This is a genomic window from Xanthomonas pisi DSM 18956 (assembly GCF_001010415.1).
GTDB classification, from domain to species: Bacteria; Pseudomonadota; Gammaproteobacteria; order Xanthomonadales; family Xanthomonadaceae; genus Xanthomonas; species Xanthomonas pisi.
Genome location: NZ_JPLE01000072.1, coordinates 1 through 48846, shown reverse-complemented (window position 1 = coordinate 48846; position 48846 = coordinate 1). Strand labels below are relative to the sequence as shown.

Annotated in this window: 43 protein-coding genes and 2 pseudogenes; 24 read left to right on the top strand and 21 right to left on the bottom strand. The window is 65.8% G+C overall.

What is annotated here, in order from left to right:
- The 3 genes from Y887_RS15220 to Y887_RS15210 form a co-directional block, all read right to left on the bottom strand.
- A partial coding sequence (locus tag Y887_RS15220; RefSeq protein ID WP_046965145.1) for a lytic murein transglycosylase occupies positions 1 to 1473 on the bottom strand: 1473 nt, incomplete at its 3' end.
- 313 nt (positions 1474 to 1786) lie between these two features.
- Positions 1787 to 1993, bottom strand: a complete 207-nt coding sequence (locus Y887_RS15215; protein ID WP_039518438.1) for a hypothetical protein — start codon at positions 1991 to 1993, stop codon at positions 1787 to 1789.
- Between the two features lie 264 nt (positions 1994 to 2257).
- Positions 2258 to 3130 carry a LysR family transcriptional regulator gene (locus Y887_RS15210; RefSeq protein ID WP_046965144.1) on the bottom strand — a complete coding sequence of 291 codons (873 nt, stop codon included), beginning with the start codon at positions 3128 to 3130 and terminating at the stop codon, positions 2258 to 2260.
- A 23-nt stretch (positions 3131 to 3153) separates the two neighbouring features.
- Between Y887_RS15210 and Y887_RS15205 the strand changes: the two genes are divergently transcribed.
- The gene (locus tag Y887_RS15205) at positions 3154 to 3984 is read left to right on the top strand and encodes an SDR family NAD(P)-dependent oxidoreductase (protein ID WP_248827423.1); all 831 of its coding nucleotides are present in this window, start codon (positions 3154 to 3156) and stop codon (positions 3982 to 3984) included.
- Positions 3985 to 4156: 172 nt separating this feature from the next.
- On the opposite strand, the gene Y887_RS15200 is transcribed toward Y887_RS15205, so the two are convergent.
- On the bottom strand, positions 4157 to 4546 hold the full coding sequence (locus Y887_RS15200; protein WP_046965142.1) for a YchJ family protein: 390 nt from the start codon (positions 4544 to 4546) through the stop codon (positions 4157 to 4159).
- 121 nt (positions 4547 to 4667) lie between these two features.
- Here Y887_RS15200 and Y887_RS15195 point away from each other — a divergent pair, with 121 nt between their 5' ends.
- Entirely contained in the window at positions 4668 to 5441 is a 774-nt protein-coding gene (locus Y887_RS15195; protein WP_181113305.1) for a sulfite exporter TauE/SafE family protein, read from the top strand.
- A gap of 90 nt (positions 5442 to 5531) precedes the next feature.
- Here Y887_RS15195 and Y887_RS15190 read toward each other — a convergent pair whose 3' ends face one another.
- The 5 genes and pseudogenes from Y887_RS15190 to folE all read right to left on the bottom strand — a co-directional run bounded on the left by Y887_RS15190 (position 5532) and on the right by folE (position 14947).
- Positions 5532 to 7592 (bottom strand): TonB-dependent siderophore receptor, encoded by a 2061-nt coding sequence (locus Y887_RS15190; RefSeq protein WP_046965149.1) that lies wholly within the window; start codon positions 7590 to 7592, stop codon positions 5532 to 5534.
- Positions 7593 to 8380: 788 nt separating this feature from the next.
- A pseudogene (locus Y887_RS15185) lies at positions 8381 to 11780 on the bottom strand (ATP-binding protein); the annotation flags it as partial.
- 387 nt (positions 11781 to 12167) lie between these two features.
- The gene (locus Y887_RS15180; protein WP_039518266.1) at positions 12168 to 12869 is read right to left on the bottom strand and encodes a DUF4194 domain-containing protein; all 702 of its coding nucleotides are present in this window, start codon (positions 12867 to 12869) and stop codon (positions 12168 to 12170) included.
- Positions 12856 to 14325 carry a DUF3375 domain-containing protein gene (locus tag Y887_RS15175; protein ID WP_046965139.1) on the bottom strand — a complete coding sequence of 490 codons (1470 nt, stop codon included), beginning with the start codon at positions 14323 to 14325 and terminating at the stop codon, positions 12856 to 12858. Before Y887_RS15175 ends, Y887_RS15180 begins: the two co-directional genes overlap by 14 nt.
- A gap of 19 nt (positions 14326 to 14344) precedes the next feature.
- Positions 14345 to 14947, bottom strand: coding sequence for a GTP cyclohydrolase I FolE (gene folE / locus Y887_RS15170; protein ID WP_046965138.1), 603 nt, complete (start codon positions 14945 to 14947; stop codon positions 14345 to 14347).
- Positions 14948 to 15077: 130 nt separating this feature from the next.
- Here folE and Y887_RS15165 point away from each other — a divergent pair, with 130 nt between their 5' ends.
- The 5 genes from Y887_RS15165 to Y887_RS15145 all read left to right on the top strand — a co-directional run bounded on the left by Y887_RS15165 (position 15078) and on the right by Y887_RS15145 (position 20417).
- The gene (locus Y887_RS15165) at positions 15078 to 15533 is read left to right on the top strand and encodes a MarR family winged helix-turn-helix transcriptional regulator (RefSeq protein ID WP_046965137.1); all 456 of its coding nucleotides are present in this window, start codon (positions 15078 to 15080) and stop codon (positions 15531 to 15533) included.
- A gap of 102 nt (positions 15534 to 15635) precedes the next feature.
- Positions 15636 to 15854: a DUF1656 domain-containing protein gene (locus Y887_RS15160; protein WP_074052590.1), complete on the top strand. Its 219-nt coding sequence runs from the start codon at positions 15636 to 15638 to the stop codon at positions 15852 to 15854.
- Positions 15851 to 16774, top strand: a complete 924-nt coding sequence (locus Y887_RS15155) for an efflux RND transporter periplasmic adaptor subunit (protein WP_046965148.1) — start codon at positions 15851 to 15853, stop codon at positions 16772 to 16774. Before Y887_RS15160 ends, Y887_RS15155 begins: the two co-directional genes overlap by 4 nt.
- Entirely contained in the window at positions 16771 to 18231 is a 1461-nt protein-coding gene (locus Y887_RS15150; RefSeq protein WP_046965136.1) for an efflux transporter outer membrane subunit, read from the top strand. The genes Y887_RS15155 and Y887_RS15150 overlap by 4 nt, the downstream gene beginning before the upstream one ends.
- On the top strand, positions 18228 to 20417 hold the full coding sequence (locus Y887_RS15145) for an FUSC family protein (protein WP_046965135.1): 2190 nt from the start codon (positions 18228 to 18230) through the stop codon (positions 20415 to 20417). Before Y887_RS15150 ends, Y887_RS15145 begins: the two co-directional genes overlap by 4 nt.
- Before the next feature lie 99 nt (positions 20418 to 20516).
- Here the strand turns inward: Y887_RS15145 and Y887_RS15140 are convergent, their stop codons facing one another.
- Positions 20517 to 21878, bottom strand: coding sequence for an MFS transporter (locus Y887_RS15140; protein ID WP_046965134.1), 1362 nt, complete (start codon positions 21876 to 21878; stop codon positions 20517 to 20519).
- A 113-nt stretch (positions 21879 to 21991) separates the two neighbouring features.
- Positions 21992 to 22543, bottom strand: a complete 552-nt coding sequence (locus Y887_RS15135; RefSeq protein WP_046965133.1) for a YdeI/OmpD-associated family protein — start codon at positions 22541 to 22543, stop codon at positions 21992 to 21994.
- A gap of 189 nt (positions 22544 to 22732) precedes the next feature.
- On the opposite strand from Y887_RS15135, the gene Y887_RS15130 reads away from it, so the two are divergent.
- Together Y887_RS15130 and Y887_RS15125 are read left to right on the top strand one after the other, a co-directional pair.
- Positions 22733 to 23281 carry an RNA 2'-phosphotransferase gene (locus tag Y887_RS15130; RefSeq protein WP_046965132.1) on the top strand — a complete coding sequence of 183 codons (549 nt, stop codon included), beginning with the start codon at positions 22733 to 22735 and terminating at the stop codon, positions 23279 to 23281.
- A 169-nt stretch (positions 23282 to 23450) separates the two neighbouring features.
- Positions 23451 to 24716 carry a phospholipase D-like domain-containing protein gene (locus Y887_RS15125; protein WP_046965131.1) on the top strand — a complete coding sequence of 422 codons (1266 nt, stop codon included), beginning with the start codon at positions 23451 to 23453 and terminating at the stop codon, positions 24714 to 24716.
- Between the two features lie 24 nt (positions 24717 to 24740).
- On the opposite strand, the gene Y887_RS15120 is transcribed toward Y887_RS15125, so the two are convergent.
- Positions 24741 to 25265 carry a CcdC protein domain-containing protein gene (locus Y887_RS15120; protein ID WP_046965130.1) on the bottom strand — a complete coding sequence of 175 codons (525 nt, stop codon included), beginning with the start codon at positions 25263 to 25265 and terminating at the stop codon, positions 24741 to 24743.
- Positions 25266 to 25511: 246 nt separating this feature from the next.
- Between Y887_RS15120 and Y887_RS15115 the strand changes: the two genes are divergently transcribed.
- On the top strand, positions 25512 to 25718 hold the full coding sequence (locus tag Y887_RS15115; RefSeq protein ID WP_046965129.1) for a hypothetical protein: 207 nt from the start codon (positions 25512 to 25514) through the stop codon (positions 25716 to 25718).
- Complete coding sequence (locus Y887_RS15110; protein WP_046965128.1) at positions 25705 to 26817, top strand: type II toxin-antitoxin system RelE/ParE family toxin; 1113 nt, start codon at positions 25705 to 25707, stop codon at positions 26815 to 26817. The genes Y887_RS15115 and Y887_RS15110 overlap by 14 nt, the downstream gene beginning before the upstream one ends.
- 455 nt (positions 26818 to 27272) lie before the next feature.
- Here Y887_RS15110 and Y887_RS15100 read toward each other — a convergent pair whose 3' ends face one another.
- Positions 27273 to 27833, bottom strand: a complete 561-nt coding sequence (locus tag Y887_RS15100) for a hypothetical protein (protein WP_084726062.1) — start codon at positions 27831 to 27833, stop codon at positions 27273 to 27275.
- Between the two features lie 321 nt (positions 27834 to 28154).
- Between Y887_RS15100 and Y887_RS21375 the strand changes: the two genes are divergently transcribed.
- The gene (locus Y887_RS21375; protein ID WP_248827422.1) at positions 28155 to 28658 is read left to right on the top strand and encodes a DUF6393 family protein; all 504 of its coding nucleotides are present in this window, start codon (positions 28155 to 28157) and stop codon (positions 28656 to 28658) included.
- A gap of 85 nt (positions 28659 to 28743) precedes the next feature.
- On the opposite strand, the gene Y887_RS20395 is transcribed toward Y887_RS21375, so the two are convergent.
- A complete protein-coding gene (locus Y887_RS20395; RefSeq protein ID WP_157004332.1) occupies positions 28744 to 28917 on the bottom strand; it encodes a hypothetical protein in 174 nt (57 codons plus the stop codon).
- A gap of 337 nt (positions 28918 to 29254) precedes the next feature.
- Between Y887_RS20395 and Y887_RS15085 the strand changes: the two genes are divergently transcribed.
- On the top strand, positions 29255 to 30232 hold the full coding sequence (locus tag Y887_RS15085) for a pepsin/retropepsin-like aspartic protease family protein (protein WP_146093441.1): 978 nt from the start codon (positions 29255 to 29257) through the stop codon (positions 30230 to 30232).
- 277 nt (positions 30233 to 30509) lie between these two features.
- Positions 30510 to 32117 (top strand): alpha/beta hydrolase, encoded by a 1608-nt coding sequence (locus Y887_RS15080; protein ID WP_046965124.1) that lies wholly within the window; start codon positions 30510 to 30512, stop codon positions 32115 to 32117.
- Positions 32118 to 32386: 269 nt separating this feature from the next.
- Here Y887_RS15080 and Y887_RS15075 read toward each other — a convergent pair whose 3' ends face one another.
- Entirely contained in the window at positions 32387 to 32788 is a 402-nt protein-coding gene (locus tag Y887_RS15075) for an antitoxin Xre/MbcA/ParS toxin-binding domain-containing protein (RefSeq protein ID WP_046965123.1), read from the bottom strand.
- 233 nt (positions 32789 to 33021) lie between these two features.
- Here Y887_RS15075 and Y887_RS15070 point away from each other — a divergent pair, with 233 nt between their 5' ends.
- On the top strand, positions 33022 to 33453 hold the full coding sequence (locus tag Y887_RS15070; protein WP_181113314.1) for a hypothetical protein: 432 nt from the start codon (positions 33022 to 33024) through the stop codon (positions 33451 to 33453).
- Positions 33454 to 33498: 45 nt separating this feature from the next.
- On the opposite strand, the gene Y887_RS15065 is transcribed toward Y887_RS15070, so the two are convergent.
- Complete coding sequence (locus Y887_RS15065) at positions 33499 to 34173, bottom strand: DUF2306 domain-containing protein (protein WP_046965121.1); 675 nt, start codon at positions 34171 to 34173, stop codon at positions 33499 to 33501.
- A gap of 116 nt (positions 34174 to 34289) precedes the next feature.
- A complete protein-coding gene (locus Y887_RS15060; RefSeq protein WP_046965120.1) occupies positions 34290 to 34604 on the bottom strand; it encodes a hypothetical protein in 315 nt (104 codons plus the stop codon).
- Positions 34605 to 34715: 111 nt separating this feature from the next.
- On the opposite strand from Y887_RS15060, the gene Y887_RS19300 reads away from it, so the two are divergent.
- A complete protein-coding gene (locus tag Y887_RS19300; protein ID WP_042595378.1) occupies positions 34716 to 34961 on the top strand; it encodes a helix-turn-helix domain-containing protein in 246 nt (81 codons plus the stop codon).
- Here Y887_RS19300 and Y887_RS15055 read toward each other — a convergent pair.
- Positions 34933 to 35883, bottom strand: a complete 951-nt coding sequence (locus Y887_RS15055) for a pseudouridine synthase (protein ID WP_046965119.1) — start codon at positions 35881 to 35883, stop codon at positions 34933 to 34935. The two genes, Y887_RS19300 and Y887_RS15055, sit on opposite strands and share 29 nt — an antisense overlap.
- 175 nt (positions 35884 to 36058) lie before the next feature.
- Between Y887_RS15055 and Y887_RS15050 the strand changes: the two genes are divergently transcribed.
- The 8 genes and pseudogenes from Y887_RS15050 (at position 36059) to Y887_RS15020 (ending at position 44800) form a co-directional block, all read left to right on the top strand.
- Complete coding sequence (locus Y887_RS15050) at positions 36059 to 37468, top strand: alpha/beta hydrolase (protein ID WP_046965118.1); 1410 nt, start codon at positions 36059 to 36061, stop codon at positions 37466 to 37468.
- 356 nt (positions 37469 to 37824) lie between these two features.
- On the top strand, positions 37825 to 38316 hold the full coding sequence (locus tag Y887_RS19295) for a hypothetical protein (protein WP_084726058.1): 492 nt from the start codon (positions 37825 to 37827) through the stop codon (positions 38314 to 38316).
- A 1259-nt stretch (positions 38317 to 39575) separates the two neighbouring features.
- A pseudogene (locus Y887_RS21475) lies at positions 39576 to 39965 on the top strand (XVIPCD domain-containing protein); the annotation flags it as partial.
- A gap of 234 nt (positions 39966 to 40199) precedes the next feature.
- Positions 40200 to 41036, top strand: coding sequence for a restriction endonuclease (locus Y887_RS15035; protein ID WP_046965115.1), 837 nt, complete (start codon positions 40200 to 40202; stop codon positions 41034 to 41036).
- 127 nt (positions 41037 to 41163) lie between these two features.
- Positions 41164 to 43140 (top strand): DUF262 domain-containing protein, encoded by a 1977-nt coding sequence (locus Y887_RS19285; protein WP_084726057.1) that lies wholly within the window; start codon positions 41164 to 41166, stop codon positions 43138 to 43140.
- Positions 43141 to 43323: 183 nt separating this feature from the next.
- Positions 43324 to 43659 carry a lipoprotein gene (locus Y887_RS15030; RefSeq protein ID WP_046965114.1) on the top strand — a complete coding sequence of 112 codons (336 nt, stop codon included), beginning with the start codon at positions 43324 to 43326 and terminating at the stop codon, positions 43657 to 43659.
- 581 nt (positions 43660 to 44240) lie between these two features.
- The gene (locus tag Y887_RS15025; RefSeq protein WP_046965113.1) at positions 44241 to 44495 is read left to right on the top strand and encodes a type II TA system antitoxin, ParD family; all 255 of its coding nucleotides are present in this window, start codon (positions 44241 to 44243) and stop codon (positions 44493 to 44495) included.
- Positions 44495 to 44800: a type II toxin-antitoxin system RelE/ParE family toxin gene (locus Y887_RS15020; RefSeq protein ID WP_046965112.1), complete on the top strand. Its 306-nt coding sequence runs from the start codon at positions 44495 to 44497 to the stop codon at positions 44798 to 44800. Before Y887_RS15025 ends, Y887_RS15020 begins: the two co-directional genes overlap by 1 nt.
- Positions 44801 to 44835: 35 nt before the next feature.
- Here Y887_RS15020 and Y887_RS15015 read toward each other — a convergent pair whose 3' ends face one another.
- From Y887_RS15015 to recD, 3 genes are read right to left on the bottom strand one after another with little or no spacing between them, the layout of a single operon-like run.
- On the bottom strand, positions 44836 to 45126 hold the full coding sequence (locus Y887_RS15015) for a HigA family addiction module antitoxin (RefSeq protein WP_046965111.1): 291 nt from the start codon (positions 45124 to 45126) through the stop codon (positions 44836 to 44838).
- A gap of 48 nt (positions 45127 to 45174) precedes the next feature.
- Positions 45175 to 46233, bottom strand: a complete 1059-nt coding sequence (locus Y887_RS15010) for a virulence RhuM family protein (RefSeq protein WP_181113308.1) — start codon at positions 46231 to 46233, stop codon at positions 45175 to 45177.
- Between the two features lie 24 nt (positions 46234 to 46257).
- Complete coding sequence (recD, locus tag Y887_RS15005; protein WP_046965110.1) at positions 46258 to 48678, bottom strand: exodeoxyribonuclease V subunit alpha; 2421 nt, start codon at positions 48676 to 48678, stop codon at positions 46258 to 46260.
- Between the last annotated feature and the right edge of the window lie 168 nt (positions 48679 to 48846).

Sequence of the window (48846 nt, the reverse complement as noted above, 5' to 3'; positions counted from 1 at the left end):
GGGCGGCTGCTTGGCGAGCGGCGACAGCCACATCACGTCCTGGCCGCCTTTGGGCACGAACGACAGCAACTGGCCGCCGAACAGGCTGATGGCGGCGGTGGAGAACGGGGTGTCGATCAGCAGCGACGGGAAACCGTGGAAGTCGCCTGTGCTCAGGCCGGTGGTGTCGGACATGGGGGATGCCTTGTGGACGATGGGAGATTGGGCGAATGCGGGATAGGCGGCCGGCAGCTTGAAGGCGGTGCCGCGCACGGCGGCCATGCCGGTGAGCGGCGACGCGGCGCGCAGGGCGGCGAGGATGCGCTGGCCGGGGCGGCCATCGGCCGGCTGCAGGCCCAGCCGGGTCTGCTCGACCTGGATGGCACGGCGGGTGGCGCTGCCGACCATGCCGTCGGCTTCGCCGATCTGGTAGCCGCGGGCCAGCAGCAGCTGTTGCAGGTCGCGGCGTTCCGGGCGGCCCAGGCCGGGGTCGTCGGTCGGCCAGGCGGCGAGCAGGCCGGGGCCGCCGCGCAGGCGGTCGGCCAGCAACGCGATCGACAACGCGTAGCTTTCGGCGGCGTTGTAGGCGTAGATCGCGTCGTAGTTGCGGAACACCAGAAACGCCGGGCCGGTGGCGCCGGCCGGCAGCAGTAGCGCGGCAGGCGTCTCGGCGGGCAACCCGGTCGGGGCGAGCGGCTTGCCGTCGCTACCGAGCAGGCCGGCGGCCTGCCAGGCCTGCAACGGTTGGCGGCGGGTGCGGCCGGCCTTGCTGGCGTCGAAACCGCGCGGCAGGGTGACTTCCATGCCCCACGGGCGGGCCCGCTCCCAGCCGGCCTTGACCAGATAGTTGGCGGTGGAGGCCAGCGCATCGGGGATGCTGGCGACCAGATCGCGGCGGCCGTCGCCGTCGCCGTCCACTGCGATGCGCGCGTAGGTCGAGGGCATGAACTGGGTTTGCCCGAAGGCACCGGCCCAGGAGCCGGTCAGGCCATCCGGCGACAGGTCGCCGCGTTGCAACAGGCTGAGCAAGGCCAGGAACTCGCCGCGGAAGAACGGCTGGCGACGGCCTTCGCACGACAGCGTGGCCAGCGACACCAGCAGCGGGCGCTTGCCGGTGACGCGGCCGTAGTCGCTCTCCACGCCCCAGACCGCCACGATGGTGGCCGGGTCGACGCCGGTCTGCTCGGACAGGCGGGCGAGCAAGTCGCGGTGGGTGACCAGCATGGCCTGGCCGTCGGTGACGCGCTGGCTGTCGACCAGGCTGGCCAGGTAATCCCAGATGGGCGTGGTGAACTCCGGCTGTGCGTCCAGCAGCGGCAAGACACTGGGATCGGGCGCCAGGCCGGCGGTAAAGCGCTGAAAACCGGCGGCGTCCACGCCCTTGGCGGCAGCCTGAGTCTGCAGGCCGGCCAGGCAGCGGTCGAAGGCCGGATCGGCGCAGGCGACCAGCGGCGCCAGCGCCAACAGCGCAGGCAGGACGCGCCGGGTCGGCATCACGGCGCGATGGCCGGCGTGTGGACGGAGGTCATGCGGTGGAGCTCCTGCGGCAGGCCGAGCCGCCGAGGATAGCCAACCTGGCTGGTTGCAGGCGTGCAGGTCGTGATGTTGCGACGGCATCGTGCGCTGCGCTGGTCGGCAGCGACACGCAGAGGTGACTGTGCGGTGCGCACGCTTTTCAGCGCGATGGGCACGGCGCAGAGGTCGTGTGGCGCGAGTCAGAGAATGATGTCGCGTGCCGATGGAGTGGCATCGATCAGGCCTGCCTGGCGAAGACGCCGCGGCAACCCAGCGGCGTCGATCGCCGCGCCTAGCTGCCGTCGCCGGTGATGCCGGTCAGCAGCGACAACGCCGGGCTGGAGGGGCTGGTGTCGGACATACGTCGGGCGCGCGCCCTGCGCGGGGCGTCGTGGCGGGGGCCGAACCAGATCAGTGCCGTGGCCAGGCACGCCGGCAGCACGATCGCGAACACCACGATGGCCACAAGCACCCACTGCCAGAGATTGAAGGTTGCCATCATCGTGTCCGCCCCGCGGCGAGCTCCGCCGAGGCGGCAAGCTTCCGGGATCGGCTGCGAACGTGGCGTCGAGAAAGCACGGCCGTGCCTGCCGTTCGTCGGAACGAACGGGGTGCCGGCTATCGCGTTAGATCACGCGGGCGATAGAGACAGCCCGCGTGATTGCAGCAGCAACGCGGCGCATTGATCGCCCCGAACGCTCGCCGCACCAGCCAGGCTCCGGCAACGCGCGTTGCCACAGGGTCCGTCTGACGCCCGGCGGCTTCAGGCAAACCGCTCCAGCAGGAAATCGACGAAGCTGCGTACCGTGACCGAGCGCCAGCGGGTTTGGGGATAAAGCACGCTTAGTGGACGGTGCAGCTCCCGGTCCTGAAACAGCCGCACCAGCCGGCCCGCTTCCACGTCGGCACGCAACAGGAACGCCGGCTGCAGCACGATGCCCAGGCCCTGCAAGGCCGCCAGATGCAAGGCCGGGCCGCTGGTGAGATGCAACTGCGCGCGCGACAGCGGGCCGATTCGCTCGCCGGTGTAGTCCTGCCACTGGCCGAGCGCCCTGGCATCCATCCCCAGGCATTGGTGCCCGGCCAGCTCGGCAAGCCGTTGCGGGGTACCGTTGCGGTGCAGATAGGCCGGCGTCGCGCAGCACCACAGGCGATAGGGCTGCAGCGCGCGCGCCACCAGCGAGGACTCGCCCAGCGCCCCGATGCGGACGGCTACATCGATGCCCTCGTCGACCAGATCCTGCAGCCGATCGCTGAGCTGCAGATCCAGGCTCACCTGGGGATGGCGCTGCAGATACTCGCCAAGCACCGGCGTGAGCCCATAGGTTCCGAACGACACCGGCGCGGCGACCCGCAGCGGCCCGGCCGGTTCCAGGCGCTGACCGTCGGCCTGCACCTGTGTATCGGCGACAAGCTCAAGAATCTCCCGGCAACGCCCGTAGTAGGCCTCGCCAAACGCGGTCAATCGCTGCCGTCGCGTGGTCCGCACCAGCAACTGCAGACCGAGGCGTTGCTCCAGGGCGCGCAGGTGGTTGCCAGCCATGGTCGGGGAAATGCCATGCGCTTGCGCCGCCGCGGCGAGGCTGCCGCCGTCCACCACGCGGACGAACACCTGCATGCTGTCCAGCAGATCCATTCAACACTCCTGGTTTCCAATCAATGCAGGATAACGGCGTTTATCGCGGCTCGATAACGGATCAGGCTGGGCACTCACTCAGACGGACGTTGTCGATGGATCTGCAATTGCGTGAACACACGGCACTGGTGACCGGCGCCAGCACCGGAATCGGCGCCGGCATCGCCCGCGTGCTGGCGGCCGAGGGGGTACAGCTGGCGATCACCGCGCGCCGCGCCGACAGGCTGGAGCAGCTGGCCAGCGACATCGCGGCACGGGGTCACCCGCGCCCGCTGGTGATCCCCGGCGACATCACCAGCGCGACCGAGATCACGCGCATCGCCCGGGATGCCAGCCAGGCGCTGGGCCGGATCGAGATCCTGGTCAATACCGCCGGTGGCGCACGCCCTTTTACGGTGGAGGCCAGCGATGCGGACTGGGACGAAGCCTTCGCGTTCAACTTCGGCAGTGCCCGGCGCATGGCCCAGGCCCTGCTGCCCGGCATGCGCCACCGGCGCTGGGGCAGGATCATCAACTTCAGCGGCAGCATGGAGCCCCGCGAGGTCAACGGCGCCGGCGCGGCGAAGGCAGCGCTGCAGTCCTGGGCCAAGGGAATGGCCTCGCAGCTGGCGGCCGAGGGCATCACGGTCAATACCATCGCACCGGGACGCATCAACTCCGAACAAGTGCTGGACAAGCTCCATCCCACGCCGGAAGCGCGCCAGGCCTTCATCGCGCGCCATGTGCCGATCGGCTACTTCGGCGAACCCGACGACATCGCTCATCTGGTCGCCTATCTGGCCTCGCCACTTGCACGCTATCTGACCGGTGAGGTGATTGCCGTGGACGGCGGCCTGCACGCCTTCGCCCACTAGTACGACCGACTACCGACGTTACCGAGGGCCGGTGGCGGCCCGGCAGGCCGATATCGGCCGCAGCGTCCAGGGCCGCGGCCGCAGCGGCGCGGTGCCGGCACGCAGGTGCCGACGAGCGTTAGACCCTGCCGCGTCCCGGTGGTGTCCCGGCAGCGACAGTGCCGGGCCGTGCTCAGCGCGCGTCGAGGTAGTACCAGCGGCCGTCTTCGCGCACGAAGCGGCTGTGTTCGGTCATGCGCACCGCGCTGCCGCCGCCGATGCGGTAGCGGGCCAGGAACGCCACTTCGGCGGTGTCGGTACCGGTCTGGATGGCGCGTTGCACGGTCAGGCCGAGCCAGGTGGTGCGGCCGCCCTCGTCCAGCGACAGCTCGGGTGGGCGCGTGGACGGATGCCAGCTGGCGAGCAGGTACGCCACATCGCGGCGGACGTAGGCGCTGTAGCGCGCACGCATCAGGGTTTCGGCATCGGGCGCGGCGGCGCCGGCGTGGTAGTGCCCGCAGCACTGCGCGTAGGTGGCGGCGCGGCCGCAGGGACAGGGATCGGTGTGTGTGGAGGTTGGCATTTGGGGATTGTGCTGGATGGGATTTGGGATTTGGGATTGGGAGGCAGGAGGCAGGAGGCAGGAGGCAGGAGGCGGGTTTCTACGGGTTTATGCTGTCGCCCCCGTCGTGCGGAGCACCGCCTTGCTGGAGTTGATTCCTACCGAATTGCCGTGGCTGTTGTGCATCGCCTTCGTTGCCGGGTTGGTGGATGCGGCGGTTGGTGGTGGTGGGTTGATCCAGTTGCCGGGCTTGTTTGCCACGCTGCCGCAGCAGCCGCCGTCGCTGATCCTGGGGACCAACAAGTTCAGCGCGATGTTCGGCACCGGTGCGTCGGCGTGGCGGTATGCGCGCACTGTGCGCTTTCCGTGGCGGCCGGTGCTGTACGCGACGGTGGCGGCGTTTACGTTTTCGTTTCTGGGTGCGACGGCGGTCAGCCTGATGCCCAAGCAGGCGGTGCGGCCGCTGATCCTGGTGTTGCTGATCGCGATGCTGATCTACACGCTGATCAAGAAGGACTTCGGTGCGCTGCATCGTCCGCGCCAGATCGGTCGACGCGAGTTGATCACGGCCTTAGCGATGGGCGCGGCAATCGGGTTCTACGACGGGTTCTTCGGGCCCGGTACCGGCAGTTTCCTGATCTTCCTGTTCATCCGCTTTTTCGGACTGGACTTTCTGCGCGCCTCGGCCGCAGCCAAGGTGGTGAACCTGGCCACCAACCTGGCAGCGCTGTCGTTTTTTCTGCCCAGCGGCCAGGTGATGCTGGCGCTGGGCATTCCGATGGCAATGGCGAACGTGGCCGGCGCTGTGGCGGGCACGCGGATGGCGCTGCGCGGTGGCACGCCGCTGATCCGCACGTTGTTCCTGGTGCTGGTGATCGTGCTGATCAGCAAGATGGGCTGGGATCTGCTGCACTGAGGCCGCATGCAAAAACGAGAGGCGTTTTTTCGCTATGTAAGGCAATACTGCATCCGCGCGTCATCGGCCACGGCAAAGCGGCAATCGTGTTTAGAACTCCAGACTCAACGTGGCCGACAAGGTGCGCGGTGCGCCCGGATAGTTGGTGGTCTGCGTCACCGGTTGCTCGATGTAGAAACGGTTGGCGACATTGCGCAGCATCAGCGCCAGTTGATAGCGGCCGCCGAAACGGTAGGCCGCCGAGGCATCGAAGCGCGTGTAGCCGGCAATGCGATAGCTGTTGGCGAGATCTCCTTCGCGCTCGCCCACATGCACCGCGCCGGCGCCCAGGGTCAGGCCGTACAGCGGCCCGCTGGCGACGTGATAGGTGCTCCACAGACTGGCGCTGACCCGCGGCACGCCGCGCAGGCGGTTGCCGACCGGGATGACGGTGTCGCGGGTGACCTGCGCATCCAGATAGCCGGCGCCCAGGATCAGCCGCCAGTTCCGGGTGAGCTCACCGGTGATGTCCAACTCGACGCCGCGCACGCGCTGCTGGCCGGTGACCAGCACGAAGCCGCTGTTGTCCGGATCGCTGGTGGCGACGTTGTCCTTGGTGATCTGGAACGCGGCGGCGGTGGCGAGCACGCGGTTGTCGAACAGCGCGCTTTTCAGGCCGAGCTCGTACTGGCGGCCGGTCTCCGGCGGTGCGCTGCCGCCGGCAAACAGCGTGGCGCTGCGCGGCCGGAACGACGTGGAGGTATTGGCGTACAGCGACAGCTGCGGCGCGGCCTTCCACACCACCCCGATGCGCGGCGAGGCGCGTCGGCCGTCTTCGCGGGTGCGCGCGCCGTTGTCGATGGTGGTCTGCTGCACGTCGTCCCAACGCACACCGGCCAGCACGTCCCAACGCTCGCCGATGCTGATCTGGTCCTGCACATACAGCGCGGCATAGCGCGCATCGACATCGATCGCGCGGGCCGGCACATAGGTGCCCGGCAACGCGCCCTGCACCGGGTTGCGCACGCTGATGCGGGCCAGCGGTGCGCGCGCTTCGTCGGTGTGGCGATGCGCATCGACGTATTCGGCGCCGGCCAGCACCTGATGACGCAGCGGGCCGGTGGCAAAACGCGCCAGCGCTTCGGTCTGCGACGTCGTTGCGCGCACCTGCTGGTCCTGGCGCACGGCGCGGCGCTGCAGGAAGGCGCGGTCGGCGCTGAAACCAGTGAAGTCGGCCACGTCGCGACCGCTGTCGCCGTTCTGGTGATTGAGGATCTGGCGCAGCGTCAGCCAATCGTTTGCCTCATATTCGATGCGCCCGCGTGCGGTGCGCGAAGTACCGTGATTGCGCGACCACGGCTCGCCGAAACTGCGCTCCGCCGGGCCGCGCACCACCCCGTCGATGGCAACCAGACCGCGGTCGCCCGGGCTGGTCTGGCGGGTGTAATCCAGATCCAGATCGGCACGCAGCTGCGCATTGGGGCGCCACGCCAGCGAGGGCGAGAAGAACACGCGGTCGCCATCGGCCTGCGCATTGCGAAAGCTGCCGGTCTGCTGCCCGGCGGCGCTGACGCGGGCAGACAGGGTCGGGCTCAGCGGGCCGGTGACGCTGGACTGCACGCGGCGCAGGCCGTGTTCGGCCAGCTGCAGCGACGCATTGCCTCCGAACACCGCATCCGGGCGCAGCGTGACCAGATTGATCACCCCGCCGGGTTCGCCGCGTCCGTACAGCACCGCGGCCGGGCCCTTGAGCACTTCCACCTGGGCGACATTGGCTAGGTCGCGCACGGTCTCGGTGAAATTCTGCGCCGGGTTGAGCAGGATGCCGTCGACCGCGTACGAGGACGCGTCGAAGCCGCGGATGACGAAGGTTTCCGAGCGGTTGCCCTGGGTGCCGCCGGGCTGCACGTTGGAGACATTGGCCACCACATCCACCAGCCGGGTGAGCTGCTGCTCGTCGATGACCGAGCGCGGCACCACCTGGATCGCCTGCGGAATGCGCTCCACCGGGGTCTGCGTGCGGGTGGCGCCGGCGGCTTTTTCCGGCCGGTACAGGGCACGCCGCTCGCTCACCACGATGGCATCGAGCAGGCTGGCTTCCTGGGCAGCGGCCGGCATGGCGGCAAACAGGGACACGAACAACAGATGGCGAGGCGCAGGCAGTGGGGTCATCGGGATCTTCAGCGGGACGATGCGCACTGGCGGGCACATCTGGGCCGATAATGATAACGATTCTTATCTAGGCATGTTGCCTTGCCCTGCCCCCACCCTGCGATGCCTGCGACCGCAGCGCGGCGACGCAGGCATCCAGGTGTCGCGCGCTCAGCGCTTTGCGCGCGGCTTGCCTGCAGACCCGCGCGTCGAGGCGGTACGCGCCTTGGCCACTGACGCAGGCTTGGCCGCGCCACGCGCCGCGGTTGCCTTGGTTGCGGCTGCACCACGTAGCGATGCGGTGGCGCGTAGGCTCGCCACCGTCGGCTTGTCGGCAGGCTTTTTCGGTGCTGCAGCTGTAGTCGCGGCGTTCTTTGGCTTGGCAATCGGCTTGACGGAGGCGGTACGCCCGGATGGCGTCCGGGTGTTTGCCGGCGTCCTGGCGGATTTGGTCGGCGTTGCCGGATTGCGTGCTGTGCCCGCTGCAGGCGATGCACGCCTGGCCGAGGCAGGTTTGGCGGATGCGGCCCTGCCCGCTGCGGTCTTCGCTGATTCCGACTTGCCTGATCCCGCACCTGCGCTGGCAGCGGCTGTTTTTGATGGCTTCGGCGCGGTTTGAACAGCCTGCGCCGATGCAGACGCAACCTTGCCGGCACCCCTGCTCGCCTTGGCCGTCGCCTCGTCCTGTGCAGGGTCGCGTTGAGGTGCCGCACCCTCAGCGCCAGAGACAGCACCGGTGCTGTCCGCACGCGTCCGGGCCTGCGCCCAATCCGGTGCAGCCTCGCGCTGCGTCACGCTCGCAGGCTGCTCCGCAATTGCAGGACCCGCCTCGTCCGCACGCGAGCGCTCGGGCAACTTGAGTCGCTGCGCCTGCTCGTCGTATTCGATCAGCAGCACGCCGGAGTTGTGCCGGCCGCTGATTTCCACAAAGCAGGCACCGCCGATGAACGGCTCCAGCGTCATCACCGATTTCAGCGGCGTGGCCACCACCATCTGGAAACCGAAATTCTCGAAGATGTTCATTGCCAGCGCGGTGAACTCGTTGTCGGCCTTGTCGAAGGCTTCGTCCAGCACCACCGCGCAGTAGCGCGGCAGCTCGCCGTCTTCGCCGCCGAGCTGATAGCGCAATGCCGCGGCCAGGCAGGTGGTCGCCAGCTTCTGGCGCTGACCGCCGGATTTGCCGGCGCCGCTGCGGTAGATCTCCACCTGCGCGCGGGTCTGCGCATCCAGCTCGACACCGATGAATTCCACATGCAGGCGCACGTCCAGCACCTGCTCGCGCCAGCGGCGTGCGTCCGGTTCCTGCGCGCCCAGGCGTGCCACCAGTTCGCGCAAGGTGGAAAACTGCGCTTCGGCCAGCGCGCGGTCTTCGGTCTGTTGATGCGACAGCACCGCACGCAACTGTTGCTGGAATTCCTGCACCTCGCCCAGGCGACGGTCGCTGACCTCGATGGTCAGCAGCGTGCCGCGATTGAACGGCACCTGCTCCAGGCTGGCGTTGACCTCGTCCATGCGCTGCTTGATGCCCTTGTGGGCCTCGGCGGTGTGGCGCTGCAGGGCCAGCAGATTGTTCTTGCTCTGGGTCTGCAGCAGATCGAAGAAACGGTGCTCGTGGCGCGGCAGGCCATCGCTCTCCAGCCGATCCAGGCGCGCGAGAAAATCGTCGGCACTGGCCAGGCTCACGGTGAAATCGCCGCTGTCTTCCGGCCATTGCTGGCAGTACTTGCGGAAGCAATCGAGCAGCTGCGCGCTGAGCCGGCTGTCGCGGCCCTGGCTTTCGGCCAGTTGCTCGGCCAGGCCACGCTCGACCACGCGGAAATGCGCCTCCAGGTTGTCCAGCGACAGCGGTGCCAGCGCCGCCAGGCGTTCGCGCAGGCCCTGCAGCTGGGTAGGCGTGAGCGCAGCGGTGCCGGCACGCCCGGCACAGGCGGCGTGCTGCTGTTCGAGCCGGACCCGCTCGCGTGCCAGTTGCGCGCGCTCCAGCCGCACCTCCTCGTAGGTGCGCTTGGCCTGGTCGCGCAAGGTACGTGCGGTCTCGATCGCCTGGCCGAGCGCGCGCAGGCCGCTGTTGCCTTCGCGCAGCTGCTGCAGCTGTTCGTCGATATCGCTCAGGCGCTGCAGCTTGGGGCCGACATCGATCTCGTCCCAGTCGCGCTCCACCAGGGTGTGCGCGGCCAGCTGCCGTTCCTGGTCCTGCTCGCGTTGCTTGCGCAGCGCGGCCACGTCGGCATCGCAACCGGCGATACGCTGGGCAAGCGTCTGCGCTTCGCGCTCGAACACCTTGAGCTTGTCGCGGTTGTCGTGACCCAGCAGCCAGCGCTTGCGGTCGTTGACCGCATGGCGGTCGTCCTTTTCGTAACGGTCGCCGGGATGCTTGACCTGCCCTTCGCGGGTGATGGCGCGGTCGGCATTGCGCAGCGCGGCGGCGTTATCGACGCATTCGTAATCGAAGCGACGCATCAACTCGTTGCGCAACCACTCGGTAAAGGCATGATCGCGCAGCTGCAGCTTGCCCGGCAGTGCACGCGCATCCGGCGTGCGCGCATGCAGCGCATCGTTGCGGCGTACCCGGAAATACACCAGCCGCGTGCCGAGCTGGGTGCGGTTGACCCACTCGCTGACCTGCGCGTAATGGCGGTCGTCCACCAGCAGCGACTGCGCAAAACCGCTCAGCACGCGCTCGATCGCACCGCGCCAGGCTGACTGATCCTCGCGCACCTGCACCAGTTCGCCGACGAACGGCAGCGCTGCTTCGGCAATGCCGGTGTCCTCGCACAGGCGCGCGCGCAAGGCCTGCATCGGTGCCGGCATGCTCGACGGGGCGCGCTTCAACGCATCCAGTTCGGCGCGGATCTCGGCAAAGCGCCGCTCGTCGTCGCGGCGCGCGCCCATGCGCTCGGCGATCGCCTCATCCAGCGCGCTGGCGTCGTGCTTGCCGTTCTCGAGCACGGTCTGCGCGTACGCGATCTGCTCGGCAAAGCCGCTGGCGCCTGCGGCCAGGGCCGTACCGAGCTGGCGGCAAGCCTGTTCGATCTGCACGCGACGCCGCAGGCGTTCGTCGCGCTCGCGCTCGACCCGGGCGCGCTCGCGTTCGAGTTCCTCGATCTGTTCGCCACCGGCGGCGCGTTGTTCGCGTTCCAGCCCGGCGAGTTTCTGTTCGTGATTGTCCAGCGACTCACGCCGCTGGCCTTCTTCGCCGGCCAGCCCGCGGTCCTGGCTGTCGAGTTCGTGCAGGCGCGTCTCCAGCAAGGCCAGACGCTGCTGTTCGCGGTAGCTGTCCACGCCCAGCTGCAGCTCGCGCAACTCGCCGACGCTGTGGCGCAGGGCCATCAGCGCCGCATGGTGCTCGCGTGCCGGGCTCAGCGTTTCCACCTGCCGGCGTGCGGTGACCACTGCATGGTGTGCGCCGTCGAGTTCGGCGAAGTCTTCCACCAGCCGGTCGGCCGCCTCGAACGTGCGCGGCTCGTCCAGCATGAAGCCGCGCAGGAACACATTGAGATCGCCCAGGTTCTTGGCCGACTGGGTCTTGTGCAGCAATCGCAACGCCATTTCGTTGCCGATGCCCAGCACATGCCGGAAGCGCTCTGCGTAGCCGGCAAAGCCGTCGAAATGCGCGATCTCCTCGCCAAGACGCGCCTTGAGCCTGCGCAGATCCAGATCGAAGCCGTCCAGCTCGCTGGCCACATCGAAGCTGCGCGGCGCGACCATGTAATGGCGGCGCACATCGGCCGCGGCATTGCCGCTGCCGGCGATCCAGAACAGGCGAATCAGGCTGACCGCCTCGCCGTGCGCATTGCGGTATTCCAGCACCAGTGCCGACCAGGTGGCGCCCTTGCGCAGGTATTGCGTGGCGATCTCGCCCGACGCGCTGTCCTGCTGATCGGCCCAGGCACCACGCACATACGACACCAGGCTGCGATCGCGCCCGCTGCGCTCGGCCTCGCGTGCGGCGGCGTTGAAGTCGACGATGCTGGGTGGAGTCAGCAGTGCCGACATCGCATCCAGCAAGGTCGACTTGCCCGACCCGGAGCGCCCGACGAACAGGAAGCCCTTCTCGGCGATCGGCACCTCGGTCAAGTCGTTGAACGTGCCCCAGTTGTGCACCTGCAAGCGCCGCATGCGGAACTGCTGCGCGCGCTGCTCGGCAAGCGAATCAGTGAACAGGGACGCGCCCGGCTGCGCCGGCGACAGGTTGGACTGGGAATTCATGGCTTAACTCACCAAAACGGGATGACGGGTAACGCTGAAGACGGATCACATCAGGACTGTTTGTAGCGGGGTGTTGCGTGCTGCTGGGCTGGTGGCGGGGCTGTGGTCTGGGAGTGATTCGGTACGGCCCCTTCGCGGCCGGGGCCGCTCCTACGGGTGCGGTGGTCTGCGTTGACGTGGGGCGGCGGCGGCGGCCGATAAGGAAGCTGGATGCCTTGCTGCAGCCCGTGGAAAAGTGATCGCGTTTGATCGGGCGTGAGAGCCGACATCCGTCGCACAACGCACGACTACACAAACTCCATGCATCCCGGGCGTCATACATCGGGCATCGCGATCGGCCGTCCGCTCATCCGCCCTTCGGGCACCTTCTCCCGAGGGAGAAGGCACTTAGTCGAGCGCAACGTCTCCCTCGCGCAAGCCGCGATACGCCACCACCAGGGCCTGCACGTCTTCGGCCGAGAACAGCAACTTCAGCACCGGCGAGACCTCGTAGCGCTCCTCGCTACCGCGCAGCCGCGACAGCAACTGGTTCTCGCGCATCTTGCCGATCGCCGTCAGCACCCGTCGCGCGAATCCGGCGCGGTCGGTGGACACGTTCTTCTCGTAGACCGACAAGGCCTCCACCAACTGCGCCTCGTCCACCACCGCCCGCTCGCCGCGCGTATCGGCTTCGGCCAGTTGCTGGCGCAGGAACAGCAGCAGCACCGACTCGATAAAGGTCAGCGGGGCGCTGCGCAGCAGGGTCGGCGATTCCAGCTCGGCGGTGTCGGCCTGACGGGTGAAGGCCACCCCGCCCTCGCGGTCCAGCACCAGCTCCAGGAACAGCTCGCACAACACCTGGCGGATCGCCGCCTCGTTGCGCAGCAGCGCAGGCCATAACGCACCGTGGCGTTGCGCGTCGATACTGGGGCCGGCCAGCAGCTGGCACAGCGCGCGCCGCGCGTCGAACGGCAGCGTGCCGGTGTCGCCCAGGAACAGTTCGCCGCGCGGCTGTGCAGGCGATGTCTCCGTCAGCGGCGTGCGGCCGGCATCGGCCGACGCGCCGCTGTCCTCGTCCGCATCCAGGCGGGTGTCCTCAGTCCAGTTCATTGCGTTTCTCCCGGGTGAACCACACCAGCGGAATGCGTGCGCGCCGCAGGGCGCCGTCGCCGCCTTCCCATTGCACCGTTTCCATCTGTCCGTCGATCACCACGCCGTGGCGCGTGCCCAGCGACAGGTAACCGATCACGCTGCCCAGGCCCTGCGCGGCCGGGCGCTGCTGCAGCGCATCGCCGATGGTCAGGCGCGGGCGCTGGCCGAGCAGCTCGTGCAGGTCGCGGCGCAGGCTGCGCACGTCGATCTCCGATTGCGCGACCAGATCGCCCACGCTGTCGAGCGAGATGTCTGCCGCATCGGCGGCCTGCACGCGGCCATCGACCTGGGTCAGGCGCGGGTCGTGCAGGCGCCATTGCGACAGCGACCGCAGGCGGGCAGCGCTCAACGCCTGGGTGTAACCGGTGGCAGCGGTGGCATGCAGGCTGTCGCGCAGCTGCAAGGCCTCGCCCTGCGCCTGCTTGAGCAGTTGATTGAGCCGGCGCTGCTCCAGATAGCCGCGGCTCTGCACGAAACCGCGCAGGCTGCGGGCGAAGTGCTGCATCACCGTGTGCACCTCGCCGCCGCGCTCCAGCAGCGTGCCGGTCAAGCCGCGCAGGAAGGCGCGTTCGCGCCGGTCGAGCTTGCGCGCGAAGCCGCGTGCCAGCAGCGCATCCAGCGCCTGATCGAGCTGGCTGCTTTGCTGGGTGTCGTTGAGCAGGCTCCAGAACGCCTCGAAGGTGCGCCCGGCCTCGCTGTCGGCGATCACGTCCACGCCGTTGAACAGCTGCTCCAGCACATCGCCGCGTGCGCCTTCGTCGTCGATGATGCGTTCGCGGAACTGGCGGTTGAGCTGTTCGAAATCGTCGCGCACGCGATGGAAATCTTCGGCCAGCTCGTCGGAGAGATGGATCAGGTCGCGGGCGCGCTCCAGCGCACGCTTGCCATCGAGCGCGGCCACGCGGCCGGAGGCCACGCGTTCGATCTCGGCATCGATGCGTGCGCGTTCTTCGCGCAGGGCGGCCAGACGCAGCTCCGGATCGACTTCGGTCTGGCCCGCCAGCTGCACCAGCTGCTGGATCACCAGCGACAGGCGGCTTTCGGTGGCGCTGCTGCTGCTCTCGCGCAGGCCGACGATGAAGCGGATGGCCTGGGTGGCCGCGCGCGACAACTCGTATTCTTCTTCGGCCGCGCCCTCGGGCAGGCGGCGTTCCAGCCAGCCCTGCGCCAGCCAATGCGCCAGATAGGCCTGCGCGGTGCGCGGCAGCTCGCGCGAGAGTTCGTCGGCGCGCAGCGCGTCGAGCTGGCGCTGCAGGCGCTCGTGCAACACGGCCGAGGGCAGGCGGCGTTCGCCGTCCAGCAACACCGTCTGCAGCAGGCCGATCAGCTCCGGCGCGTGGTCGGCGGCCAGCAGTTTCCAGACCGGCTGCTCGCGCAATTGGCGATAGCCGGCGATACGTGCCTGGTGCTTCATGGCGACGGCAACGGCTGCCTCAACGCTTGCCGCCCACTTCGATGAACTGCAGGAATTCGGCGCGGGTGCGCGCGTCCTCGCGGAAGCTGCCCAGCATCTTGGAGGTCACCATGCTGACGCCGCGCTTGTGGATGCCACGGGTGGTCATGCACTCGTGCGAGCCTTCCACCACCACGCCGACGCCGCGCGGTTGCAGCACGTCCTGGATGCACTGGGCGATCTGCGCGGTCATCTTTTCCTGCACCTGGAAGCGCCGCGCATAGCTTTCCACCACGCGCGCCAGCTTGCTGATGCCGACCACCTTGCCGCGCGGCAGATAGCCCACGTGCACCTTGCCGATGATCGGCGCCATGTGGTGCTCGCAATGGCTTTCGTAGGAAATGTCGCGCAGCACGATCAGCTCGTCGTAGCCGGCCACTTCCTCGAAGGTGCGTTCCAGGTATTCGCGCGGTTCCTCGCGGTAGCCGCTGAACCAGTCGCCATAGGCTTCGGCGACCCGGCGCGGGGTATCCAGCAGGCCCTCGCGGGCCGGGTCTTCGCCGGCCCAGCGCAGCAGGGTGCGCACGGCGTCTTCGGCCTGGGCCTGGGTGACGGAAGAATCGGGCTGGTCGGACTGGCTCATGCGCAGGTGCACCCAAAGGGGGCGAGCATGGTACCCGAGGACGGGCCGGCGGCCCCAGTGGCGGTTGCGGCCGCTGGGCCGGGTTCGGTGACTATTGATTCATTGTTGAATTGATAGCATCCTAACTATTATGACGAACAGTGTTCTCTCTCCCCGCGCCCAGCTCAGCTCCGGCCTGTTGGTCGCCGCCCGCCAGTGGCAGCGGCTGGCCGACCAGGCGTTTGCCGAATTCGGGCTGTCCAGCGCCTGCACCGGGCCGCTGCTGATGGTCGGCCGCTCCGGCGGCGGCATCCGCCAGGTGGCACTGGCCCAGCAACTGGGCATGGAGGGCCCGTCGCTGGTGCGGCTGCTGGACAAGCTGGCAGCCCAGGGACTGGTCCGGCGCGAGGCCGACAGCAGCGACCGCCGCGCCAACCAGCTGTGGCTCACCGACGCAGGCCAGGCGCTGGTCGGACGCATCGAGATCCGCCTGGATGCGCTGCGCGCCGAGGTGTTTGGCGCACTCAGCGAGGCGCAGGTGCAGACCGTGCTGACCTTGTGGGAGCAGATCGCGCAGGCGCATGCGCGGCTGAGTCAGTCCGACTGAGCCCGCTGTCGGGCGTCGTGTCGCGACGCCGGTTGTGACGTTGCGGATGGCCCGGTGCGCATTGCGCACGGCGCCGGACGTGGTTGTTCCCCATTTCCCAGGATGTGCCCGATGTACGGCGAATTCAGTCTCTACGGTGTGTTCGTTCCCACCTTGCTGGCGTTGATGACGCTGGCCTACCTGCTCAACAGCGCCATCGGCGCGCTGCTGACCCGCGCCGGTGCGTATCGCCATGTCTGGCACCCGGCGCTGTTCAACCTGGCGCTGTACATCGCGCTGCTGGGCGGCCTGTTTTTCCTTACCCGTTGGATGCAATCGTGAAAAAGCTGATCAAGACCGCGGGGCCGGCGCTGCTGACCCTGGCGATGGTGGTGGTGGCCGCACTGGTGCTGCAGCAGTTGTGGCGCTACTACATGGAAGCGCCATGGACGCGCGATGCGCACGTGGGCGCCGATGTGGTGCAGGTGGCGCCGGATGTGTCCGGGCTGGTGGAATCGGTGGCGGTGGCCGACAACCAGGCGGTCAAGCGCGGCCAGCTGCTGTTTGTGGTGGACCGGGCGCGCTATGCGATCGCGCTGGAACAGGCCCGCGCCGCACTGGCCGAGCGCCAGGCCACGCTGAGCCAGCTGCGCCGCGAGATCGCGCGCGACCGCAGCCTGCAGGACCTGGTGGCCGCCGAAGATGCCGAGGTACGCCGCTCCAATGTGCAAAAAGCGCAGGCGGCGGTGGCCACCGCGCAGTCGGCGGTGGACCTGGCCCAGCTCAATCTGGAGCGCACCCAGGTGCGCAGCCCGGCCGACGGGCACGTCAGCGACCGCACCGTGCGCGTGGGCGATTACGTCAGCGCCGGGCGCCCGGTGGTGGCGGTGCTGGATACCGGCTCGTTCCGCGTCGATGGCTATTTCGAAGAAACCCGCCTGCACGGCGTGCATGCCGGCCAGCGCGTGGACGTGCGCCTGATGGGCGAGCCGGTGACCCTGCACGGGCATGTGCAGAGCATCGCTGCCGGTATCGAAGACCGTTATCGCAGCGGTAGCGCCGGCGCGTTGCCCAACGTCACCCCGGCATTCGACTGGGTGCGGCTGGCGCAGCGCATCCCGGTGCGCATCGCGCTGGACGACGTGCCCACGCACGTGCAGCTGATTGCCGGGCGTACCGCCACGGTGACGATCCTGCCCGATGCCACGCAGACGCCGTCCGCTGCCTCGCCTGCGCACGTGCAGGCAAAGGCCGCGCCATGAACCGCTTGCGCCTGCTCGGCCTGAGCGCTGCCGTCACCGTGCTGGCCGCCTGCAGCACGGTCGGCCCCGATTACGCACTGCCCGGTCAATCCGCCTACCGGCGGCCGGCCGCCAATGCCGCGTTCATCGACACCGGCAACGACCAGGTGCAGCCCGGCGCGCCGCTGCCGGCACGCTGGTGGGCGCTGTATCGCGACCCGATGCTCGACCGCCTGGTCGAACAGGCGTTGCGCGACAACGTCGAGTTGAAGGTGGCCAGCGCCAACCTGCGCCGCGCCGCAGCGGTGTACGAACAGGCCATGGATGCCGGCGGCTTCGATTACGAGGTGGAGGCCGGCGTCAGCCGCGCGCAGGTGTCGGCCGAAGCCTTCCTGCAGGAGGAAAAGCTGCCGGTGTTCAACCTGGCCGACGGCAAGTTGGGCGTGTCGTACCAGTTCGACCTGTTCGGCAAGCTGCAACGCGGCGCCGAAGCCGCGCACGCCGACACGCAAGTCGCCCAGGCCGCGATCGATCTGGCCCGGGTCAACGTGGCCGCGCAGGTCGCCGGCAGTTATGTGGAGATCTGCCATGCCAACCATGAGCTGCACGTGGCCGAGCATTCGCTGCAATTGCAGCAGCGCAGCCGCGAGATCACCCAGCGTTTGATCGCCGCCGGACGCGGCACACCGCCCGATCTGGCCCGCGCCACCGCGCAGGTGGCGATGCTGGAAGCGGCGCTGCCGCCGCTGCGCGCGCGCCGCCAGGCCGCCGGCTATCAACTGGCCGCATTGCTCGGCAAGACCCCGGGCGAGCTGCCTGCCGGTGCAGACGGCTGCGAGCACGCGCCGGCCTTGCAGCGACCGATCCCGATCGGCGATGGCCGTGCGCTGCTGGCGCGTCGCCCGGATGTACGCCAGGCCGAGCGGCGGCTGGCCGCAGCCACCGCGCGTATCGGCGTGGCCACCGCCGAGCTGTATCCGGAGATCCGCCTGGGTGGCTCGATCGGCGCCACCGGCCTGCTGGCGGACTTCGGCGAGCCGGCCACGCATGCCTGGTCGTTGGGCCCGCTGATTTCCTGGACGCTGCCCTCCAGCGGCGCGCATGCGCGCGTGCGCGCCACCGAGGCCGGTGCCGATGCCGCGTTGGCGCAGTTCGATCACACCGTGCTGCAGGCGCTGCGCGAGGTGCAGACCACGCTGTCGCGCTATGCGCAGGATCTGGACCGCCTGCATCTGCTGGAGCAGGCGCAGCAACAGGCCGAGCTGGCCTCGTCGCAAAACCGCCGGCTGTATCAGGGCGGGCGCACGCCGTATCTGTCCAGCCTGGATGCCGAGCGCACCCTGGCCACCGCCGACATGACGCTGGCCACCGCGCAGGCGCAGGTGTCGCAGGATCAGATCCAGCTGTTTCTGGCGCTGGGCGGCGGCTGGAACACCGACGCCCGCAGCGACGCCACCGCTGCCACTGCCGCGCGATGAACGCATTGCTGCGCGATCGCCAGGCCTGGCTGTTCTCGGTCAAGACCTTTGCCGCTTCGATCGCGGCGCTGTACGTGGCGCTGGCCGGCAATCTGTCGCGGCCGTACTGGGCGATGGCCACCGTCTACATCGTCTCCCAGCCGCTTCTGGGGCCTACCCGTGCCAAGGGCGTGTACCGCGTGCTCGGCACGCTGCTGGCCGGCGCGGCCACCTTGGTGATGCTGCCGAATCTGGTCGAAACCCCGCTGCTGCTGAGCGCGGCGATGGCGCTGTGGCTGTCGGCCTGCCTGTTCCTGGCGCTGCTCAATCGCGGCCCGCGCGGCTATGCGTTCTTGCTGGCCGGCTACACCACCGCCTTCATCGGTTTTCCTGCGGTGACCGCGCCGGAAGGCATCTTCGACACCGTGGTGGCGCGCAGCGAAGAGATCGTGCTGGGCACGGTGATGGCGGTGCTGTTCGCCTCGCTCGTGTTCCCCGCCTCGGTGCGGCCGATGCTTACCGCACGCATCGGCAACTGGATGCAGGACGCTGCGCAATGGTGCCGGCAGGTGCTGCAGCGTGGCGCCTCGCACGCGCCGCGCAATCGTCTGGCGGCGGACCTGGTGCAGTTCGAGGCCTTGATCGCCTTCGTCCGTCACGACGATCCGCGCCATGCCCCTGCGGCGCCGGCCATGGAGCAACTGCGCGCACGCATGCTGATGCTGTTGCCGGTGCTGTCGTCGATCGCCGATCGGCTGGATGCATTGCAACGCGATGGGTCTGCGCAGTCGCCTGATATCGGCGTGCTGCTGGAGGACGTCGCGGCCTGGGTGGATCAGGACGAGGACGCACGCAGCGATGCGGACGTCGACGCGTTGCGCGCACGCATCGCCGCACTGCGCCCGGTGGTGGATCAGGACATCGCGCATCTGCTGCTGGCGAGCTTGCTGCTGCGTCTGGAAGAATTGCTCGACCTCTGGCAGGACTGCCGCGCGCTGGAGCAGGCCTTGCTGCACGGCACTGCGTTGCCGGCGCTGCAGGCGTCGGCAGCAGGCTCTGCATCCGCAGCATCGGCCGACGTTGCGCGGGCAGACGCCGATGCGCGTTCGCGCAGGCAACCCTCGCTGCTGCAGCGGCGAGGCATGTCGCGGCCGCAGGCCGCTGCAGGCCTACCTGTCAGCGGCGCGCGGCACATCGACTTCGGCATGGCCGCGTTTTCCGCGCTGAGCGCGGGCTTTGCGCTGCTGGCGTACTGCGTGCTGTGGATCGGCATCGGTTGGGAAGGCGGCGGCAACGGCGCAATGATGGCGGCGGTCACGGCCGCCTTCTTTGCCGCGCAGGACGACCCCGCACCGAGCATGCTGTCGTTCCTGACCTGGGCGGTAGTGGCCAGCGTGGTCGCCGGCATTTACCTGTTCGGCGTCTTCCCGGCCATCCACGATTTCCCGATGCTGGTGCTGGTACTGGCGGCGGTCTTCCTGCCGATCGGCGCGTTGCTGCATCGCCCCAAGAGCATGTTGATCGCGCTGCCGCTGGTGGTGAACCTCACCGCCCTGCTCAGCCTGCAGAACACCTACAACGCCAACATCCAGAGCTTCGTCAACGCGGCGGTGGCGATGGTGCTGGGAATCGGATTTGCGGTGGTACTGACGCGGGTGTTCCGCTCGGTCGGCGCCGAATGGAGCGCGCGCCGGCTGGTGCGCCAGGGCTGGCGCACGCTGGCCGATGCCGCCGATGGCCGCGGCGCGCAGGACCGCCACCAGTTCGCTGCGCGCATGCTGGATCTGCTCGGCCTGCTCGCGCCCAGGCTGGCATTGGCGCCGCAGGGCAGCGACCTGGCCTCGGTGGATATGCTCAACGAAGTGCGCGTGGGCTTGAACATCCTGCAGCTGCGCAGTGCGCGGCATGGCTTGCCGCAGCCGAGCGTCGAGGCGGTGGACGCGATCCTGGTCGATGTTGCCAAACATTATCGGCTGCAGATTGCGCACAAACGCCCGTTACCGGGGCCGGAATCTCTGCGTGATCGTCTGGATCTGTCGCTGGCGCGCGTGGGCAAGGTGCCGGCAGGCGCACATCGCGATGAAGCGCTGTTGGGGTTGATCGGGCTGCGTTACAGCGTGTTTGCGCAGACGGCGCCGCAACGCTCTGAAGTATCAAGGATGCAGCTGCCTTTAGCCCCTCTCCCCTCGGGAGAGGGGTTGGGGTGAGGGTACGGGGCGAAGCCCTCGTGTCGTTCCAACTGCACGTGGCTTCGCTCGTACCCTCATCCGCCCTTCGGGCACCTTCTCCCGAAGGGAGAAGGAAGATTAGCGCTTGCGCTGATGCATCGCCGCTTCGTCGTCCAGCCAGTTGCTGCCCTTGTTGGTCAGGAAGAACATGTAGACCACCAACGACACCGCGATCACCGCCGTGGCGTAGATCACGAACTCGCTGACATGGCCGGTCTTCAACGAGGCCTGGTACAGCAGCGGCGCGGTACCGCCAAAGGCGGAGTTCGCCAGCGCATAGCCCAGGCCGACGCCCAGCGCGCGCACATGGGTGGGGAACAGTTCCGCCTTCACCACCGCATTGATCGAGGTGTAGCCGGTCAGGATCACAAAGCCCACGGTGAGGATCGCAAACGCGGTCAACCAGTCGGTCTGCTTGGGCAGCTCCATCACCAGGAACCAGGTGTAGAGCACCCCGCCGATCCCGAAGAACACCAGCAGGCTCTTGCGCCCGACGATGTCCGACAACCAGCCGCCCACCGGCTGCATCAGCATCAGCACCGTCAGCGCGACCAGGTTGATGATGGTGCCGGCCATCACGTCGCCACCGGCGAACGCGGTCTGGATCATCTTCGGGCCGGTCACCGAATAGGTGTAGAACGCGATCGTGCCGCCGGCGGTGATCAAAAAGCACAACAGCAGCGGGCGCCACTGATTGACGAACAGCTCGCGCATCGAACCCGACGCCTTGGCCTTGCCGGTGCGCGAGTCGGCGATGGATTCGGAGCTCAGCGACTCGTCCATGGTCTGGCGCAGCCAGAACACCACCAGCGCACCGATGCCGCCCAGGCCGAACGCCACGCGCCAGCCCCACTCGGACACCTGCGGCGCATCGAAGAAGTGCAGCATCACCAACAAGGTGGTCTGCGCCAGCACGTGGCCGCCGACCAGCGTGACGTAATGGAACGACGACAGGAACCCGCGTCGGCCGGGAATCGCCGCCTCGGACATGTAGGTGGCGCTGGTGCCGTACTCGCCGCCGGTGGCAAAGCCCTGCAGCAGGCGCGCCAGCAGCAGGATGATCGGCGCGGCGATGCCGATCGTGGCCACCGTCGGCGTCACCGCGATGACGAACGAGCACAGCGCCATCATCGACACCGAGATGGTCAACGCCAGGCGGCGGCCGTAACGGTCGGCGAAGCGGCCGAAATACCACGCACCGATCGGGCGCATCAGGAAGGTCATCGCAAAGATCGCCCACACGAACATGGTGGCGTTCTTGTCTTCCTTGGAGAAGAACTGCGATTCGAAATACGTGGCGAACACCGAGTAGACGTAGACGTCGTACCACTCGACCAGGTTGCCGGCCGATCCCTTGAGCGTATTGGACACCGAGCGGCGAAGGCTACCGGGTGCTGCGCCAGAACCGGCGGCGATCGGAGACGATGGGGGTGCGCTCATGCAGTCAGAACCTCATGGATGGGGCAGCCCCGGAGTATAGGTGCGCGCTTGTGTGACGCATGTAAGCATTTCGGCGCATATACAAGCGCAGCTCCAGATGCCGCGCGCCCGCTTCAGCCCGCTTTGCGCGTTGGCGCGGCAAGCGATTTGCTGTACATGCCCGACCGATCGAAACAGCACGCACGTCGCTTGCCGGAGGCAAGCATGTCGCAGGCGGTGGCGATGCGCTTGACCCGCGTCTGGGCCTTCTTCCCCGAGACGATCCAGAAGATCCAGTCGCGCCGCGCCACCGCAGTGATGTCGTCCCAGGTCGTCTGCGCGGCGGGATGCGCGGCAAGTGCGGCGTGCAGATCGTCGGGCACCACCGGCTCGGGTTCTTCTGCGACCGGCGCGATCGCCAACGCAACCTGCGCGCCGGCCGCAACGCCTGCGGCCTGCTGCAATGCGTGTTCGACCTTGAGCCAGTGCCCACCCTGCCCGTCGGGCTGCAAGGTCGCCTGCACGGGATGACCGGCCAGTGTGCCGGCCACGCTGACCATGCCGCGCGTCGGCAGTTGGTTGCTTGCGGTGGCGGGCAGCTGCACAAACAGCCAGGTGGCATCGGCTGGCGCTGCCGGTCGCAGCAGCGTCGCCTTGAAGCCGATGGTAGCGGCTGGCTTGACCATTGCGCGGACGATAGCACCGCGCAGACAGACGCGCAGCGACCATGCGCGCCGCACGCAGACGCCGCACCAGCGCCTTGCACACGCGCGAACAGCAGCACCGATCGCGCCTGCGCGGCGCTCAGGCAACCGCTCCATCGCCACCTGTAAACTGCGGCGTACCGGGCACACGGATCGTCCAGCGCAATCACCATGAGCCAGCACCACACCGAGACCAGCAAATTCCTCAGCTACGTCTTGCGGCATGCACCGGAGTCCATCGGGCTGGTGCTGGATCGCGACGGCTGGGTCGACATCGACGCGTTGGTTGCAGCAGCCAATGCCGACGGCAAGGCACTGGATGCGGCGTTGATCCGCGCGGTGATCTCCAGCAGCGACAAACAGCGTTTTGCGCTGTCTGCCGACGGCCTGCGCATGCGTGCGGTGCAGGGCCATTCGACGGCGAGCGTGGCCCTTGCGCATGTGGCAAAGGCGCCGCCAACGCTGCTGTACCACGGCACCGCCACGCGGTTTCTCGACGCGATCCTGCGCGAAGGCCTGCGCCCGGGCCAACGCCATCATGTGCATCTGTCCGCCGATGCGCAGACCGCCATGGACGTGGGCGCACGCTATGGCACGCCGGTATTGCTGATCGTCCAGGCCGGACAGATGCACGACCAGGGCCTGCCGTTGTTTCAGGCCGACAATGGCGTGTGGCTCACCGACGCGGTACCGGTGGCGTTTCTGACCCGCGCGGGCTGACGCGCGGACGCCGGCAACTGCCGCTGTGCGCAGCGGCGTGTGTCGCAGCACTGCGGCAGTGCCTGGCAACGCAGCGCACGCGCCTGCCTTCACGGCCCCCATGCCGCCCGCCTTGCCAGAATGCCGGCCGCTTGGGGCTGTCGATGGCAGGGGAACCGGAGTTGGATGCATGACATGGATCATCGTGGCCACGGTCGTCGCCACACTGGTGGTGGGGCTGCTGCTGCTCAACTTCGCCACGCCCGAGAAAAAGCTCGAGCACATCCCCAGCCACTGCTACGACGTCGCCGACCCGCAGTTCAAACGCGAGATGTCGGTATTGCTGGGTCCGGCGATCCTGCCCGGCAACAGGATCCAGGCGCTGCACAACGGCAGCGAGATCTTCCCGGCGATGCTGGCGGCCATCCGCAGCGCGCAGCAGACCATCACCTTCGAAACCTACATCTACTGGTCGGGCGAGATCGGCCGCGAGTTCAGCCAGGCGCTGTCCGAGCGCGCGCGCGCCGGGGTCAAGGTGCGCGTCACCATCGACTGGGGCGGCAGTTTGAAGATGGATCCGTCGCTGGTCGAGGAGATGACCGATGCCGGAGTGGAGGTGCACCGCTACCGTCCGCTGACCTGGTACAACCTGCACCGCGTCAATAACCGCACCCATCGCAAGCTGCTGGTGATCGATGGCCGCATCGGCTTCACCGGCGGCGTCGGCGTGGCCGACCAGTGGATGGGCGATGCGCAGGATCCCGAGCACTGGCGCGATTCGCATTACCGTATCGAAGGCCCGGTGGTGGCGCAGGTGCAGGCCGCCTTCAACGACAACTGGATCAAGAGCACCGGCCGCGTGCTCAACGGCGCCGAGTACTACCCCGCGCTGTCGCCGGCCGGCGACAGCGACGCGCAGCTGTTCGTGGCCTCGCCGGCCGGCGGCAGCGAAAGCATGCACCTGATGTATCTGATCGCCATCGCCGCGGCGCGCAGCTCCATCGACCTGGCCGCGGCCTACTTCGTGCCGGATGCGCTGATCACCCGCTCGCTGCTGGAAGCGCGTGCGCGTGGCGTGCGCATCCGCGTCCTGCTGCCGGGCGAGCATATCGATGCGGTGTCGGTGCGGCTGGCGTCCAAGGCCAGCTGGGAGCCGCTGCTGCAGGCCGGCATCGCCATCCACGAATACCGGCCCACCATGTTGCACACCAAGCTGCTGATCATCGACACCTTGCTGGTGTCGGTGGGCTCGACCAACTTCGACATCCGCTCGTTCCGCCTCAACGACGAGGCCAGCCTGAATGTCTACGACCGCGCGCTGGCCACACAGATGACCGAGGTGTTCGAACGCGACCTGCAACGCGCCGAGCAGTACACACTGGAGCGTTGGCGCGCGCGGCCGCTGCGACAGAAGCTGGGCGAGAAGCTGGTCTTCCCGTTCCGCTCGCAGGTGTGACGCGGCGGCGCCCTGCGCACCCGCTCACACCGGCGCGCACACCCCGGCCTGCAATCGCAGCTGGCGCAGGCGCCACCACACCCCGCCCACGTGCACCAGCGAATACAGCACCAGCGCAGCGGCAATCCCCAGGGTCAGCGGGCTGGCCTGCGACCCGGCAGCGGCCGAACCCTCGCTGAAAGCGCCCGACGCCCAGCGCCAGGCCAGCCGGCCCAGCAGCACCAGCATCAACGCGCCGCCGATCCATGGATTGGGCGTGTACCAGCCCTGGCCGTCCACCCATTCGGCATGCGTATAGCGCAATGACAACGTGCCCAGCCCGATACCGGCCGCCGTTCCCAGCGCGATGCCCAGCCGCACCTGCGGTAATCCGTAGACCGCAAACGCCAGCGCGGCGGCGGCGATGACCAGCACGAGTGCCCGCACCGCCGTGCTAACCGGCTTCCACTGCTGGCGACCGAAGCTGCGGCGCAGACGCCGGTAGTAGATGAAGGCGATGGCCGCCATCGACAGGTATGGGGTGAACGGCGCGATGGCAGCAGCGGGCATGACCAGTCCTTTGTGGGTGAAGTGACCGCTGCAGGATGAAACCCGCCCGCACCGCGGACAAGGTGCCAAGTGTCACTTTCTACGGCCGGCCGCGTGTCGCCGCGGCGGCACCCTTGCGGCCCGGCGCCTCCGGGCCGCCGCTGCCATCGCATCCGGTGAACGCCGCGCACGCGCGCCAGCCATTGCCACACGCGGATCCGGGCCGCGGCGGTAGACTTGCCGGCAGTACTCCCCCACCGCAGTGCCATGTCCGCCATCAAGCACCACGCCCAGACGCTGATCGACACGCTGCCCGAGACGGCAGGCTGGCAGGACGTGGTGCGCGTCGTGGAGGCGGCCAGCTTCCAGGCCGCGGTGCTGGACGGGATTGCCGCAGCCGACCAGGGCGCCATCACCGCACCGGCCCAGGTCACCGCACTGTTCGCCAGATGGGGCGTTGATGTTGCGGCGTGACTGGACCGTCCCGGCCGCCAAGCAGCTCGCCCACGCCCAGGATCACTACCACGCGCTCAACCCGACCATTGCCGCGGCGATGGCGCGGCATGTGCTGGAAGCCACCCGTACCCTGGCCGAGCAGCCAGGGCGTGGCCATGCCGGCCGCGTGCCGGGTACCCGCGAGTGGGTGGTCAAGCACACGCCTTACGTGCTGGTCTACCGCGTGCGCGAGGACGCGCTGCAACTGCTGCACGTCCATCTGGACCCCAGCGACTGGCTGCTCCGCAGCGAGCCGCTGATCGAACGCATCGAGCCGTGGATTGCCGCGCTGATCAGCGCGCTGCTGCATGTGCTGATGCTGCTGATCCTGCTCTCCGCCTCCACCCCCAGCATGACCCCGCCGCAAGGCTCGGCCAGCGGTGGGCGGACCAAGGTGGATTTTGTCGGCGACACCGACCAGCCGCAGCAACCCACGCCTTCGCCGACGCCCACCCCGCCCTCGCAGACCCCCGCGCCGGTGCAGCCGCCGCCGGCCGCATCGCCGCTGCAATCGACCCTGGTCCAGAACGCCAGGAACCCGGTGCCGCCGCAGGGCGATACCCGCCGCGGCAGCCTGGCCGAGCAACGCCGTGCACGACCGGTGCAGCGTCCCACCCCGCCTCAGCCGCCGGCCGAACCGTCATCGCCACCGCAACGCCGCCCGGAAACCTGGACCGGCCGCCCACCGGGCATGCTCGACGAACCCGCCGACGCCGCCGAAGACGGCAGCGCCAACACGCCCACCATCAGCGAAGGCCGTCGCCGCGACCGCAGCAATGCCCAGCCCAGCATGGATATCGGCGGCTTCCAGGTCTATTACGACGTGCGCAGCGAAACCCAGCTGCGCGCGTGGAAGGAGCAGGGCATGCAGGAGATCGCCATCATCCTGCCCGGCACCCAGCAACGCATGGTCTGCCCGCTGGATGTCGCGCTCAAGCGCGGCTCCAGCAAATGCCGCCTGCTGCCGCCGGATTCGCCGGAACTGAAATCCATCGGCGATGCGCGCGAGGTCATCAACATGATGGAGGTCTATCGCCAGGGCGAACCGGTCTGGCGTGGGCCGGGGCCGTATCGGTGAGTGGTGACCAGGTTGGCCCCGGATTTCACTTGCCCGCCAGTGCTGGTCGGCATCGCCGTGATGCCGCAGGGCCGCAAGCGAACCACGTGCATGCACGGCTGGAAAGCGATGTATTGCCACTGGTCAATGGGCGCCTGCTGGCGCTTGACCTGGACGCATCGCACCCATTCGCGACACGCGCATCCAAAGCCAGAACCGCAGGACGCACACTCGGTCGCGCCGACGCCTACATCGCTGCGACAGCAACCGCGCAAGGCTTGGCCGTTGCCACGCGCGACACGGCACCCTTTGCGGCGATGGGGCTGGACATCATCGACCCGTGGAGGTGATCCGGAGCGTGCGGCGATACACCGTCCTTCCGGCACCGATCTCTGGCGCACTGCTTTTGAAAGCAGCGACCGCACGAGCCGAAGCTGTCTCCGGCTCGTGCGCCGATTCCCCGGCGGTCGCCGGCATCAGCTCCCCTGGTCTTTTGCCAGCTTGGTCCCCAGTGCTCCCTTGAACGGCGCCGGATTGCTGGTCACCAGGCAGTTGTAGGTTTTGTCGCTGTTGAGCACCAGCACGGACGACTGCGGCCCCTTGAAATCCAGCCCGACCGAAAACAGCACATAGGTGTTGGGCAGCGCGCCCGGTCGAAACGCGCCGAAGCCATACTCACCGGACAAACCCAACGGCGACAGCGGCACCGTCAGCATCAGTGGCTGCGTGGCCACAGGAGAGGGCAGCGACGAGGAAGCAGACATGATCTTGGACTGCACGTCGATCGAATACTGGGTGGTGACCACCAAGCCCAGGTATTTGGAACCCATTGCCGACACCTGCTTGCGACACGCGGCGATGTCTTCGGGCTTCTGATCCTGCTGGCCGGTCTGCAGCGTGGCAAACACGTGGGTCAACGTGACCTTGTCCGTCCCGGTGACCGGTGCTGCAACGGCAGCGTCCATGCACAACGCGGCCACGACCAGTGAGAGGCCGCAGGCCACAAGCGCACCGCGAGAGCGGGTTTTCTGTGTCATTTCGATCACTCCTTGCTGTGTGATGCAAGGTGCCGACAGCCGCTATTCGCGCGGCGGCCGCTTGCGCCTTGACTGGACAATCGCAACGGCACCTGTGCATACCGCCAGGCGGCAGATGATCGATTGCGTTCGATGACGACATGCATCTGTGTGGGAGCACCACACCTACGCCACCCAGCTGGCTGCGCCGCGGGTGTATTCATCGTTGAAGACCCCCACCTCGCAAACCCGGCAAATCGTCTCAGCGACGTCGTTGCGTGATGCAGTTTGGAGTTCGGGAGCAACACGGCACTCCCTTGCTCGCAACACAGAGCCGTCAAGATGGAACGATTGTCTGGAATGATTCGAACATCGGATCCATCTGCTCAGCTGCATCAGGAGATCGCCATGCCATGCAACACGCCACAGCGTTGGGCTGCACCCTTGGCACTGATCGGCATCGCACTGCTCTCACTTTCGTCCTGCACCAATGCAGAGGCGGCACGCACTGCTTGGACGCGGGAAGACATCCTGAACTCAGCAGCCAGACCCATGCTCGACGAAATGTATGCGTCCCCAAGGCCGCTGCGATTCGAACAGATCGACGTCAGCAGCATCGCCAGCAAGTACATCCCGCTGGGTACAGCAAAAGCAGCGGTGCTGGAGATGTTCGGCAACTCTCCAACGTCAAGGATCGTTGTAGATACGGCACGCAAGCTGATCGTCAGGGACAACACAGGGCAGGCGATGCTGGACCCGGATGCACGTTCCATCCTGATGACGTTTTCTCTGGATTCCAGCGGCAAAGTGACGCACATCGACGCTGTTTACTTCAAAAGCCAGTAAGTCAACCAGGCAGGTCATGGACGAGAAGACCGACGCCAGCTCATCAAGCTGCCGCAATGGCCGTTTCGGCAGCTGGCGGCGGCAGTTATTGGCCTGGCCGCAGCGAGGTCGACGCGCCGGCCGATTCCGGGTCGACACGCCACGGCAGGGCAAAGACATCGGCCGCGTCGATGCCGGCGTCGCTGGCGATCAACCGGCACCCGCCTTCTTCAGGCAGCAGGGTGTCGAAACCACTGCACCGGGCGCTAGCTGCCGCCATCGACGATCTCGCCCGCGCTGCATGGCGACGCAGCAGACAGGTCACCGCTATCGGTGCGCCATGACGGGTCGTACGCAAGCGCCCACAGATTGCCCTGCTCGCTCAGCTCAGCGACGGTCTTCCAGCCGCATTTCCAGGCTGCGGGCCGCATCGGCACTGGCCACTGGATCGCTTTCTACCGGGCTTGCTCCCGCCCGGGCGTGCCCCGCCGAGGGCCTGCGCCACGCCCCCCTACATCCAGGTCATCGCTCGCGTCCGCTTATACTGCGCTTGCCGCATCGGCCCAGCGACACCCGCTAGCTCCCACATGCCGTCACCAACTGCCAGCAATCGCCCCATGTACCCAGCACGCTCCCGTTTCGTCGTCGGCCTTCGCTCCGCCGCCCTGGTCGTGGCGTTGGGGTGCATCGGCGCCATGGCCGCCATTTCCAGCAGCGCCGCCAAGACACACTCGATCCCGCTGACGTACCGCCAGACTTCCGGGACACGACCGTACGTTCCGGTCCAGCTCAACGGCACCCCCTTGCTGCTGATGCTCCATGCCAATGCCGGCTTCGCAGTCATGACCACGCATGCCAATGCGGCCAAGGCCGGTATCACCGATCTGGTCTCCGAGGGGCAGTACGGCATCAACGCGCCGGGCCAGCTCAGCCCTCTCGGTCGCGCCCATGCCGTGGCCAAGACCTTCCAGGTCGGCCATCGCCTCGACCACGATCTGAAGATCAGCGTCTTTGAGGTTCCGCAGGATCCGCCGATCGATGGAATGATCGGCATCACCTGGCTCAAGGATGCCAAGGCCCTGGTCGACTACGGCAACGACCGCCTGCTCCTTCCCGAAAGCGACCTAGACATCCAGGCCGAGCACACACGCTTGCGCAAGCAAGGCTATGTTGCGCATCCCATGACCTGGGATGCCGCCGACCGACGCTACACGGTGTCACCATCGGTCAATGGGGTTGCGGGCAAGTTTGTGGTGTCGACCGTTGCCGACATCTGGATCGATGCCCCGTTCGCACAACGGGCCGGTATCGCACTGGCACCGACGGCGGAAAGCTTCGGGGGGCCGACCGGAGCCACCGGCGAGGTCCGCAGCACCCAGGGCGAACTCGGCATGGTGCTCGACGGGCAACCGCTTCGGTCCGCCAAGGGATCGGTGATGGACCTGTACGACTACGATGACGAGCCCCGCCCGGCCGATACCTCGACCTGGAGGAGCGGCTATCTCGGGTGCGACTTCATGCGCGCCAACCAGGCGGTGATCGATTTCGCGTCGGGCTTGCTCTTCATCAAGGCCGAGCCTTCCGCCCACCGCTGAGCGCGCCGGCCGCCCGGCCAGAGCGCGTCTTCGCGCTGCCCGCGCGCCCGTGCCGACGGAAATGCGCGTCTGTGCAGGTCGCCGTGCCAACCAACCAACGCAGGAATGACCGCCACGCTGGCGCTCCACGGGCGGCGCGTTGCCGGTCGCTCGGTGGGGGCAGGTCGCATGGAGCAACCTCATCTCGCGCCGCTGGCGCGCGGCCGGCAGGAAAGTGGCTACAGTCGGCCCAGGGCCATCGCGCCCACTCCATCCACCTGCGTTCCAAAGGATTTGCATGTCCCTGCATCGTCTTGCACCTCGCCTTGGCCTGGCCGTTGGCCTGCTGTGCGCCTGCGCCGCGCACGCCGCCGAACCGGTGGCTGCGCATCGCCTGCTGCGCGTCACCCTGGGCGGCGCCACCGACCAGCCCACCTCCGGGCGCCTGCTGGTATTCGCCACCCTGGCCAAGGACGCACAGGCGCAGGCCAAGGACGGCAAGGTGGAGGCGGTGGACACCAACCCGTTCCGTCCCAGCGCCACCGCGGTGGCCGCGCAGGAGGTCGCCGGGCTTGCGCCGGGGGCCAGCGTGCAGATCGATCTGGACAACATCGCCTACCCCAGCGGGTTTTCCGCGCTGCCGGCCGGCGCCTATCTGTTCCAGGCCGTGCTGGACCCGGACCACAGCTATGGCTACGGCGGCCGCGATGGCGGCGACCTGCTGAGCGCGGTGACGCCGATCACCCTGGGCAAGGGCGCAGCGCTGCCGGCACTGACGCTGAGCACACAGCTGCCTGTCTCGGACGACCCGTGGGAAGTGTCGCCACGCGCGCCGCAGGCGGTGCGCGATGCCGTGCCCGAGGCCAAGCTGCACACCACCGATGCCTCGATGGTAAGCCCGTCGCTGAGCGCGTTCTGGGGCCGGCCGGTCTCGCTGCGCGCACGCGTGCTCACCCCGCCCGGCTATGACGCCAAGGCCCGCACGCGCTATCCCGCCGTGTATGTCACCCACGGCTTCGGCGGCAACTACAACCGCTTTGCCGGCAGCATCGCCGCCACCTGGAGCGCGATGGCGGCCAAGCAGATGCCGCCGATGATCTGGGTGTTCCTGGATCAGGCCACGCCCACCGGCACCCACGAGTTCGCCGACTCGGTCAACAACGGCCCGTGGGGCACCGCGCTGACCGAAGAGCTGATCCCGGCGCTGGAGCGCCAGTACCGGATGGACGGCAAGGCCAGCGGCCGATTCCTGACCGGGCACTCGTCCGGCGGCTGGGCCACGCTGTGGCTGCAGACGCGCTACCCGAAACTGTTCGGCGGCACCTGGTCCACCTCGCCCGATTCCAGCGACTTCCACGACTTCACCGGCCCGGATCTGTACGCGCCCAATGCCAACGTCTACCGGCGCCCGGACGGCAGCCAGTTCCCGCTGGTGCGCGATGCGGGCAAGGTGGTGGCCGATCTGGAAACCTTCGCCAAGCTCGAACGCGTGCTCGGCCCGTACGGCGGCCAGCTCACCTCGTTCGAGTGGGTGTTCTCCCCGCGCGGTGCCGACGGCCGCCCGCTGCCGATGTTCGACCGCGACACCGGCAACGTGGACCCGGCCGTGGTGGCCTACTGGCGCACGCAGTACGACATTTCGGCGCGTGTGGCGGCGCAGTGGCCCACGCTCAAGCCCGACCTGGACGGCAAGATCCACCTGATCGTCGGCACCGCCGACACGTTCTACCTGGATGGGGCGGCACGTAAATTCCAGGCGGTGCTGGACGGGCTGGGCGCCAAGAGCGACTTCCGCTACCTGGAAGGCCGCAGCCACTTCGACCTGTACAAGGAAGGCGACGACAGCGGCGCCTTGATGAAGAAGATCGCCGCGGAAATGTACGCAGTGGCGCGACCGAAGCAGTAAGCGCGCCTTCGCACCGCCGGTACCGCGCCGTGGCGTGCCGGCGATGCGCGCAAGGATGTCGCGCGGCCGGTTAGCGCCCTGCGGTAGCGCCAGCGACGCAACAGCGCAGGGCGCAGTGATTCATTCGTGCAACTGCATGCACGGCGGCGACGTGCAGCAAAGCGCGGGCCGCAGCGCGAAGCCTGCCATCCACTTCCGCAACCGCGCTGGGCCGGACGCACACGGTGCGCGGCATTGGCCACGCCACCGGCGCAGCAGCACCACGCCCCTTACGCCGAGCGCTTGGGCAACTCCCACTCCATCTGCTGGCGCAAGACCAGCAGCAACACCTTGAGGCTGCCGGAGCGGACCAACGCGGCGGGGGTCTGGCCGTCCAGTGCATTCATCGGCTCGCGAAACCAGCGGATCAGCGCATCGTTGTTGCCGCCGTGCAGCGCCCAGGCGTGGCACACGATCTCGCCCAGCGCCTCGATCCCGGCACTGCCCAGCAACTTGAGATGCTCCGGGGTGAAGTTGAACATCGACAGCACCAGCTCGGCATCGGCGGCCTTGCCGTGGTCGGCCGCCATCTGCGCGCTGTGCGCGGTGCTGTAGCTGGACGGTTGCGCGCGCAGCGCTTCGGCCCGGCGCATGCCGATGAGCAGTGAGTCAATCAGGTCGGCGCGTTCCACGGTGCAGTCCGGCAGTGTCTTGCGCGCACGCTAACGGTGCCGATGGCCGCGCTCAATCGGGAGTCTCCCGACAGCTGCGGCATCAGTCAGCCGGCATTGCCATCGGCGGTCTTTAACAAACGCCTTGCTAGCATCTGGGCGCGTTGTCGGCGGCGTACCGGGTGACCCGGGCCGCCGGATCTGCAGTGCCATCTCATGAGGAGTCGCCGATGAACTGGAAGTCCGCCGTTACCCTGCTTGCCCTGTCCACCGCCGCCGTACCGGCGCTGGCCCAGCCCGACCGGCAGGTCGCCGAAGACATGATCACCCGCTCGGCCAATGTCTGCCCCGGCCATAGCACCGACCGCACCAGCCCCACCGTCAAGGCCGTGCCGGTCGGCGCGCTGCGGGTGATGCTGGAGCGCGGCCTGGTCATGTGCCCGGACCGTCGCCTGGATGCCGCCGCCCCGGCGGTGTTCTACGGACGCCTGGGCGTATTCGCCTGGAACCCGGAAGTGCCCGCCGCCACGACGGTGATCGTCAAGCAGATCGGCAGCATGACCCGCAACGACGACTACCCGGTCGAAACGCTGGTGTGGGATGCCAAGGGCACCGCGCTCAAGCAGCAGACCGTGCCGATGTTCGAGCCCCGGCCGGGTGCGGCGGTGTTGTACAAGGTGCGTTGAGGCTCGCCTACGCTTGGCACTAGAACCGCCACCTCAGCCGGTGCCTCAGCCGGCACCGGCTGAGGTGGCGGTGAGTCGTGTGCCCCGGCGCGCAGCGTCGACGATCCCGCTCCCCACCACGTGGATCAGCAACGGCACCGCCCAACTCGCCCACAGCAGCGCCGCAATCGCGCCCGGCGACGGCGCCATGCCGGCCCCCACCGCCGCATAGAGCGCGATGCGGAACACTACCGGCGCCAGGGTAACCAGATACGCCCGCACCATCCAGCGCCGGTGCCGGCCCACCTGCCCGCGGCGGATGGCCACCAGGCCCACGGAGGCCACCACCAGCCACGCCGCTTCCGTCGCCGCGAAGGCCACGCGGATCGCCATCGGCGCAGGCGAGCTGGCGATCAACCCGGTGGCGCCAAGCATCGCCACCAGCATCCCGGCGAAATAGGCACGCCCGACCCAGCGATGCACCCATGCGCGCCTGCGCCAGCCTTGCGTGGCGAACTGCAGCGTGCCCAGTGCGATGCCGACGGCGCCACCACCCAGGTGGCACCACAGCCAGCCGCGCCGGGTCAGGAACATGGCGTATGCCGGCGACTCCAGCGTGGCGTACTTCAGGTACACGTGGCGCACGAACTCGGCCGCGAACGCAGCCAGCGCAAGCCACAGCAGCGCCCACGCCACGCGGGCCACCGGCCTGCCACCAGCAACCGCAACACCGTCGCGCATTGGATCGACCCGCATGCCCCGCTCCTTCGGCCAGCCTGCCCTCGGCAGCGCAACGCTAGCATGGGCGCACAGCAAGAACCCTCGCGAGGAATGTCGGGCTGGTGGGCCAGCAAGGCTTACGCGTGGCGCTGCATGCCGTGCGACACCGGCATCGCATCGTCCCCGCCGAGCCGCTGTTCGTGGATCTCGTCGACGATCCCGCGCACCGCACGGGCCGCGTTGAAGATGCTCTCGCCCAGCACCGACAGACTGCTGGCGTCCAGCGGCTTGCCGCTGCACACCGCCACCATGTCGCTCTGCGCGGTGATCGTGCGCAACAGCGTGTGGAACTGGTCGATCTGCTCGACGGTGACGCCGAAGGTGAAGTGTTCTTCCTGCGTTTGCAGCGTGGCCTCTGGCGTAGGCGTCTTGCGGGTTTTCGAAGTCGTCATGGCATCCGTCCTCGACGTGAGCGGACGTGATATCCGCAGTCCGAATTTATCCCGTTTTCAGATATTTGAAAAGGGGATATAGCTTTAGTGCGGCCTATCAACGTTGCCGCCATGCCAACCAAGTCAATCCATAAAGACCATTACGACATCTTGCTGCAGCAACTGCGCGAGCTTCGCCTCTCCGCTGGGCTAACGCAGGTGGCCCTAAGCACAGCGCTTAAGCGTCCACAGTCGTACGTAAGCGACGTCGAGCGAGGCAGTCGCCGGATGGATCTGCTCCAGTTGCGGAATTTCTGCAATGCATGCGGAACCTCGCTTACCAAGTTCGTTACCGAGTTCGAGAAAGAACTGAAGTAATCCACCGGGACGGTGCGTGTTGCTTCGCTCCTAAATTGTTCGGCCCGACCGTCGCTGTAAAACTCCGCGGCTCACCAGTGATCGGGTCGTCGAACGCCAACGTCTGCGCGAACAACTGCAGCGGCCGCTCCGGATCATCGGGCCGCTGGTCTTCCAGCTCTGGATAGAAGCGGTCGTGCAGGATCGGCGCGCCCAGCGCGGCCATATGCACACGCAATTGATGCTTGCGCCCGGTGATTGGCTCCAACCGATACGTCCACGTGTCCGCGCCACGCGCGACCACATCGATCACCGTCTCGCTGTTCGGCTCGCCCGCGCCCTCGCGCATGCGGAAAAACGGCTCGCCCGGCTCCAGCCGGCTACGATGCACATACGGAAACGTCAGCCCCGGCAGCGGCGCTGCGACCGCCAGATAGTGCTTGCGGATGCGTCGCTCGCGGAACAGCGCCTGGTAGACCCCGCGTGTTGCAGGATTCGCCGAGAACAACACCAGCCCCGCAGTGTCGCGATCGATGCGGTGCAGTGGCACCAACGCAGGATTATCGAAACGCCGCACCAGCCGGGTGAGCAACGTCTCGCGCACATACACGCCTGCGGGCACCACCGGCAGAAAGTGCGGCTTGCACGCCACCACCACGTGCGCGTCGGCATGCACCACGGTTTCCGCCGCCGCGATGACGGGCTCATCGGCCACTTCGCGGAAGTAATAGATCTCCGCGCCCAATCGATACGGCGTCGAAATATCCAGCACCTGCGCAGCCGCATCCAGCACACGCCCACGCGCGAAGCGGTCACGCCAGGTGGCCGCATCCACGCTTGGGAAACACACGCATAGCGCCTCCAGCACCGTGGCCCAGGATCCCATCGGGAGCTGGAACTGGCTGGCGGCCATGCCATCGAGGATTGGGCGTGTTGAAACCATGGCGACAGCGATACGCGCCAAACAGATGGGGGTTAGATCGTACCTCGCCCGCGTTTGACTGTTGCGCAATCTGCGCAGCGACATGCGCACCTCATCGGCGAAGAATGACTTTCGGGCGATACGCGCGACGCCGCGTTAGGTAATGCTGCGGCTCTTTGCCGAGAGATGGAACTCGATGCGTCGTCCTACGATCTACGCGGCCGTTGCCTGCCTTGCTGCATTCCTTGCACCGGTTGCCGCCGCGGCGCGGACGCCACCGCCGTCATTCGCCGCATGTGCCGACGCTCCGGCATACACACCATTGGCCGGCAGCGAATGCCTGCTCACTCCCGTGCCGCTGCGTCACGAAGCTCCGGATGCCGGCACCATCGAATTGTTCGTTCGCCGCTTGCCGACACCGGACCAGAGCAAGCGACGCGGCGAGGTGTGGCTGATCGCGGGTGGACCGGGCGAAGCCGGCGCCTCGCTCTATCCGATGATCAGCACCTACCGGCGCGCCTTTCCCGGCTATGACCTGATCATTCCGGACCATCGCGGCACGGGGCGCTCGGCCCGCCTGTGCCCCGTGCAGGAAGCGCCGCAAAGCGCAGACGGCGTGGGCCTGGCTGGCGCCGAATGGGGCCCGTGCATCGGTGCGCTGTACGCCGATGCGCAGCGCACCAAGGCCTTCACCATCACCGAAGCGGCGCAAGATCTTGCACTGCTGATCCGCCAGCAACGACGCAAGGGCAAGGTTCTGCTGTATGGCGTGTCCTATGGCACGCAGTTGGCACTGCGCACCCTGCAAGTGGCGCCCATCCCGTTGGATGGGCTGGTGCTGGACGGCCTGGTGCCGCCAGAAACAGCCACCCAGTGGGACTTGAGCCACCGCACTGCCGTGGTCGATGCCGTTGGGCGCGCGCTGCTGGATGACGCACACATCGCCACCTATCGCAGCGTGCTCGATCGCAGCGACAGCGCCGCATGGCGCACGCAAATCCCCGGCAAAGACCTCAAGCGCTTTTTCGGCATGCTGCTCAACTTCCCCACCCTGCGCGACCGCATTCCCGCCATCATCGACGGCTTGGCCCGCGACGATGCTAGCTTGCTCACCGCCGCCATCGCCGACCTGCAGACATCACTTGCAGCCATGGGCCAAGGCGGCGACAACCAGCCCGCATTGCCGCTGGTCATGCTGATCGCCGCGTCCGAAAACAATGCACGGCCAACCCTCACCCGCGAAACGGTCGCGGCCGAAGCCAAGGACGCCCTGTTCGTCAGCCCCATCCCCGGCCTGCTGGTGGACGCCGGCCTGCCCACCTACCCACGCGACGCCTGGTTCGGCCGCAGCCCCACCACCCTGCCACGCACGCTGATCATCCACGGCACGCTAGACCCCAACACCCCGTACGCCGGCGCGCAGGCGCACGCCGCACTGCTGAAAGCGGCAGGCCCGGTGACCTTCAGCACCGTTGAGCGTGGCGCGCATCTGCTCGCGTTTGCAGCCCCTACGTGTTTTGCAAGTGCGGTTGCTGATTTTGTGGGGCGCCGGAACGTTGCTGGGCGTTGCCGTGAGCCTAGGAAAGATGATGGGAGCGGGCACTAAATGACTCTGACCCCATTCCTGACCCTATTCCTTCCTGCCCGCCTTTGCCGTTTCTTCCTCATTGATGCAAAAGTGAACAGGAACGCCTGAGCGACAACAGGTCTTTCAGGCGATAGGCATGACGCCACGTTAGGCAATTCTGCAGCTCTACACCAGGGAGATGTGAATGCGCTGTTGCTTCCAGACACCAACCGGTGATCGGCGCGCGGAAAAGCGTCAGTGTTCCAAGTAATGCCTTTTGCCAACGGCTTACTTGCGATTTTTTGGACCGTCAGCGAATTCAAAATTGCGACTTGCAGTAAAGTCGCTGAGCCCTACGCCCGACTCGCCGATTGCGAAGATCAAGGAAGCGTTCAATGACAGCTCAAAGAAAGTTCAACAAGAAGATCATGCGTTGCATGTCACTCACCGTAGTCGCGCTGAGTGCAGCATGCTCGAATGCTTCGCCACCGGCTGGTGCGACGGTCAGCAACTTTGCAAACAAGTGGGCGTACGCCACAGCCTGCGGTTCTGGCCACTTTCTGAGTGTTGACCTCAATCAGCAGAAGAGCCATGTCACGGGAGCGTGGAGCGAAGGGACCGATGCTCGTGGAGGTGGCGGAAAATTGCAAGGGGATGTGCGTAGCGGAAAGCTCTACGTTCGCTACTGCAGCGATGATGGCGAGGCAGGCTATGAGGCATGCCCCAACTTCTCGGGGGAAGAAGATTACTTCGTTCTTGAAAAGGGAGCCCTGGTGCGCTACCAGAAGTTCGGCGATACATATAAGCGAGATGTCGCCTTGCACCCTGATATCAAGGGCAAGCAGATTCCATCCGAAACCTGTGCAGACACGGAGAGCGACTCATGAGCAGGCTGACAGATCAGGAGTTGCGGGCCACGCTGTACTTTGCTGTCGGCGTGTCATCCGAAAGCGGCTATGCCGCTTATCAATTGGAGGTCGCTGGCGACAATCTCAGGACACCGTTGCTAGAGCCGGCCGACAACAGTGGCTACACGATCGGCACTATCCAAACTGACTTGGGACAGCACTATCAGCCGAACATGCCTAATGGAGAGAACATTCCTAGGGACCTTGTGAGTGCCTATCAACAATGGGCGCATGGGCAGCAGCAAGATCTTGTTCTCAGCCAACAGCAGGTTGATCAGACAATCGCCGATCTTGGCCGTAACGGCCGCGCTATCCGCGTTGATGCCGGTCGGCCGCTCGATGCTGAAGTGAAATCCAAGCTAGACACGTTCCTTTCTTCTAACGAGGGCATCAGCTGGGTACATCAACGCGATGTGGCGCAAATCGACAAGTTGATGGATCGCGCTATCGCGCCCTTGCAGCGGAGTGAGCTCTACCAGAATGCGTCTCTGGACGACCAAGTTAGGTTGGCGACGATGGTTGGGAAAGCCTACAACCAGAACGAAACGCGCACCGCGCCGATGATCCGCAACATTGAGGCAAATCAGTACCATTCGCTCGCAGATGTGAGTGCCGCCATTGATGATCTGAATCCAAGGGCGACTGGACGTAGCGACTATCTGGAAGCTGGGCGAGACAAGGCGCTGGAGGGCGCCGATGTGGTAAATGCATTGCGCAATGCGGATTCGCGTAGCCCGCTTGCAACAGTATGGACCAATGTGGTCGCCAACCCGCTTGTGGATCCGACAACACTCAACGCGCCGCAGGCAGGCCAAAACTTGGCGCACGAATACCATTCGGTGAAAGGCCTGTTTCTGCACTACAACCGTGCAGAAGAATTCGTAAGCGCGCTGGATCGCGGCGCTACCTATCAAAATGCTTCAACAGACCGGGCAGACCCAACGCGATTCAATGGTGCCGGCTTTTATGCTGCCGGTAACGACTTGGTGACCTGGGACAAGACAGGTCAGGGTCACGCATTCTTGAATGGTGCTTGGAGCGGTATTGAGCGGCAGAATCTTGCGCGAGTGCGCAACGATGACGGCACCACAGATCTGAATATCAGCGAAAATGGTCAGACGCGTAAATTGCTGCAGGTTGATCCACATGCAAATCCATTGCGCGGCACGGAAGCACCAGTGGCGCCAGCACCGCATAATCAGCAGCCCGTAGTGCCTAGGCATGGTTCCTTACTTCCAGTACAGGACCCGCTCCATCGCCAAGCCGAAGATGCAGTTCGCCGCCTTGAGCAAGGCCTCGGCAGGGAGTACGACGACAATAGCGCACGGCTGGCAGCAAGTAGCGCGTACTTAGCTAAAGAAAATGGGCTGACAAGAATTGATCATGTTGTGCTGAGCGAGAGCTATAAGTCCGTGCGACAAGGCGAGAACGTGTTTGTTGTGGAAGGCGCGTTGAACGATCCCGCACACAAGATGGCGCACATGAAAACCAACGACGCCATCGCACAGCCGGTTGAGCAGTCTCTGGCGCAATTGCAGTCCTTAGGCGAGACGCAACGGCAGCAACAGTCCCAGCAACAAGAGCAGCAACGCGACCAGTCGATCACTCCGCCGCCTCGGATGGTATGAGAGGGCACGACATGACTCTGGCCCTGAGGTTTCGTGATGGCAGTGATGCACCCACGCACGCAGGCGCGCTGATGGACGCATAAGCGGCCTCAAGCGTTGGAGCAAGAATTGGGCTTTTCACATTCGAGCGCGTGAGGCTGATGTCTGGTGGGAGATTGCTCACAAAGGCGCAGATGCTCTGCTGACAAAACCTGTCGCAGCGGCTATGTTCGAACCTGGAACGGGGGTTCTTGCATGGGACGCAGAAAGAAACAGAGCGGATTCGAAGCGTTGGCCGCGCTGCCGTGGTCACTTGGCTTCGTTGCAGGAATCGTTGCTTATCTTGGGGTGCGCTACGGCATCGGCTGGTGGTTCTCTCAACAGGGCGGGATGCTGTCGCAGGGTTTCGCCCAACAGGCGGATGGAATGTTCGCGCCATTGGCGTGGATGCTGCTCGGCATCTGTTGGCTCGCCGCGCTGTTCTCCTATCTGGGCGCACGCAGCCGTCGACGTTTTCTGGAGACACGCACAAGCTTGGAGAGCCTGGCTGCCGGCGGCTGGCGCCAGTTCGAACTACTGGTGGGCGAAGCGTTTCGCCGACAGGGCTACAGCGTTGAAGAAACCGGCCTGGGCGGCGCAGACGGCGGCATCGACCTGATCCTGCGCAAGGACGGCCGCCGCACACTGGTGCAATGCAAGCAGTGGAAGCGCCAGCAAGTCGGCGTCAGCGTCGTACGCGAAATGTTCGGCCTGCTCGCTCATCACCAGGCCCATTCGGTCAAGATCGCCTGTATCGGTACCTTCACGAAGGACGCGGAGCGCTTCGCTGAAGGCAAGCCGATTGAATTGATTGGCGGCGAACAGTTGTTGGACATGATCCGAGCGGTGCAACAGAAAGCCACCGCGCAGCCGACGGTCACATCCGCGCGTATCGAGCCTGCCTTTGCTTCACCTGATTCCACTGCCTCTGCGGCCGTTGCCATCCCAAGCTGCCCGCGCTGCAGCAGCGCGCTTGTGCAGAGAAGAAACCGGCGCACCGGCGAGAACTTCCTAGGCTGCAGCCAGTTCCCGAAATGCAGAGGAACTGCGTAAGTCAACCTGACCCTGCTTTAGGTTTCTTTATAAGAAATTGATTCCAGCATATAAAAGTTCAATGCCTATACCGAGATTATTCTGCATTAATACCCAGCCTCTATAGCCGCAAAAATGGAACAAAAAATTGAAAACAGAATTATTGACGATCTCCAAAATATTCAACGAAGCTATCTTTAGAATCCCAGATTATCAGCGTGGCTATTCCTGGGAGGAGGCACATCTCAAGGACTTCTGGAGTGACCTTGAGCAACTAGACTCGAATAAATCTCACTATACTGGTGTGATCACTCTCGAAGAAGTTCCAGAGCATTCTTGGAACCGGTGGGATGACGATGTTTGGATAATAAGGTCTAAGAAATATTCTCCGTATTACGTTGTAGACGGACAACAGCGCCTTACTACAATTGCGATACTTCTTCAATGCATTATCGAGCAGTCAAGTTCGGATGAAATAAATTTCACGCCTATCGAGATAATTAAGAGGAAATACATATACGAGCAGAGGTCGGACAGCTTAGCGAAGTCATACATATTCGGTTATGAAAAGGACAATCCCAGCCGAGAGTTTTTGAGCTCCGAAATATTCTCGGAAAAATCTACCGGACACTCGACCGGGGAAGCAACGATTTACACGAGGAACTTGAGGAATGCCAAGAGTTTTTTTTGTTCAAGGCTTGAGAACGCGTCGCATACAGAATTAGAAACGATCTTCTCCAAAGTCACTCAGCAACTCGTATTTAATGCGTATGAAATTTCAAAAGAAATTGACGTTTTTGTCGCATTTGAAACGATGAATAATCGAGGAAAACCTCTCTCGGCGCTAGAACTCCTAAAGAACAGGCTAATATACTTAGCAACCAATATTCCGGAAGCAGAGCCGGGCGATGGGAAACTGCTGCGGAAGCAAATCAATGACTCTTGGGCAGTGGTTTACCACAATCTTGGAAGGAACGAAAATCGGCAACTAAACGACGATGAATTCCTACGTACTCATCTAGCCAGTTACTACCATGCCGAAATAAGCAAAGACATTCCAACTGACGATGATCAATTGCATAAATTTATGCGGAAGTCATTTGAAGTTCTCGATGATCCTGCTGACTTCTTACTAAGAAGCCACTTCACACGAAGAAGAATTTTCGATAAAGAAGATGAAAGTACCCGCCTTCAGGCATCAGATATCAACAACTACGCTAAAGGACTTAGATCCTCTGCAGAAACATATTTCAAGTTAAGTACTCCCGAAGCATCTGGCTACACTGAGCTTGAGAGAACGCATTTAGAGAGAATTGGTAGGTTGCGTGGACATGGAGCCTCTCCTGTGGTTCTCGCCATGTATTTAAGGGAGAAAAACCCTAAGCAGCGAGCACACCTTCTCGAGGCGTATGAACGATACCTTTTCTGCTCCTCCATACGTGGCGGCTATCATCCGAGATTTTCAAAGTTACATCTTCCGCCTGACGTCATCAAATACATTAAGTCTCTTAACAAAACAGAGGAACTTATAAAGCTATATAACAACCATGTTGAGCAGATATTTAAGGAAGATAGCATCTCTAGCGCGCTTCACGACTGGACAAAGAATGGCTCTGGATATTATGGATGGCGAAGCATCAGATATTTTCTCTATGAGTATGAGAATAGCCTTCAAGAGCTTTCAAGAACAGATCGGGCTAAGATTGAATGGTCTGAACTTTGCAGAGAAGAATATGGATCAGATTATGTTTCTGTAGAACACATTTATCCTCAGCGCCCGAGATCTGTTTATTGGACAGAACGATTCTCTGCTCACTCCTCTACACAGCGAAGACTGTTGAGAAATTCGCTTGGCAATCTCCTGGCCTTATCGAAACCTAAGAATGCTTCACTTAGCAATAAACCGTTTCCGGAAAAAGTTGGGAGTGAGGGGTCGACGATTGGATATCGATACGGAAGCTACTCAGAGAATGAAGTATCCACAGCCACTAGTTGGACGCCCGAGGAGATATGTGAGCGAGGAGTCAAAATGCTCACATTCATGGAGCGGCGTTGGAAACTTGTCATAGGAGATAGGAAGCAAAAAATAAAAGCTCTGGGCCTTAGTTTTCTCGACTCACAGTAAGATCTTAGGCAAGAATTTATGCCAATAAAATTGGGGTAGGCGCCTTCAATTCATGGGAGGCAGTCAAGGTTTCAAACGGCAGTAGCCCGCGCTTGCAGTCGATCCTGATTGCTGGAGAACCTTGACCTCCCATACATCCCCAACCCGCCATCCTCGGCTCCAGACTCAACTGGAGAACACACGATGATGAAGTGGATGGGCACCGCGCTGGCCGCGGCACTGCTGGTGAGCGGTTGCGCCAAGGAGGAAGGCGAGAAGTTCGTCGGCCACTGGGTCAACGTGCAGACGCAGGAAGAGACGATGGACATCGAGCGCAACGGCGAGACCTTCATGGTCCGCAGCACCACGCCGAAGTTCTTCAGCCGCAAGCCCAAGACCGAGAGCTACCCGGCGGTCTACAAGGACGGGGCGCTGCAGGTCACCAACGATGGCGAGACGGTGAACTTCGCCATCGATGCGACCAACGGCCACCTCAATACCGGTGGCGAGCAGTACCAGCGCGTGCCGCCGGCCAAGTAAGGCCCCCCGCTGTCGCCAGCGCCCGCGTGCCGACCCTCACCGTCGCACGCGGGCGTTTTGCGTTTGCAGCACTGCCGGCCGCGCCGAGGGCTGCCGGCGCCCGCTGCGGTGAGCAGACACCGGGCCGGACGCACCGCCCGTCGCCCTGTCTCGCTCTCCCCCTGCCCTTCCCCCCTGCGCAAGCCGTACAGTGCGCAGGCACGCCGGGGTCATGGCGCTGCCCGACCGATCAATCCAGCAACTACGAGGGTGTCATGAGCAAGGGGATGGACCAGAAGAAGAGCCAGAAGAAAGAGCCGACCAAGACGCTGAAGGAAAAGCGCGCGGCCAAGCAGGAAAAGAAGGGCAAGTAACGCGCCCGGCCTGCCAGACGGCGAACGAGGTCAGGCGGATCGCCTGACCTCGCGTTTTTTGGACGTTTCACTAGAGGCTGAGCGTTGGCTTGCGCACTCGGCCTGTCGGACCCTCCCACTCACCGCTGGCATGACCTGCGGTAGCACCCCGACGCTGCTGGAGACCGAACAACGAGCCGGCCAAACCAGCTGTGCTAATGTGGGTTTGTGTGGATTTCGGAGCTCGTCATGAGCCGTTTGACCATCGATCTGAGCGATCAGCAGCATCAGAGCCTGAAGGCGCTGGCGGCTCTGCAGGGCAAGACCATCAAACAATACGCGCTTGAACGCCTGTTCCCCGGCGACGTGAACGCCGATCAGGCGTGGCAGGAGTTGAAAACCCTCCTTGGGGGACGTGTCGAGCAAGGGCTTGCCGGCAACGTGTCTACCAAGAGCATCAGCACCATCCTGGATGAAGAATTGGCCGAGGGCCGTCGCGGTTGATGCACGGCTACGTCCTCACCGACGCAGCCGAAGCCGATCTACGCGGGATCATCCGCTACACCTCGACACGCTGGGGCCAGGCGCAAGTTCGCCGATACATCGCAGACCTTGAACGGGGCATCGCCCTTCTCGCAGCAGGGGAAGGCGCTTTCAAGGATCTGAGTGCGCTATACCCTGCGTTGCGGATGTCGCATTGCATGCACCATTACGTCTTCTGCCTGCCGCGTAAGCAGGCTCCGTCGCTGATCGTGGCGATCCTGCATGAGCGCATGGATCTGATGGTGCGTTTGGCCGGCAGGTTATAGCTCGCGATCCACATAGCGATGGGGTGGTTCTCAACTCAAGCCGCCAACCGCTTGATCCGCGATGGCAGATCGCCCAGCGCGCGGTGTGCTTGTTCCAGCTCGTAATCGGCTTGCAGGCTCAGCCAAAACCGCTCGGTCGTACCCAGCGCTGCAGCCAGGCGCACGGCGGTGTCGGCGGTGATGCCGCGCTTGCCCAGGACGATCTCGTTGATGCGACGCGGCGGCACGCCGGTGGCGCGCGCCAGTGCGTTCTGGCTGATGCCCATCGGCTCGAGAAACTCTTCGAGCAGGATTTCGCCGGGGTGGATGTTGGGTAGGACTGTCATGGACAGATGCCTTGCGCTCATTGGTAATCGACGATGCAGGGACTGGGTTTATGCATCTCCGGCCTTCTTGCCAGCTGCGCCACTGCCCCGGGCACGTGCCATCTTCTTCAACTCGCGCGTAGCGGCGTCGAAATCGCGCTCGACCGCTGAGGGCTCGGCCAGCTTCTGCTGCTTGTGGCGTGCGAATTCCGCATTACCAAATTCCAGCGCCTGCTCACGGCTGAACCGGCCCGCGTGGGTGAGCACCTCTCGGTCGCTTAGCCGCAAAAAGTCGTCAAGCTTGGCGATCCAGTCGGCCATGGTCATGGGCTTGCGGTTCAGCGCCTGAAGCTCCGCAAATTCCAGATAGGCAGTGACGATGCGATTCAGTGCGTCCAGCTCGTCAGGATTTAGATAGCTTTTGGCGACCGTGGCGTCGGATGCACGCGGCGCAGCGCTAACCCAGTTGGTCATCCCGCTATGCGGCTTGCCTGCGTCGGCGCGCTCCATGATCAGCTCGGCGGCAGTGTGTCCGTGCGCAGCCCAATGCATCTTGTTCTGCACCGTAGCGAAAAAGCGCTGGCTGGCCTCGGCCGAGGCATCGTAGTCGACGCTGGTGGCGTAGATCTCCAGCACCTTGCGCCAGAACATCTTCTCCGAGGAGCGGATGTCGCGAATCTTGTCGAGCAGGTCTTCAAAGTAGCCGTCATCAGGGCCGCGCTTGAGGCGTTCGTCATCGATGGCGAAGCCTTTGACCAGATACTCGGCAAGCCGGGCGGTGGCCCATTGCCGGAACTGCGTGCCGCGCGGGGAGCGGACGCGATAGCCGACGGCCAGGATAACGTCCAGGCTGTAGTGTCTAAGCTGCCGGCGAACCTGCCGTTCTCCCTCCTGGCGAACTTGTAAGTAATCCTTACAAGTTGCTGCTTCCTCTAGCTCAGACTCCTCAAAGATCGCTTTAAGGTGCTGAGTGATGTTTTGTGGACTCGTCTGGTAAAGCTCTGCAATCTGCGCCTGGGTCAACCAAACCGAATCGCCTTCCAGACGCACTTGGACGCGCGTTTGCGCATCGTCGGTGCGATACAGGATCAGCTGGGAAGCAGGGGCATCCTTGTCATCAGTGTTCATGCGATCTCCAAGCGCGTGATGTCATCAGAATAGCGAGCCCTGCATTGGCGCAACAGGCATCTCGGGTGCAACTTCGGCAGCCGGCGGAGCCTGTTCGCCACCCAACCGCCACGCCAGACCCGAGATGCGCGCGGCATGCCGGGCCAGCGCGCTGCGGATGACCGCCTCGCTGCCGGCCAGGTGCAGGGCGCGGCGGGCGCGGGTGATGCCGGTGTAGAGCAGTTCGCGGCTGAGCACACGGGCGTCGCGGGTGGGCAGTTGCAGCCAGACGGTGTCGAATTCGCTGCCCTGGGCCTTGTGCACGGTCATGGCGAAGGCGCTTTCGTGCGCGGGCAGTGCGGCGGGATGGAAGCCGCGCACCTGGCCGTCGCCGTCGCCGTCGAACCAGGCGACCAACGGGCCCTGGGCACGGCTGTCGGCGGCGGGGTCGTCGCGATGTGCGATGCCGCCGGACTGGCTTGGCCCTGAAGATGGGCTTTCGTCGCTGCGCCCTGCTGAGGAACCCGCGCCGCTTCGCAAACAGATGCCGACGTCGCCGTTGAACAGGCCGTGGCGGTAGCTGTTTTCGGTGATCAGCAACAGGCGGCCCTGGAACCACGGCGAGGCGCTGCCGAGGCGGCGGGCGCCGGAGCCGGTGTCGGCCAGCAGTTGTTCGATACGGGCGTTGAGGCCGCGCGCGCCCTGCGGGCCGGCGCGCACGGCGGTGAGCAGGCGCAGTCGCGCGGCGGCGCGCAGGGCGGCGGCCGGGTCCTGCGCGTCGGCCAGCGCGCGCCAGTGCGCGAGCAGTGCATCGCGGCCGAGGGTGAGCGGGTCTTCGCCGTCTTCGTGGAAGTGCACGCCGGCCAGTTCGCCGCTGCGCAGCAGGGCCAGGGTGGTGTCGGCATCGCCGGCGCGGATGGCGTCGGCCAATGGGGCGAGTGCGAAGTCGTGCGCCTGCCGGTAGCCGCGCAGCAGGTGCACGCGGTGGCCGGCCAGGCCGCCGCTGTGGCTGGCGGTGGGCGTGGTGGCACCGGGCGGGTTGCCGAGCAGCGGTTGCAGCGCCTGGGCGTCCTGCGGCTGCAAGGCGTCGCCGGGGCCGGCGGCCTGCAGGATGGCGGCGAGCACGTCGCCGGCTTCCACGGAGGGGAGTTGGTCGGCGTCGCCGAGCAGGATCAGCTGGGTGCCGTCGGCCACGGCTTCGACCAGCTTGCACATCAGCGGCAGGTCGACCATGGAGGCTTCGTCGACGACGATCAGGTCGAAGGGGAGCGGGTTGTAGGCGGTGTGGCGGAACTGCGGCGAATCCGGGATGACGCCGAGCAGGCGATGCAGGGTGCTGGCGCTGGTGGGGAGGAGGGATTCCCAGGAGGACGGCTGGCCCTCACCCGCCCTTCGGGCACCCTCTCCCGCTTGCGGGAGAGGGGAAACGGCGCGGCTTGCTGGCTCTGTCGCTCGGGGGTGGGGGGACGTGCCGGAGTTGGCTGGCTCTGTCGCTTGACGGAGAGGGGCAACAGCGGGGTTCGGTGACTGCTTGGCTTGCCCGGCAGTGTGAGTGGGGGGGAGCTGGATGCCGTCGGCGATGGCGCGCGCAACCGCGGTGCGCAGGCTTTCGGCCATGCGCTCGGCGGCGCGGCCGGTGGGCGCGGCCAGGGCGATGCGCGGGGCCGGGGTGTCGGATGCGTGCGCTTGCGCGATGCGCAACAGCAGCAGGCGCGCGATGGTGGTGGTCTTGCCGGTGCCGGGGCCGCCGGTGATCAACAGCAGGGTGCGGCGCAAGGCCAGGGCGGCGGCCTGGGCCTGGCGGTCTGGGGAGTGGGACGGGTCGGGTGGGTTTGTGCCGTCTTGGTGGTGGGATGGCTTGGGTAGGCCCGTCCCTTCCTGGTAGACGAATGGATTGGGTAGGCCCGTCACTTCTTGGTGGACCGATGGCTCGGGCAGGCCCGTACCCTCACCCGCCCTTCGGGCACCCTCTCCCGAGGGGAGAGGGGATGAGGGGGTGGCGTTCGGGAATAGCTGGGCGAACAGTGGGGCTAGCGTGGCGGCGTCGAAGGGGGGCGGCGACTGGGCGGCGATGCGTTGCAGGCCCAGCGCCAGGCGGCGCTCGTATTCGCGATAGCGGCGCAGGTAGAGCAGGCCGTGTTCGAGGACCAGCGGGCAATCGGCGGCGGCGGGGTCTTCCGGATTGGGTTGGTCGACCCAGCGCGAGGCGGCGAGCACGCGTTGCCAGTCGGTGGGGTCCGGCAGGGTGGGCGCCGGGCCGTCGCGTTGGTCCAGCAGCATGCTGGCGCGCGCCGGGTCCAGCCCGGCGTGGCCGCTGGTGACCGCCAGGGACGCGAGAGCGGCGCCGGCCAGGACCAGGGCGTCGGTCTCCGGGGCCAGGCGTTGCAGGCTTTGGGCGAAGGCCAGGTCCAGCGTGCGCACGGCCTCGGCTTTGATGAGCGCGCTGAAGAGGTTCGGGTGATTCATGGGGGGGATGCCTGACGGACGGACGGGCCCTCACCCCAACCCCCACTCCGCGCCCCAGCCCGCGCGGCGGGGCGCAAACACTGCCAGGCACGCGCGCCATGCTGCGTAAGCGGTGTCTGCTCGCCCCGAGGGGAGAGGGGCTTGCGCACAGGGCTGATCGGGCGTGCG

What these genes read in the sequence shown, in the direction of transcription:
- Y887_RS15215 (WP_039518438.1), bottom strand. Translation starts at nt 1,993, where the DNA reads ATGGCAACCTTCAATCTCTGGCAGTGGGTGCTTGTGGCCATCGTGGTG.
- Y887_RS15210 (WP_046965144.1), bottom strand. Translation starts at nt 3,130, where the DNA reads ATGGATCTGCTGGACAGCATGCAGGTGTTCGTCCGCGTGGTGGACGGC.
- Y887_RS15205 (WP_248827423.1), top strand. Translation starts at nt 3,154, where the DNA reads ATGCAGGATAACGGCGTTTATCGCGGCTCGATAACGGATCAGGCTGGG.
- Y887_RS15200 (WP_046965142.1), bottom strand. Translation starts at nt 4,546, where the DNA reads ATGCCAACCTCCACACACACCGATCCCTGTCCCTGCGGCCGCGCCGCC.
- Y887_RS15190 (WP_046965149.1), bottom strand. Translation starts at nt 7,592, where the DNA reads ATGACCCCACTGCCTGCGCCTCGCCATCTGTTGTTCGTGTCCCTGTTT.
- Y887_RS15180 (WP_039518266.1), bottom strand. Translation starts at nt 12,869, where the DNA reads ATGAACTGGACTGAGGACACCCGCCTGGATGCGGACGAGGACAGCGGC.
- Y887_RS15175 (WP_046965139.1), bottom strand. Translation starts at nt 14,325, where the DNA reads ATGAAGCACCAGGCACGTATCGCCGGCTATCGCCAATTGCGCGAGCAG.
- folE (WP_046965138.1), bottom strand. Translation starts at nt 14,947, where the DNA reads ATGAGCCAGTCCGACCAGCCCGATTCTTCCGTCACCCAGGCCCAGGCC.
- Y887_RS15165 (WP_046965137.1), top strand. Translation starts at nt 15,078, where the DNA reads ATGACGAACAGTGTTCTCTCTCCCCGCGCCCAGCTCAGCTCCGGCCTG.
- Y887_RS15160 (WP_074052590.1), top strand. Translation starts at nt 15,636, where the DNA reads ATGTGCCCGATGTACGGCGAATTCAGTCTCTACGGTGTGTTCGTTCCC.
- Y887_RS15150 (WP_046965136.1), top strand. Translation starts at nt 16,771, where the DNA reads ATGAACCGCTTGCGCCTGCTCGGCCTGAGCGCTGCCGTCACCGTGCTG.
- Y887_RS15145 (WP_046965135.1), top strand. Translation starts at nt 18,228, where the DNA reads ATGAACGCATTGCTGCGCGATCGCCAGGCCTGGCTGTTCTCGGTCAAG.
- Y887_RS15140 (WP_046965134.1), bottom strand. Translation starts at nt 21,878, where the DNA reads ATGAGCGCACCCCCATCGTCTCCGATCGCCGCCGGTTCTGGCGCAGCA.
- Y887_RS15135 (WP_046965133.1), bottom strand. Translation starts at nt 22,543, where the DNA reads ATGGTCAAGCCAGCCGCTACCATCGGCTTCAAGGCGACGCTGCTGCGA.
- Y887_RS15130 (WP_046965132.1), top strand. Translation starts at nt 22,733, where the DNA reads ATGAGCCAGCACCACACCGAGACCAGCAAATTCCTCAGCTACGTCTTG.
- Y887_RS15125 (WP_046965131.1), top strand. Translation starts at nt 23,451, where the DNA reads ATGACATGGATCATCGTGGCCACGGTCGTCGCCACACTGGTGGTGGGG.
- Y887_RS15120 (WP_046965130.1), bottom strand. Translation starts at nt 25,265, where the DNA reads ATGCCCGCTGCTGCCATCGCGCCGTTCACCCCATACCTGTCGATGGCG.
- Y887_RS15115 (WP_046965129.1), top strand. Translation starts at nt 25,512, where the DNA reads ATGTCCGCCATCAAGCACCACGCCCAGACGCTGATCGACACGCTGCCC.
- Y887_RS15110 (WP_046965128.1), top strand. Translation starts at nt 25,705, where the DNA reads ATGTTGCGGCGTGACTGGACCGTCCCGGCCGCCAAGCAGCTCGCCCAC.
- Y887_RS15100 (WP_084726062.1), bottom strand. Translation starts at nt 27,833, where the DNA reads ATGACACAGAAAACCCGCTCTCGCGGTGCGCTTGTGGCCTGCGGCCTC.
- Y887_RS21375 (WP_248827422.1), top strand. Translation starts at nt 28,155, where the DNA reads ATGGAACGATTGTCTGGAATGATTCGAACATCGGATCCATCTGCTCAG.
- Y887_RS20395 (WP_157004332.1), bottom strand. Translation starts at nt 28,917, where the DNA reads ATGGCGGCAGCTAGCGCCCGGTGCAGTGGTTTCGACACCCTGCTGCCT.
- Y887_RS15085 (WP_146093441.1), top strand. Translation starts at nt 29,255, where the DNA reads ATGTACCCAGCACGCTCCCGTTTCGTCGTCGGCCTTCGCTCCGCCGCC.
- Y887_RS15080 (WP_046965124.1), top strand. Translation starts at nt 30,510, where the DNA reads ATGTCCCTGCATCGTCTTGCACCTCGCCTTGGCCTGGCCGTTGGCCTG.
- Y887_RS15065 (WP_046965121.1), bottom strand. Translation starts at nt 34,173, where the DNA reads ATGCGCGACGGTGTTGCGGTTGCTGGTGGCAGGCCGGTGGCCCGCGTG.
- Y887_RS15060 (WP_046965120.1), bottom strand. Translation starts at nt 34,604, where the DNA reads ATGACGACTTCGAAAACCCGCAAGACGCCTACGCCAGAGGCCACGCTG.
- Y887_RS19300 (WP_042595378.1), top strand. Translation starts at nt 34,716, where the DNA reads ATGCCAACCAAGTCAATCCATAAAGACCATTACGACATCTTGCTGCAG.
- Y887_RS15055 (WP_046965119.1), bottom strand. Translation starts at nt 35,883, where the DNA reads ATGGTTTCAACACGCCCAATCCTCGATGGCATGGCCGCCAGCCAGTTC.
- Y887_RS15050 (WP_046965118.1), top strand. Translation starts at nt 36,059, where the DNA reads ATGCGTCGTCCTACGATCTACGCGGCCGTTGCCTGCCTTGCTGCATTC.
- Y887_RS19295 (WP_084726058.1), top strand. Translation starts at nt 37,825, where the DNA reads ATGACAGCTCAAAGAAAGTTCAACAAGAAGATCATGCGTTGCATGTCA.
- Y887_RS15035 (WP_046965115.1), top strand. Translation starts at nt 40,200, where the DNA reads ATGGGACGCAGAAAGAAACAGAGCGGATTCGAAGCGTTGGCCGCGCTG.
- Y887_RS15030 (WP_046965114.1), top strand. Translation starts at nt 43,324, where the DNA reads ATGATGAAGTGGATGGGCACCGCGCTGGCCGCGGCACTGCTGGTGAGC.
- Y887_RS15025 (WP_046965113.1), top strand. Translation starts at nt 44,241, where the DNA reads ATGAGCCGTTTGACCATCGATCTGAGCGATCAGCAGCATCAGAGCCTG.
- Y887_RS15020 (WP_046965112.1), top strand. Translation starts at nt 44,495, where the DNA reads ATGCACGGCTACGTCCTCACCGACGCAGCCGAAGCCGATCTACGCGGG.
- Y887_RS15015 (WP_046965111.1), bottom strand. Translation starts at nt 45,126, where the DNA reads ATGACAGTCCTACCCAACATCCACCCCGGCGAAATCCTGCTCGAAGAG.
- Y887_RS15010 (WP_181113308.1), bottom strand. Translation starts at nt 46,233, where the DNA reads ATGAACACTGATGACAAGGATGCCCCTGCTTCCCAGCTGATCCTGTAT.
- recD (WP_046965110.1), bottom strand. Translation starts at nt 48,678, where the DNA reads ATGAATCACCCGAACCTCTTCAGCGCGCTCATCAAAGCCGAGGCCGTG.